This window comes from Trujillonella humicola (assembly GCF_046233715.1).
In the GTDB taxonomy this organism is placed as follows: Bacteria; Actinomycetota; Actinomycetes; order Mycobacteriales; family Geodermatophilaceae; genus Trujillonella; species Trujillonella humicola.
In genome coordinates, this window is the sequence record NZ_JBJNRJ010000034.1 from 1 (window position 1) to 49,786 (window position 49,786).

The 49,786-nt window shown below is 75.7% G+C and carries 48 protein-coding genes and 1 pseudogene; 21 read left to right on the plus strand and 28 right to left on the minus strand.

The annotated features are described in order from the left end of the window. Positions 1–10: 10 nt before the first annotated feature. Positions 11–82 (plus strand): annotated as a pseudogene (locus ACK586_RS16250) (DUF1028 domain-containing protein); the annotation flags it as partial. A gap of 42 nt (positions 83–124) precedes the next feature. Here ACK586_RS16250 and cydB read toward each other — a convergent pair. Continuing rightward, complete coding sequence (gene cydB / locus ACK586_RS16255) at positions 125–1,180, minus strand: cytochrome d ubiquinol oxidase subunit II (RefSeq protein WP_409331535.1); 1,056 nt, start codon at positions 1,178–1,180, stop codon at positions 125–127. A gap of 27 nt (positions 1,181–1,207) precedes the next feature. Further along, positions 1,208–2,800, minus strand: a complete 1,593-nt coding sequence (locus ACK586_RS16260; RefSeq protein ID WP_409331536.1) for a cytochrome ubiquinol oxidase subunit I — start codon at positions 2,798–2,800, stop codon at positions 1,208–1,210. Positions 2,801–2,913: 113 nt separating this feature from the next. Here ACK586_RS16260 and ACK586_RS16265 point away from each other — a divergent pair, with 113 nt between their 5' ends. Next, positions 2,914–3,288 (plus strand): BlaI/MecI/CopY family transcriptional regulator, encoded by a 375-nt coding sequence (locus ACK586_RS16265; protein ID WP_409331537.1) that lies wholly within the window; start codon positions 2,914–2,916, stop codon positions 3,286–3,288. A 1-nt stretch (position 3,289) separates the two neighbouring features. After that, positions 3,290–4,225: a M56 family metallopeptidase gene (locus ACK586_RS16270; protein WP_409331538.1), complete on the plus strand. Its 936-nt coding sequence runs from the start codon at positions 3,290–3,292 to the stop codon at positions 4,223–4,225. A 112-nt stretch (positions 4,226–4,337) separates the two neighbouring features. Here ACK586_RS16270 and ACK586_RS16275 read toward each other — a convergent pair whose 3' ends face one another. The 7 genes from ACK586_RS16275 to ACK586_RS16305 all read right to left on the minus strand — a co-directional run bounded on the left by ACK586_RS16275 (position 4,338) and on the right by ACK586_RS16305 (position 9,960). Next, entirely contained in the window at positions 4,338–5,231 is an 894-nt protein-coding gene (locus tag ACK586_RS16275; RefSeq protein WP_409331539.1) for an oxidoreductase, read from the minus strand. Then, positions 5,228–7,522 (minus strand): heavy metal translocating P-type ATPase, encoded by a 2,295-nt coding sequence (locus ACK586_RS16280; protein WP_425330388.1) that lies wholly within the window; start codon positions 7,520–7,522, stop codon positions 5,228–5,230. The genes ACK586_RS16275 and ACK586_RS16280 overlap by 4 nt, the downstream gene beginning before the upstream one ends. Beyond that, entirely contained in the window at positions 7,519–8,415 is an 897-nt protein-coding gene (locus ACK586_RS16285) for a hypothetical protein (protein WP_409331540.1), read from the minus strand. Before ACK586_RS16285 ends, ACK586_RS16280 begins: the two co-directional genes overlap by 4 nt. Before the next feature lie 7 nt (positions 8,416–8,422). Further along, entirely contained in the window at positions 8,423–8,632 is a 210-nt protein-coding gene (locus ACK586_RS16290; RefSeq protein ID WP_409331541.1) for a heavy-metal-associated domain-containing protein, read from the minus strand. A gap of 18 nt (positions 8,633–8,650) precedes the next feature. After that, a complete protein-coding gene (locus tag ACK586_RS16295; protein WP_409331542.1) occupies positions 8,651–8,959 on the minus strand; it encodes a metal-sensitive transcriptional regulator in 309 nt (102 codons plus the stop codon). A 39-nt stretch (positions 8,960–8,998) separates the two neighbouring features. Beyond that, positions 8,999–9,376 carry a MerR family transcriptional regulator gene (locus ACK586_RS16300; protein WP_409331543.1) on the minus strand — a complete coding sequence of 126 codons (378 nt, stop codon included), beginning with the start codon at positions 9,374–9,376 and terminating at the stop codon, positions 8,999–9,001. Positions 9,377–9,450: 74 nt separating this feature from the next. After that, a complete protein-coding gene (locus tag ACK586_RS16305) occupies positions 9,451–9,960 on the minus strand; it encodes an Hsp20/alpha crystallin family protein (protein WP_409331544.1) in 510 nt (169 codons plus the stop codon). Positions 9,961–10,441: 481 nt separating this feature from the next. Here ACK586_RS16305 and ACK586_RS16310 point away from each other — a divergent pair, with 481 nt between their 5' ends. The 4 genes from ACK586_RS16310 (at position 10,442) to ACK586_RS16325 (ending at position 13,150) form a co-directional block, all read left to right on the plus strand. Further along, a complete protein-coding gene (locus ACK586_RS16310) occupies positions 10,442–10,819 on the plus strand; it encodes an STAS domain-containing protein (RefSeq protein ID WP_409331545.1) in 378 nt (125 codons plus the stop codon). A gap of 72 nt (positions 10,820–10,891) precedes the next feature. Then, a complete protein-coding gene (locus tag ACK586_RS16315) occupies positions 10,892–12,205 on the plus strand; it encodes a YibE/F family protein (RefSeq protein ID WP_409331546.1) in 1,314 nt (437 codons plus the stop codon). Then, the gene (locus tag ACK586_RS16320) at positions 12,202–12,831 is read left to right on the plus strand and encodes a class I SAM-dependent methyltransferase (RefSeq protein WP_409331547.1); all 630 of its coding nucleotides are present in this window, start codon (positions 12,202–12,204) and stop codon (positions 12,829–12,831) included. The genes ACK586_RS16315 and ACK586_RS16320 overlap by 4 nt, the downstream gene beginning before the upstream one ends. Beyond that, on the plus strand, positions 12,821–13,150 hold the full coding sequence (locus tag ACK586_RS16325) for a TraR/DksA family transcriptional regulator (RefSeq protein WP_409331548.1): 330 nt from the start codon (positions 12,821–12,823) through the stop codon (positions 13,148–13,150). The genes ACK586_RS16320 and ACK586_RS16325 overlap by 11 nt, the downstream gene beginning before the upstream one ends. A 72-nt stretch (positions 13,151–13,222) precedes the next feature. Here ACK586_RS16325 and ACK586_RS16330 read toward each other — a convergent pair whose 3' ends face one another. Genes ACK586_RS16330 through ACK586_RS16350 form a run of 5 tightly spaced genes read right to left on the minus strand, consistent with a single transcriptional unit; the run spans position 13,223 to position 18,227 of the window. Beyond that, positions 13,223–14,182: a glycosyltransferase family 2 protein gene (locus ACK586_RS16330; RefSeq protein WP_409331549.1), complete on the minus strand. Its 960-nt coding sequence runs from the start codon at positions 14,180–14,182 to the stop codon at positions 13,223–13,225. Further along, the gene (locus tag ACK586_RS16335; protein WP_409331550.1) at positions 14,176–15,054 is read right to left on the minus strand and encodes a glycosyltransferase family 2 protein; all 879 of its coding nucleotides are present in this window, start codon (positions 15,052–15,054) and stop codon (positions 14,176–14,178) included. The genes ACK586_RS16330 and ACK586_RS16335 overlap by 7 nt, the downstream gene beginning before the upstream one ends. A 30-nt stretch (positions 15,055–15,084) precedes the next feature. Continuing rightward, the gene (locus ACK586_RS16340) at positions 15,085–16,116 is read right to left on the minus strand and encodes a prenyltransferase/squalene oxidase repeat-containing protein (protein ID WP_409331551.1); all 1,032 of its coding nucleotides are present in this window, start codon (positions 16,114–16,116) and stop codon (positions 15,085–15,087) included. A 46-nt stretch (positions 16,117–16,162) separates the two neighbouring features. After that, the gene (locus ACK586_RS16345) at positions 16,163–16,948 is read right to left on the minus strand and encodes a class I SAM-dependent methyltransferase (protein ID WP_409331552.1); all 786 of its coding nucleotides are present in this window, start codon (positions 16,946–16,948) and stop codon (positions 16,163–16,165) included. Between the two features lie 10 nt (positions 16,949–16,958). Beyond that, a complete protein-coding gene (locus ACK586_RS16350) occupies positions 16,959–18,227 on the minus strand; it encodes a glycosyltransferase family 4 protein (protein WP_409331553.1) in 1,269 nt (422 codons plus the stop codon). A gap of 85 nt (positions 18,228–18,312) precedes the next feature. On the opposite strand from ACK586_RS16350, the gene ACK586_RS16355 reads away from it, so the two are divergent. Both ACK586_RS16355 and ACK586_RS16360 read left to right on the plus strand, forming a co-directional pair. Then, positions 18,313–18,606, plus strand: a complete 294-nt coding sequence (locus tag ACK586_RS16355; RefSeq protein ID WP_409331554.1) for a Dabb family protein — start codon at positions 18,313–18,315, stop codon at positions 18,604–18,606. 124 nt (positions 18,607–18,730) lie between these two features. Next, entirely contained in the window at positions 18,731–19,759 is a 1,029-nt protein-coding gene (locus ACK586_RS16360) for a DUF4192 domain-containing protein (protein ID WP_409331555.1), read from the plus strand. 3 nt (positions 19,760–19,762) lie between these two features. Here ACK586_RS16360 and ACK586_RS16365 read toward each other — a convergent pair whose 3' ends face one another. Next, positions 19,763–21,841, minus strand: a complete 2,079-nt coding sequence (locus tag ACK586_RS16365; protein WP_409331556.1) for a S9 family peptidase — start codon at positions 21,839–21,841, stop codon at positions 19,763–19,765. A gap of 112 nt (positions 21,842–21,953) precedes the next feature. Further along, the gene (locus ACK586_RS16370) at positions 21,954–22,688 is read right to left on the minus strand and encodes an iron-dependent transcriptional repressor DtxR (protein WP_409331557.1); all 735 of its coding nucleotides are present in this window, start codon (positions 22,686–22,688) and stop codon (positions 21,954–21,956) included. 172 nt (positions 22,689–22,860) lie between these two features. Here ACK586_RS16370 and ACK586_RS16375 point away from each other — a divergent pair, with 172 nt between their 5' ends. Further along, a complete protein-coding gene (locus tag ACK586_RS16375) occupies positions 22,861–24,042 on the plus strand; it encodes an acetoin utilization protein AcuC (RefSeq protein WP_409331558.1) in 1,182 nt (393 codons plus the stop codon). 60 nt (positions 24,043–24,102) lie between these two features. Next, a complete protein-coding gene (locus ACK586_RS16380; protein ID WP_409331559.1) occupies positions 24,103–26,802 on the plus strand; it encodes a bifunctional acetate--CoA ligase family protein/GNAT family N-acetyltransferase in 2,700 nt (899 codons plus the stop codon). A 54-nt stretch (positions 26,803–26,856) separates the two neighbouring features. Here ACK586_RS16380 and sigB read toward each other — a convergent pair whose 3' ends face one another. Together sigB and ACK586_RS16390 are read right to left on the minus strand one after the other, a co-directional pair. Beyond that, on the minus strand, positions 26,857–27,840 hold the full coding sequence (gene sigB / locus ACK586_RS16385) for an RNA polymerase sigma factor SigB (protein ID WP_409331560.1): 984 nt from the start codon (positions 27,838–27,840) through the stop codon (positions 26,857–26,859). Positions 27,841–28,097: 257 nt separating this feature from the next. After that, entirely contained in the window at positions 28,098–28,628 is a 531-nt protein-coding gene (locus tag ACK586_RS16390; protein WP_409331561.1) for a D-aminoacyl-tRNA deacylase, read from the minus strand. Positions 28,629–28,716: 88 nt separating this feature from the next. Between ACK586_RS16390 and ACK586_RS16395 the strand changes: the two genes are divergently transcribed. Continuing rightward, positions 28,717–29,649: a DUF368 domain-containing protein gene (locus ACK586_RS16395; RefSeq protein WP_409331562.1), complete on the plus strand. Its 933-nt coding sequence runs from the start codon at positions 28,717–28,719 to the stop codon at positions 29,647–29,649. Positions 29,650–29,668: 19 nt separating this feature from the next. Here the strand turns inward: ACK586_RS16395 and ACK586_RS16400 are convergent, their stop codons facing one another. Further along, complete coding sequence (locus tag ACK586_RS16400; RefSeq protein ID WP_409331563.1) at positions 29,669–30,346, minus strand: DUF1028 domain-containing protein; 678 nt, start codon at positions 30,344–30,346, stop codon at positions 29,669–29,671. A gap of 77 nt (positions 30,347–30,423) precedes the next feature. Here ACK586_RS16400 and ACK586_RS16405 point away from each other — a divergent pair, with 77 nt between their 5' ends. The 5 genes from ACK586_RS16405 to ACK586_RS16425 all read left to right on the plus strand — a co-directional run bounded on the left by ACK586_RS16405 (position 30,424) and on the right by ACK586_RS16425 (position 36,051). Next, on the plus strand, positions 30,424–31,011 hold the full coding sequence (locus ACK586_RS16405; RefSeq protein ID WP_409331564.1) for a sugar O-acetyltransferase: 588 nt from the start codon (positions 30,424–30,426) through the stop codon (positions 31,009–31,011). 216 nt (positions 31,012–31,227) lie between these two features. Then, positions 31,228–32,208: an SDR family NAD(P)-dependent oxidoreductase gene (locus ACK586_RS16410; protein WP_409331565.1), complete on the plus strand. Its 981-nt coding sequence runs from the start codon at positions 31,228–31,230 to the stop codon at positions 32,206–32,208. Beyond that, positions 32,205–33,119, plus strand: coding sequence for an alpha/beta fold hydrolase (locus tag ACK586_RS16415; protein ID WP_409331566.1), 915 nt, complete (start codon positions 32,205–32,207; stop codon positions 33,117–33,119). The genes ACK586_RS16410 and ACK586_RS16415 overlap by 4 nt, the downstream gene beginning before the upstream one ends. After that, positions 33,116–34,492: a hypothetical protein gene (locus ACK586_RS16420; RefSeq protein ID WP_409331567.1), complete on the plus strand. Its 1,377-nt coding sequence runs from the start codon at positions 33,116–33,118 to the stop codon at positions 34,490–34,492. The genes ACK586_RS16415 and ACK586_RS16420 overlap by 4 nt, the downstream gene beginning before the upstream one ends. Continuing rightward, positions 34,483–36,051: a hypothetical protein gene (locus tag ACK586_RS16425; protein WP_409331568.1), complete on the plus strand. Its 1,569-nt coding sequence runs from the start codon at positions 34,483–34,485 to the stop codon at positions 36,049–36,051. The genes ACK586_RS16420 and ACK586_RS16425 overlap by 10 nt, the downstream gene beginning before the upstream one ends. Positions 36,052–36,094: 43 nt before the next feature. On the opposite strand, the gene ACK586_RS16430 is transcribed toward ACK586_RS16425, so the two are convergent. The 4 genes from ACK586_RS16430 to ACK586_RS16445 form a co-directional block, all read right to left on the minus strand. Then, positions 36,095–36,409, minus strand: a complete 315-nt coding sequence (locus ACK586_RS16430; protein WP_409331569.1) for a hemolysin III family protein — start codon at positions 36,407–36,409, stop codon at positions 36,095–36,097. Next, positions 36,400–36,591, minus strand: coding sequence for a hemolysin III family protein (locus tag ACK586_RS16435; protein ID WP_409331570.1), 192 nt, complete (start codon positions 36,589–36,591; stop codon positions 36,400–36,402). Before ACK586_RS16435 ends, ACK586_RS16430 begins: the two co-directional genes overlap by 10 nt. Before the next feature lie 6 nt (positions 36,592–36,597). Further along, on the minus strand, positions 36,598–36,792 hold the full coding sequence (locus tag ACK586_RS16440) for a hypothetical protein (RefSeq protein ID WP_409331571.1): 195 nt from the start codon (positions 36,790–36,792) through the stop codon (positions 36,598–36,600). 169 nt (positions 36,793–36,961) lie between these two features. Next, entirely contained in the window at positions 36,962–39,079 is a 2,118-nt protein-coding gene (locus ACK586_RS16445; protein WP_409331572.1) for a SpoIIE family protein phosphatase, read from the minus strand. A gap of 424 nt (positions 39,080–39,503) precedes the next feature. On the opposite strand from ACK586_RS16445, the gene ACK586_RS16450 reads away from it, so the two are divergent. After that, complete coding sequence (locus ACK586_RS16450) at positions 39,504–42,530, plus strand: SpoIIE family protein phosphatase (protein WP_409331573.1); 3,027 nt, start codon at positions 39,504–39,506, stop codon at positions 42,528–42,530. A 51-nt stretch (positions 42,531–42,581) separates the two neighbouring features. On the opposite strand, the gene ACK586_RS16455 is transcribed toward ACK586_RS16450, so the two are convergent. Next, complete coding sequence (locus ACK586_RS16455) at positions 42,582–43,085, minus strand: quercetin 2,3-dioxygenase (protein ID WP_409331574.1); 504 nt, start codon at positions 43,083–43,085, stop codon at positions 42,582–42,584. Beyond that, on the minus strand, positions 43,082–43,480 hold the full coding sequence (locus ACK586_RS16460; protein WP_409331582.1) for a VOC family protein: 399 nt from the start codon (positions 43,478–43,480) through the stop codon (positions 43,082–43,084). The genes ACK586_RS16455 and ACK586_RS16460 overlap by 4 nt, the downstream gene beginning before the upstream one ends. 59 nt (positions 43,481–43,539) lie before the next feature. On the opposite strand from ACK586_RS16460, the gene ACK586_RS16465 reads away from it, so the two are divergent. Further along, positions 43,540–44,199 (plus strand): TetR/AcrR family transcriptional regulator, encoded by a 660-nt coding sequence (locus tag ACK586_RS16465; RefSeq protein ID WP_409331575.1) that lies wholly within the window; start codon positions 43,540–43,542, stop codon positions 44,197–44,199. Here the strand turns inward: ACK586_RS16465 and ACK586_RS16470 are convergent. The 3 genes from ACK586_RS16470 to ACK586_RS16480 are packed head-to-tail and all read right to left on the minus strand — an operon-like array spanning position 44,091 to position 48,370. After that, positions 44,091–45,524, minus strand: a complete 1,434-nt coding sequence (locus ACK586_RS16470) for an FAD-dependent oxidoreductase (RefSeq protein ID WP_409331576.1) — start codon at positions 45,522–45,524, stop codon at positions 44,091–44,093. The two genes, ACK586_RS16465 and ACK586_RS16470, sit on opposite strands and share 109 nt — an antisense overlap. Beyond that, positions 45,521–46,633 (minus strand): class I SAM-dependent methyltransferase, encoded by a 1,113-nt coding sequence (locus ACK586_RS16475; RefSeq protein ID WP_409331577.1) that lies wholly within the window; start codon positions 46,631–46,633, stop codon positions 45,521–45,523. Before ACK586_RS16475 ends, ACK586_RS16470 begins: the two co-directional genes overlap by 4 nt. A gap of 36 nt (positions 46,634–46,669) precedes the next feature. Beyond that, positions 46,670–48,370 carry a helix-turn-helix transcriptional regulator gene (locus ACK586_RS16480; RefSeq protein ID WP_409331578.1) on the minus strand — a complete coding sequence of 567 codons (1,701 nt, stop codon included), beginning with the start codon at positions 48,368–48,370 and terminating at the stop codon, positions 46,670–46,672. Between the two features lie 143 nt (positions 48,371–48,513). On the opposite strand from ACK586_RS16480, the gene ACK586_RS16485 reads away from it, so the two are divergent. Both ACK586_RS16485 and ACK586_RS16490 read left to right on the plus strand, forming a co-directional pair. Beyond that, entirely contained in the window at positions 48,514–48,825 is a 312-nt protein-coding gene (locus ACK586_RS16485) for a response regulator transcription factor (protein ID WP_409331579.1), read from the plus strand. Between the two features lie 75 nt (positions 48,826–48,900). Continuing rightward, a complete protein-coding gene (locus tag ACK586_RS16490; RefSeq protein ID WP_409331580.1) occupies positions 48,901–49,737 on the plus strand; it encodes an alpha/beta fold hydrolase in 837 nt (278 codons plus the stop codon). Positions 49,738–49,786 lie beyond the last annotated feature (49 nt).

The following is a 49,786-nucleotide window of genomic DNA, read 5'->3' on the forward strand; positions in this document are numbered from 1 at the left end:
GGCCGCCCCGGTGACCTTCTCGATCGTCGCCCGCGACCCGGCGACCGGCGAGCTCGGCATCGCCGTCTCCTCCTGCATCCTCGCCGTGGGGCGGGGCGGGGCCCCCGCGGGCGGAACGGGTGCCTCACGCGCGGACCTCGTCGGGAGCCTCGTCGGGAGCCTCGCCCGCGGTCTCGCCGGAGGCCTCGGTGTGCTGCGGCTCGGCGGTCAGCCGCTTGCGGAACACCCAGTACGTCCAGGCCTGGTAGGCCAGCACGACCGGCAGCCCGACGGCCGCGGCCCAGGTCATGACCGTGAGCGTGTAGTCGCTGACCGAGGCGTCGGCGATGGTGACGTCGAAGGCGGCGTCGATCGTGGACGGGACGACGACGGGGTAGGCGGCGCCGAAGACCGTCGCGGCCGCGGCCACGAGCATCGCCCCCCACGCGGCGAACGCCTGACCCTCCCGGCCGGCCCGCAGCCGGGTCCAGGCCAGCACCACCGACAGCGCCGCGCCCAGCCACAGCAGCGCGGTGACCGCGGTGCCCGACCGCAGGTGGACCAGGCCGGCCCACAGCAGCAGCGGCAGCGCGGCGACGGGCGTCCAGCGCAGGGCGAACGCGCGTGCCGCGGCCCGGACCGGCCCGTCGGTCTTCAGGGCGAGGAACACCGCGCCGTGCACCAGCGAGAAGGCCACCACCGCGGCCGCGCCGAGCAGCGACGACCAGCCCAGCCCGGCGAAGGCCCCGCCGACCCGGTTCCCCGCGGCGTCGATCGGCAGCCCGAGAGTCGTGGCGCCCAGCGCGGCGCCGATACCGGCGGCGGCGACGAGCGAGCCGCCGGTGATCACCCGGGTCCACGTGTCGTCCCAGGCGTCGGTGTGGTGCGCGTGCCGCCACTCGAACGCGACCGCCCGGACGATCAGCCCGAACAGCACGAGGACGAAGGGCAGGTACAGCGCCGGCAGCCAGGTGGCGTACCAGCCGGGGAAGGCGGCGAACACCGCCCCGGCGGCGGTGATCAGCCACACCTCGTTGCCGTCCCACACCGGGCCGATGGTGCGCAGCATGAGGTGCCGGTCGGCCCGGCGGCGGCCGAGCACCGGGAGGAGGGCGGCCACCCCGAAGTCGAAGCCCTCCAGCAGGAGGAAGCCGATCCAGAGCACCGCGACGGCGGCGAACCAGAGGGTCTGCAGGTCCATGATTTGTGTCTTCCTGGGTCCGGTCGCTCAGTACGCGAAGGAGAGGACGTCGTCGTCGCGGTGCTGCCGCGGCGGGCCGCTGCCGGGTGCGCCGTCGTCGTCCCCGTCGTCGTCCCCGGCGCGCTGCGACGGCAGGGTCACCGGCGTGGGGTGCGTGTCGCCGGTCGTGACGCCGCGCCGGACGAAGCGGGTGATCAGCCACAGCTCCACCACGGCCAGCGCGCCGTAGACGAGGGTCAGGCCGACCAGCGAGGTGAGCACCTCGCCCGCGCCCACTCCGGGGGAGACGGCCTGGGCGGTGAAGAAGTACACCTGCTCGCCGACCGGGACGTCGGGGTTCGGGTGGACGACGAACGGCTGGCGACCCATCTCGGTGAAGATCCAGCCGGCCGCGTTGGCCACGAACGGCGCGGCGACGGCGAGCAGCGCACCGTGGACGCCGAGCCGCGAGGTCGGCACCCGCCCCTTCCTGGTCGACCACAGGGCGTAGGCGGCGACACCCGCCGAGACCGCGCCCATGCCGATCATCAACCGGAAGCTCCAGTAGGTGACCGCGAGCAGCGGCGCGTAGTCGATCTCGGTGCCGGCCCGGGAGCCGAACGACGGGTCGTCGGGGTAGGTCTCGCCGTAGACGGCGGCGTACTCCTGCTGCAGCTCGTTGACCCCGGGGACGGCGGTGGAGAAGTCGCTGTGGGCGAGGAAGGAGAGCAGGCCCGGGACGGTCCAGGAGTGGACGTCGTCGCACTCGTTGGAGCCCAGCTTGCCGAAGGCGAGGATCGAGAAGGGCGCGGGCGCCTCGGTCTCGCACAGCGCCTCGGCCGAGCTCATCTTCAGCGGCTGCTGCTCGTACATGAGCTTGGCCTGGAAGTCGCCCGTCACCGCGACCAGCACGAACGCGACGAGGGAGACCCAGCCGCCCAGGCGCACCGACCGGTGCCACACGGCGTGGTCGACGTCGGCGACCGGCTGCCCGGCCAGCTTCCGCCGGCGCAGGTGCCACAGGCCGATGCCGACCAGCAGGGCGCCGGCGACCATCGCCGACGCGGCGAGGGTGTGGCTGTAGGCGGCCAGGGCGGTGTTGTTGGTCAGGACGGCGGCGAAGTCGACCTGCACCGGCCGCCCGTCCGCGCCGACCTCGACGCCGACCGGGTGCTGCATCCAGGAGTTCGCCGCGATGATGAAGTACGCGCTGATCCACGAGCCGATGACCGCGGCCCACAGCGTGGCCAGGTGCAGCCGCTTGGGGATCCGGCCCCAGCCGAAGATCCACAGCCCGAGGAAGGTCGACTCGAGGAAGAAGGCCAGCAGCGCCTCGAGGGCCAGCAGCGAGCCGAAGACGTCGCCGACGAAGCGGGAGTACTCGCTCCACGCGAGGCCGAACTGGAACTCCTGGACCAGCCCGGTCGCCACGCCGAGGGCGAAGTTGATCAGGAAGATCTTGCCCCAGAAGCGGGTCATCCGGAGCCACTCGGGCTTGTTCGTGCGCACCCACAGCGTGTGCATGATCGCGACCAGGAGCCCCAGGCCCAGGGTCAGCGGGACCATCAGGAAGTGGTAGACGGTCGTGATGCCGAACTGCCACCGGGCCAGGTCCAGCGTGTCCATGCCGAGCACGTCCACCGTGCAGCTCCCTCGGTCGTCCCACTCGCCGCTTCTTTTCTACGCTGCGTAGAAGACAAAGTTCTACGACTCGTAGACAATCGGCGTGTGAGCTCGCGGACAGGGAGGGACCTTTGGCCTCACTAGGGGATCTCGAAAGGACCGTGATGGACCGACTGTGGTCCTCCGGTGACGGTCTGTCGGCCACGGAGCTGCGCGATGCGCTCGCCGACCGCGGCCTGGCGCTGACCACCGTGCACACGGTGCTCGGCCGGCTGGAGCAGAAGGGGTTCGTCGAGCACGACGAGGCGCGGCCGCGCCGGTTCCGGCCCACCGCGACCCGCGAGCAGCACACCGCCGAGCTGATGCACGAGGTGCTCGGGCAGGCCACCGACCGGCAGGCCGTGCTCGCCCGGTTCGTGGGCAGCGTCGACGCCGAGGAGGCCGCGCTGCTGCGCCGGCTGCTGGACGGCACCGGGGACGCCGCCGGGGCCCCCACCACCGCCTGAGGTGCTGCCCGCGACCGCGGCCGTCCTGGCGGTGCTGGCCGCGCTGCTGGCGTGGCCGGTCCCGGCGTTGCTCGGCCGCGCCCGCTGGCCGCGCCGCGACCCGCTGGCCGCCCTCGTCTGCTGGCAGGCCGTGGGGCTGGCCGGCGGGCTGTCCATCCTCGGCGCGCTGCTCGTGCACGGGCTCGCGCCGCGGGGGCACTCGCTGCCGGAGGCGGTCGGGCACGTGCTCACCGGCGCCGCGGCCGCGGACCCGGTCCGCGGCGACCACTGGGTCGCGCTGACCCTGGCCGGCGTCCTGGCCGCCCAGCTGCTCGGCGTGCTCGGCCTCTCGTGGGTGCGGACGGTGCGCACCCGCCGCCGGCACCGCGAGCTGCTGGAGCTGGTGGTCCGGCCGGCCGCCACCGTGCCCGAGGCCCGGCTGCTGGACCACCCGGCGCCGGTGGCCTTCTGCATCCCCGGCGCGCGGCCGCTGCTGGTGCTCTCCTCCGGCATGGTCGCCGAGCTCGACGACGCGCAGCTGGCCGCCGTCGTCGCGCACGAGCGGGCGCACCTGCGCGAGCACCACCACCTCTACCTGCTGCCGTTCGTGGCGTGGGAGGCGGCGCTGCCGGTGCTGCCCGCCGCGGCCCGGGCGCACGCCGCGGTGCGCACGCTGGTCGAGATGCGGGCCGACGACGTCGCGCTGGGTGCCCTGCCCGGGCCGGACCGGCGGCGCACGCTGGCCCGGGCGATCGTGGCGGCCGGCGCGCACGGCGGCGGCCCCGGCGTGCCGGCCGGGGCGCTGGCCGCCGCGGGGAACGCGGTCACCGCGCGGGTGCGCCGGCTGCTCGAGCCGCCCGCGCCGCTCCCGGCCGCCGCCCGTGCCGCCGTCCTCGCCGCGGCCGGGCTGCTGATCGCCGTCCCGACCGCGCTGCTGCTCCTCCCCGCCGTCCTCTGAGCGGGGCCGGCACGCGCGGACGCCCCGACCGCCACTCTGCGGGCGGTCTCGGCACGTTGCCGGCGGGATCCCGCCCGCAAGGTGCCGAAACCGGCCGCAGAGTGGCCGTCTGCTACGCGGCGAGCGCGGCCGGGAAGTCCACGCCGGTGAGCTCGGCGGAGCGGGTCCACAGCCGGGCGGCCAGTGCCGGGTCGCTGGCGGCGGCGGTCCGGCCGACCAGCGTCGGCCCGCCCCGGGTCTCGGCGAACCGGCTCGGGCCGGCGTAGCTGCCGCCGGGCACGTCGGCGGTGGCCGCGAAGACGATCGGCAGCGCGCCCTCGGCCGCGCTGGTGGCCACCACCCGGTTGGCGACGGCCATCAGGGCGTCCCAGACCCGGTTGCCGGTGTGGCTCTGCAGGTTCGTCGCCGCGTACCCGGGGTGCGCGGCCGTCGCCCGCAGCCGCGATCCGGCCGCGGTCAGCCGCCGCTGCAGCTCCAGGGTGAACAGCAGGTTGGCGGTCTTCGTGGCCGCGTAGGCGCCGGTGGGGGAGTAGGGACGGCGGCGCCAGCCCAGGTCGTCGACGTCGAGGCCGCGCATCCGGTGGGCCGACGACGAGACGGTCACGACCCGGTCGGTCAGGTGCGGCAGCAGCAGGTTGGTCAGCGCGAACGGCCCGAGGTGGTTGACGCCGAGGTGGGTCTCGAACCCGTCGACGGTCTCCCCGGCCGGCACCCACATGACCCCGGCGTTGTTGACCAGCACGTCGAGCGGGCCGCTCCAGCCGGCCGCGAACTCCCGCACCGAGACCAGGTCGGCCAGGTCGAGCCGGCGCACCTCGGTCGAGCCGGGCAGCGCGGCCGCGGCCCGCTCGCCCCGTCCGACGTCGCGCACGGCCAGCACGACGTGCGCCCCCGCGGCCGCCAGTGCCCGGGCGGTCTCCAGCCCCAGCCCGCTGTTCGCGCCGGTCACCATCGCGGTGCGGCCGGCCTGGGAGGGGACGTCGGCCAGGGACCAGGAAGCCGTCATGCCGACCGAGCGTAGGCGCGTTCCGCGGGGCGCCCGTCCGGCAGCGGGCCGGCGGCACCCCGGTTCTCCGCCAGCGGCGCGAAGCCGCGCAGACGCAGGCTGTTGGTCACGACGAACACCGAGCTGAACGCCATGGCGGCGCCGGCGATCATCGGGTTGAGCAGCCCGGCCACGGCCAGCGGGATGGCGGCGACGTTGTAGGCGAAGGCCCAGAACAGGTTGCCCTTGATCACGGTCAGGGTGCGCCGGGCCAGCCGGATCGCGTCGGCCGCGACCCGCAGGTCGCCGCGGACCAGGGTGAGGTCGCCGGCCTCCATCGCCACGTCGGTGCCGGTGCCCAGCGCCAGCCCGAGGTCGGCCTGGGCGAGCGCGGCGGCGTCGTTCACGCCGTCCCCGACCATCGCGACCACCCGGCCCTCGGCCTGCAGCCGCCGGACGACGTCCACCTTCTCGGCCGGCAGCACCTCGGCGACGACCTCCTCGATGCCCACCTCCGCGGCCACCGCGCGCGCGGCGCGCTCGTTGTCGCCGGTGAGCAGCAGGGGGCGCAGGCCCAGGTCCCGCAGCTGGCGCACGGCGGCGGCGGAGGTCGGCTTCACCGCATCGGCGACCACCAGCACGCCGCGGGCCGCGCCGTCCCACGCGACCAGCACTGCGGTGCGGCCGTCGGCCTCGGCCGAGCTCCGGGCCGCGTCGAGCTCCGCCGGCACCGTGGTCGAGCGGTCGGCGATCAGCCGCTGCCGGCCGACGACGACCGCCCGCCCCTCGACCACGCCGGTCACGCCGAGCCCCTCGGTGCTGGCGAAGCCGTCCACCGGGGGCAGCGACCCGGCCTCGGCGGCAGCGCGTGCCACGGCCTGGGCGATGGGGTGTTCCGAGGCCGCCTCCAGGGCACCGGCCAGCCGGAGGACCTCGGCGGCGTCCTCGCCCGCGGCCGGGACGACACCCTGCAGCGTCATCCGCCCGGTCGTGACCGTGCCGGTCTTGTCCAGGACCACGGTGTCGGCCCGGCGGGTGGACTCCAGCACCTCCGGCCCCTTGACGAGGATGCCCAGCTGCGCGCCGCGCCCGGTGCCGACCATGAGGGCGGTCGGCGTGGCGAGCCCCAGCGCGCAGGGGCAGGCGATGATCAGGACGGCGACGGCGGCGGTGAACGCGGCGGACTGCTCGGCGCCGGCACCGAGCCAGAACCCCAGCGTGCCGGCGGCGATCACGAGCACCACCGGGACGAACACCGCCGAGACGCGGTCGGCCAGCCGCTGGACCTCCGCCTTGCCGTCCTGCGCGGCCTCGACCAGCCGGGCCATCTGGGCCAGCTGCGTGTCGGCGCCGACGCGGGTGGTGCGCACCACGAGCCGGCCCCCGGCGTTGACCGTTCCGCCGGTGACGGCGTCGCCCGGGCCCACCTCGACCGGCACGGGCTCGCCGGTGAGCATCGAGGCGTCGACGGCCGAGGAGCCCTCGGTGACCACGCCGTCCGCGGCCACCTTCTCCCCGGGCCGGACGACGAACAGGTCGCCGACGGCCAGCTCCCCGGCCGGGACGCGCACCTCGGTGCCGCCGCGCAGCAATGAGACGTCCTTGGCGCCGAGCTCGAGCAGTGCCCGCAGGGCCGCGCCCGAGCGCCGCTTGGCCCGGCCCTCCGCGTAGCGGCCGGCCAGCAGGAACGTGGTGACCCCGGCGGCGGCCTCGAGGTAGATCTGCCCGCCGCCGTCCCCGCGCTGCACGGTGAACTCGAACGGGTGCGTCATGCCCGGCGTCCCGGCGGTGCCCCAGAACAGCGCGTACACCGACCAGGCGAGGGCGGCGAGCGTGCCGAGCGAGACCAGGGTGTCCATGGTGGCCGCGCCGTGCCGCAGGTTGGTCCACGCAGCGCGGTGGAACGGCAGCCCGCCCCAGACCACGACGGGCGCGGCCAGCGTGAGCGACAGCCACTGCCAGTACTGGAACTGCAGCGCCGGGACCATCGCCATGGCGACGACCGGGACGCTGAGGGCGACCGACACCAGCAACCGGGTCCGCAACGGTCGCAGCCCGTCCGTCTCCGGGGCGTCGTCCGCCGGCTCCGGACGCGGCCGGGGCAGCGTCGCGGTGTAGCCGGTCCGCTCCACCGTGGCGATGAGGTCGTCGGCGGTGACGTCGCCGTCGACGGTCACCCGCGCCTTCTCGGTGGCGTAGTTGACCGTCGCCGTGACGCCGTCCATGCGGTTGAGCTTCTTCTCCACCCGCGCGGCGCACGAGGCGCAGGTCATCCCGCCGATCAGCAGCTCCACCTGCGCCTGCCCGGTCACGGGACCTCCACGGTGAACTCGGCGGTGCGCACGGCGTCGCCGTGCCGGAAGTCCAGGAACAGCCGGTACGTGCCCGGAGAGGGCGCGGTCGCGCCGAAGACGACGTGCGGTCCGGGTGCCGGCGCCGCGCCGGGCACCTCCGGCACCGGGTGCACGTGCACGTAGCCGAGGTCGCCCTGGCGCAGCACGACGAGGTGCCCGAAGGCGCCCAGGTGGGGCTGCAGGTCGGTGACGGGGACGCCGTCGCGGCTGACGCTCAGCTGCACCCGGGCCTCCTCGCCCGCCGTCAGCCCTCCGGTGAGCACCACGGTGTAGCCGTCCACCTCCGCGGTGACCGACGGCGGGGGCAGCGGCTGCGGGGTGAAGCCGCCCGGCACCGCGAGGTCGGCGCCGAGGGTGAGCCCCTCGCCGAGCCCGGCGGGTGCGAGGTCGGCGACGACGCGCCAGCTGCCGGGGGTCAGGTCCAGCGGCGCGGTCCACGTGCCGTCGGGCGCGAGGGTCGGGTGCACGTGCTGGTAGCCGGTCAGGTCGCGGCGGACGGCGACCAGGTGCAGGTCCTCGTCGTGCTCCACCTCGACGGCCGTGACCGGCGCGCCGTCGGGGCCCAGGATCCGGAAGGACAGCGGGATGCCGGGTCCGGCGGGCAGGGTGTCGGCCGTCAGGTCGAGCGTGTAGCCGGACTCGCTGACCGCGAGGCCCCCGACGGCGACGTCGGTCGTCGGGTCGCCGCCCGTCGTCGCGCCGTGCGCGCCGTCGGTGTGCGGTTCGGCGGTGTGCGCGCCGGTCGCCGGCTCGGCGTCCACCGGGCCGACCGCCGCTCCGACGCCGACGCTGGCGGCGAAGACGGCGGCCAGCCCGACGGCGAAGGCGGCGATCCGGGTGGGCGTCTGCACGGCGGGATCAGCCCGCCGCGAGCTCGTACCCGGCCTCCTCGACGGCGGCGGCCACGGCGGCCCCGTCGAGGGGGGCGTCGCTGGTCACGGTGACGGCGCCGGTGGGCAGGTCGACCTCGACCCCGTGGACGCCGGGCAGGGCGCCGACCTCCTCGGTGACCGCGGAGACGCAGTGGCCGCAGGTCATGCCGGTGACGGTGTAGGTGCTGGTGCTCATGGTGGTTCCTCCCGGGGGTCAGCTGCGGACGAGTCGGGCGATCGCGGCCGAGGCCTCGCGGACCTTCTCCTGCGCCTCGGGACCGCCGGCCTGCGCGGCCGCGACGACGCAGTGCGACATGTGCTCCTCGAGCAGGCCGAGCGCGACCGACTGCAGGGCACTGGTCATGGCCGAGACCTGCGTGAGGATGTCGATGCAGTACTTCTCGTCCTCCACCATCCGCTGGAGGCCACGGGCCTGCCCCTCGATGCGGCGCAGGCGCTTGAGGTAGTCGTCCTTGCGGGAGATGTAGCCGTGCGGGGCGTGCGCGGCGGCGCCGTCGTCCATGCCGCTAACCATACCCCCGTTGGGTATGGACGGCCAGGCTCATCCGGCAGGTGGGTCGTCCCGCTCGGCGCGCAGCCGGTCGACCGTCCCCTGGAGCCGGGCGCTGTCGGCGCGGGCGTCGGCGAGCTCGTCCTGCAGACCGAGGATGACCTCGGCGGAGGCGAGGGTGTGCCCGTCGTCGAGGAGGGCGCGCAGCCGGGCGGCCAGGGCGAGCTGGGTGCGGGAGTAGCGGCGGTGACCGCCGGGGGAGCGGTGCGGCCGCAGCACGCCGGATCCGTCGAGGCTGCGCAGGAACGCCGCCTGGACGCCGAGGAGGTCGGCCGCCTGGCTCATCGTGAGTGCCGGGAAGTCGGGGTCGTCGAGCCGGCGCAGCGGGTCGGTGCCCGCGCCGGCCGCTCCGCTCTCGCCTGCTGCCACGATGACCTCCCCAGGGACGACGGAGGGCCGGACCTCGCGGTCCGGCCCCCGGTCGGTGGACGTCGCGCCTGCCGTCAGCTCTCGACGGCCTTCTGCTCCGGCCGCCCGGACCCGGCCTGCTCGCCCTCGATGGTGCGCGACCCGACCTCGGTGGGCGTGTCGGCCCGCGTGACGGCGATCTTGCGGGCCCGGGCCTTCTCCGCCACGGGGATGCTGAGCGTGAGGACCCCGTCGTGGTAGTGCGCCTCGAGCCGGTCGGTGTCCAGGCTGCGGCCCAGGACCAGCTGCCGGGTGTAGCTGCCGAACGGCCGCTCGGCGACGCTCCACTCCGCCCCCTCGATCTGGGGTACCGAGCGCTCCGCGCTGATGGTCAGCGTGTTGCCCTCGACCGACAGGTCGATCGAGCCCGGGTCCACGCCGGGCAGGTCGAAGTGGGCGACGAAGTTGTCACCGACGCGGTAGGCGTCCATGGGCATGCCCGACAGGGGGCGGGCGGTCGTCGACCCCGCGCGGCCGGTCAGCTGGTCCAGCGCCCGGAAGGCGGCGGACGTGGCGGCGAACGGGTCGTAGGCGGTCAGCATCATGGCTGGTCAACCTCCTGGTCGTACGTGAGGGTGTTCGCTGCCCGAGGGATTACCTCTAGTGGCGACTGGAGAATACCTCACTCGCGCACGTCGGTAAACATCCCGTCGGGCATGGTGTTCCCGGATCGGTCCCCCCAGTCCGGGGATTCCTCCGACCGCACCTGGAGCCGCACGCTGACCGTGTCGCGCCGGACACGGGAGGACCACGCATGACGCCACCGGACCCCCGGCTGCGCCGGCTGCTCTCCCGTTCGCGGCGGCAGGGCAGCGTCCCGCCGGTCGGCTATCCCGGTCCCGCGGCGCCCGACGCGCCCGGCCACCCACCCCTTCCCGCACCGGCGCCGGCACCGATCCCCGGCAGTTGAGCAGCGGGCGGCCCGGTCCCTCTCCTGACCAGCCGTGCCGGGAGGCAGGAGGCGGCTCGCGGACCGCCCGGACCCGTGCGGGGGACATCGGCGCCGGCGGGTGCGACGATCGGCCGGTGAGCGGAGCGGAGCAGGAGGGGACCGCGGTCGGGCATGCCGGGCCGGCGGGCACGGACGTCCTCGACGTCCGCGAGGAGCGGGACGGCGAGGTCTGCCGGCTCACCCTCCGCGGCGAGCTGAGCGAGGCCGCCCGGAGGCCGCTGGTCCGCGCGCTCACCGACGTGCTGCTCGAGGTCCCGACGCTGCGCCGGGTGGAGCTGCTGCTCGGCGACGTCACGTTCATGAACAGCGCCGGCATGGCCGTGCTCGTGCAGCTGCAGAAGATGGCCGCCCCGCGGGGCGTCGGGATCGTCCTGGTGCGGCCGCGCGCGGTCGTCGCCCGGCCGCTGCAGCTGTCGGGGCTCTGGCACCGCTTCACGGTCACCGAGAACTGAGCGTCCCGGCTGCGTCCGGGTCCTGCCGCGAGCGTGCGCGGACGGGGCGGACGGGGTCCCTACTCTGGCGGGGTGCCGTCCCACTCGCCCGACCGCGTCGGCCACGTCGGCCACTCCCACGGCCCCGACCCGGACGCACCGCCCCCGTCGGCCGAGGTCCTCGCCCGCCGCCGGCGGGCGGTGCACCTCATGCTCTTCCTGCTCGTGCCCGTCGGCCTCGCCACCGTCGTGGGCCTCGTGGCGCTGTGGCCGCCGGACGGGCCCAGCCGGGCCCAGCAGGCCGCCGACGTCTTCTTCCCGGCCGGCACCACCTATCCCGACGCGCGGGTCGTGTCGATCGATCCGTACGACTGCTCGCTCCCCAACGCCGACGGCACGGTGCAGGAGCTGACCTGCGCGTCCGTCGTCGTCGAGGTGCTGGAGGGCGAGGGGGCCGGGCAGTTCCAGCAGCTCGACCTGCCGGCCGAGGTCTACGCCGCCGGCATCGAGGTCGACGACGTCCTCGTCCTCACCCGGGATCCCGGCGCGGAGGGCGGACCCTCGTACAACTTCTTCGACTACGAGCGGACGACGCCGCTGGTCCTGTTCGCCCTCGCCTTCGCCATCGTGGTCGGCGCGGTGGCCCGGCTGCGCGGGCTGGCCGCCCTGGTCGGCCTGGCCTTCGCGTTCTTCGTGCTGCTCCAGTTCGTGCTGCCCGGGCTGCTGTCGGGGCAGTCGCCGACGGCGGTCACGCTGACCGGTGCGTCGGCGATCATGTTCGTCGTCCTCTACCTCGCGCACGGCTTCTCGGCCCGCACGACCACGGCCCTGGTCGGCACCCTCTTCGGGCTGGCCCTGGTCACCGTGCTGGGCGCCGTCGCCGTCGCCGTCGCCCGGCTCACCGGGCTGACCACCGAGGAGACCGTCCAGCTGCAGTCGTTCGACCCGAGCCTGGACTTCTCCGGGCTGGTCCTGGCCGGCGTCGTGGTGGCCGGCCTCGGCGTGCTCAACGACGTGACGATCACCCAGGCCTCGGCGATCTGGCAGCTGCGCGAGGTGGACCCGTCGATGGGCTGGCGCTCGCTCTACCGGCGCGGCATGGCCGTGGGCCGCGACCACATCGCCTCCACCGTCTACACCGTCGTCTTCGCCTATGCCGGGGCGGCGATGCCGCTGCTGCTGCTGTTCGAGATCTACGCCCAGCCGGCCGGGGTGACGCTGACCAGCTCGGCGCTGGCCGAGGAGGTCATCCGTACGCTGGTCGGCGGGATCGCGCTCGTGCTCGCGGTGCCGGTGACGACAGCCGTCGGGGCGTTCTTCGCCACGGCCTCGGGAACGGAGACGGTCCCCATGCAGGACGAGAGCCCGCGGGGACCGGCCGCGCTCCGGACCCGGTTCGCCCGGTGAGCGCCACCGTGTCCGACCTGCTGGCCGCGGCGGAGGCGGCGGAGGGGTTCATGCCCGCCGACGAGGGGCGTGCCCTCTACGGGGCGGCCCGTGCCGTCGCCGTCCCCGGGCCGCTGCTGGAGGTCGGCAGCTGGATGGGCAAGTCGGCGCTCTACCTCGCCGCGGCCGCCCGGGAGACCGGCCGGCAGGTCGTCACCGTCGACCACCACCGGGGCTCCGAGGAGCACCAGCCCGGCTGGGAGTACCACGACCCGGCGCTGGTCGACCCGCACGTCGGGCTCGTCGACACGCTGCCGCGGTTCCGCCGGCAGATCGCCGAGGCCGGCGCCGAGGACGTCGTGGTCGCCGTGGTGACCCGCTCGGAGACCCTGGCGCCGCTGTGGGCCACGCCCCTGGCGCTGCTGTTCCTCGACGGCAGCCACACCGAGGAGTCCGCCCGCCGGGACCAGGACGCCTGGGTCGCCAAGCTCGCCGTCGGCGGCACCCTGGCCATCCACGACGTGTTCCCCGACCCCGCCGACGGCGGCCAGGCGCCCTTCGGGGTCTACCAGCGGGTCGTCGCCTCCGGGGACTTCGAGGAGCTGCCCGGCACGGGGTCGCTGCGGCTGCTGCGGCGTGTCCGCTGACCGGCTGCCCGCCGAGCGGGACGCCGCGCTGGCCTCGATCGCGGCGCTGACCGGCGAGTTCGACGCCGTCGTCGCCGCCTCCCGGGCGTCCAACGCCGACGACGAGCACGACCCCGAGGGCGCCACGATCGCCTTCGAGCGGCAGCAGGTGGCCGCGCTGCTCGCGGCGGCCCGCCGCCGGCTGGCCGACGCCGAGGCCGCGCTGGCCCGTCACGCCGAGGGCCGCTACGGCGTGTGCGAGGGCTGCGGCGGTCCGATCGCGGCCGAGCGGCTGGCCGCCCGGCCCACGGCGCGCACCTGCATCACCTGCGCCCGCTGAGGTCCCGCCGAGATCTGCACACTCGGCACCATCAGCCGCTGATGCCGACGACTGTGCAGATCTCGGCGACGGTCAGCTGACGTACCGCCGGGCGGTCGAGCGGCGTTGCGCTGCGTCGAGGGCGGCGAACCGGGCCTCGGCGTGCGGCGGCAGGACCCGCCGCTCGCGGGCCACCCACACCGCGCCGCGCGCGGCCGCGAGCAGGGCCTGCGCGGTCACCCGGTCGCGCGGCAATGTCCGCAGCAGGTGCGCGGTGCGGCGCAGCGCCGGCCGCAGCGGCCGGCGCAACCACGTCGTCCACAGCGTGTTCCGGATCCCGTCCCGGCGTCGCCCGTGCGGGTCGCGCGCCCGGCTGGCCTGGTGGTGCACGGTGAGCTGCGGCAGGTAGCACAGCTCCCACCCGGCGGCGGCCAGGTCGCCGGCCATCAGCTCCTCTTCGCCGCCCAGCCACAGCCGCTCGGAGAACCCGCCGACCGCGGCGAAGGCCTCGCGGCGGACCACCGACGCGCCGGCCAGGAACGACCCCAGCGCGGGGCCGGGCAGCCAGGAGGCGCCGACCACGGGGGAGTCGCGCAGCTCGGCGACGATCGGGTCCTCCGTGCCGCCCGGCTCGACGAGGATCCGTGCGGTCACCACCGCCAGCCGCGGATGGGCGTCGAGGACGTCGGCGGCGGCGCGCAGCGAGCCCGGCTCCCACCACGTGTCGTCGTCGCAGAACGCCACGTAGGGCGTGTCCAGCCGCGAGACGCCGACGTTGCGGCCGGTCGCGCCGAGGTTGCGCGGGCTGGCGACCAGCTCGACCTGCGGGAACCGCGCCCCGACGGCGTCGGCGGTGCCGTCGGTCGACCCGTTGTCGACCACGACGACGTGCGGCTGCTCGGGCAGCGCCAGCAGCCGGTCGACGGCGAGCAGCAGCTCCTCGCGCCGCTGGTGGGTGATGACGACGACGGCGATCCGGGCGTCGGCCCGGACCGGCCGGACGGGCCCGCCAGGAGCCGGCGCGCGGTGGACGGCAGCGGGGTCGGTCAGCATCCTGCGCCCTCCAGCAGCCGCCGCCTCGCCACGACCGCGCCGGGCGCGCGGCGCCGCCGGCGCAGCGCCTGCGGCACCTCGCGGAGCGCCCGGGCCAGCCCTCGGCGCCCGGACGGACCCTCGCGCAGGGCGGCCAGGGCCACCCGGGCGACATCGGCCGGTGGCAGCCGCAGGACCGCGGTCAGCATCCGCGACCGCCAGATGGCGGTGCGCCGGGCCGCCGCGTCGTGCCGGCGCACCGACGGGTGGTGGTGCACCGTCACCGTGCCGACGTAGGCCAGTCCCCAGCCGGCCGCGGCCAGGTCGAGGCTGAGCCGCTCCTCCTCCCCGGGGAACCGCACCACCGGGTCGAATCCCCCCGCGGCGAGGAAGGCCTCGGTGCGCACCATGGCGCCGCAGGCCACGAACCCCAGCAGCGCGGGCCCGGGCAGGTCCGGCTCGGTGCCCAGCGGGCTGGCGGCCATCTCGGCGCAGACGGGGTCGAGCCGTTCCTCGGGGCCGACCAGGATCCGGGCGTTCAGCACCGCCAGCCGAGGGTGGTCGCGCATGATCGCCGCGGCGCGGGCCAGGTCGCCCGGCGCCCACCAGGAGTCGTCGTCGGCGAAGGCGACGAAGGGCGTGCCGGCCAGCTCGGTCCCGATCGTGCGGGCCCGCGCGCCCACGTTCCGGGTCAGCGGCAGCACCGTGACGCCGGGGTGGGCGGCCCGGACGGCCTCGACCGAGCCGTCGGTCGAGGCGTTGTCGACGAGCACGACCGGCGCCTCGTGCCGCGGGAGCGAGGCCAGCAGGTCCTCGTGGCGGTCCCGGCTCATCACCACGACGGTGACGTCGTCGGTACCCGCGGGCGACCGCTGGGTGGAGGTGCTCGGCACGCCGGGGTCCCTGCCCCGCCCGCCGCCGGGTCAACCGGTGCGCGGCGTGAACTCCTCGTCCGCCTCGACGGCGGGCAGCGCGGCGGGGTCGGCGAACAGGCCGGCCGCGCCGGTGGCCCCGCAGAGGGCGTCGGCGGCGAGCACGACGGCGGCCGCCGTCCAGGTGGTGCGCTCGATGGGCCACCGCTTGCCGTCGGCGAAGACCAGCCCGGTCCAGTAGGCGCCGTCGGGGTCGCGCAGGTGCTGCATCGCGGCGACCTGCTCGAGGGCGTCGTCCGGGCGGCCGGCGGCGGTGAGGGCCAGGGCGAGCTCGCAGGTCTCGGCTCCGGTCACCCAGGGCCGGTCGGAGACGCAGCGGATGCCCAGCCCGGGGACGACGAAGGTCTCCCGGCTCTCGGCGAGCCGGTCGGTGGCCGCCTCCCCGGTCAGCGCGCCGCCGAGGACCGGGTAGTACCAGTCCATCGAGTATCGGGAGCGGTCGGCGAAGGCCTCGGGACGCGTGCGCAGGGCCGTGCCGAGGTCGACGGCGGCGAGCTCCCAATCCGGCTGGGGCTCGCCGGTCAGCGCGGCGAGCGCCACGCCGCAGCGCAGCGCCTGGAACAGGCTGGCGTTGCCGGTCAGCAGGGCGAGCCCGTCGGGGGTGCCGTCGGGCCGCATCGCCCAGCCGATGGCGCCGCCGGGCAGCTGCATGCGGACGACCAGGTCCAGCCCCCGGCGCACCGCGGGCCAGAGCTCGGCGACCAGCGCGTCGTCCCCCGTGGTCAGCCACCGGTGCCACAGGCCGACCGCGAGGTAGCCGGCGTGGTTGCTCTCCACCTCGGGTGAGGTCTGCGCGTACACCGTCCGGGCGCGGCGCCGGTACTCGGCGGCCCAGGAGCCGTCGGGCCGCTGCCGCGCCGCCAGCCAGCGGTACGCGGCCGCCGCCCGGTCGTGCCGCCCGCCGACGTCGAGGGCCATGGCGGCCTCGATCGAGTCCCACGGGTCGAGCTGCCCGCCGCGGAACCAGGGCAGCGCGCCGTCGGCGTCCTGCTGGTCGGCGATCCAGTCGACCGTTCGGCGCACCTGCCCGCCCGACAGGACGCCGGGCAGCTCCGGCAGGTGCGCCGGCTCAGCGCGCAGCGGCTCGCTCCCGCTCGGGCTCGCCGGCGGTGGCCGACCAGCGCCGGGCGGCCGGTGCCCGGGCCGCGGCCGGCTTCTCCGCGTACACGACGAGGCTCTTGCCGATGACCGGGTCGAGCACCTTCTCCGCGGTCCGCGTCAGCCAGGGCCGCTTCGTCAGGTCCCACACCAGCAGCCGGTGGTAGGCCCGCACGGCGGCGTTGTCGCGCTCGACACCGGTCGCGCACTTGAGCCACCAGAACGGCGCGTGCAGCGCGTGGGCGTGGTGCTCGCGGCCGGGCTCCAGCCCGACGGCGGCCAGCCGGGCGCGCAGGTCGGCGCCGCGGTAGATGCGGATGTGGCCGCCCTCGTTGGCGTGGTAGGAGTCCGACAGCGCCCAGCAGATCCGCTCCGGCAGCCACCGCGGCACGCTGACCGCGACCCGCCCGCCGGGCTTGAGCACCCGGGCGATCTCGGCCATGGCGGCGGCGTCGTCGGGGATGTGCTCGAGCACCTCCGCGGCGATGACCCGGTCGACGCTCGCGTCGGGCACCGGCAGGTGCAGCAGGTCGCCGCGGACCGCGGTGGCCGAGGCGGCGGCCGGCGCCTCCCCGGCCTCCCCGATCGCGGTCAGCCACCGCCGCGTCGTGCGGACCTCGTCGGTGCCCCAGTCCAGGGCGACGACCCGGGCGCCCCGGCGGTAGGCCTCGAAGGCGTGCCGGCCCTCGCCGCAGCCCAGGTCGAGCAGGGTCATGCCGGGGCGCAGGTCGAGCAGGTCGTAGTCGACGGTCAGCACGGAGCGGTCCTCACGGGTGGGCCTTCTTCCGGTCGAGCACCTCGGCGTACCAGGCGGCGGTGCGCTCGGCGGCGGAGCGCCAGGTGTAGGAGGCGAGCACCCGCCGGCGGCCGGCGCGGCCCAGCTGCTCCTGCAGGGAGGGGGAGTCCAGCACCAGCTTCAGCGCCGCGGTGAGCTCGTCGACGTCGCCGGCCCGGACCCGCACGCCCGCCTGGCTGCCGACAACCTCCGGCAGCGCCCCGGCGTCGGTGGTGACCAGCGGGGTGCCGCAGGCCATCGCCTCGATCGCCGGCAGCGAGAAGCCCTCGTACAGCGACGGGATCGCCACGACCGCGGCCTGCTGCAGCAGCCCGACGAGGTCGGCCTCGGGCAGCGAGCCGGTGAAGGTGACCGCGTCGTGCAGCGCCAGCCGGTCCAGGGCCGTCTGCGCCGGCCCGCCGGGGCGGGCGCTGCCGACGACGGTGAGCCGGACGGCGCGCTCGGTGCGCAGCTTCGCGACCGCCTCCAGCAGGTGCACCAGCCCCTTGAGCGGGACGTCGGCGCTGGTGACCACCACGATCGAGTCGGGGTCGCGCGGCCGGTCCGCCGGGGGCGGGGTGAACACGTCGGGATCGATGCCGACCGGGACGACCGAGATCCGCTCCGGCGGCACGCCGAGGTGGGTGCCGATGTCGCTGCGCGAGCTCTCCGAGACGGTCGTGATGGCGTCCAGCCGGGGGGCGACGCGGGCCTGCATGCGGGCGAAGGCGTACCAGCGGCGCAGGGTCACCTTGCGCCACGGCGACGGGGCCGCGGCCAGGTCCAGCTCGCGGTCGATGGCCACCGGGTGGTGCACCGTGGCGACCGTGGGGACGCCGGCCCGGACCAGCCGGAGCAGGCCGTACCCCAGGCACTGGTTGTCGTGGACGACGTCGAACGCGGGCAGGGGATCCTCGCCGCGCCGCCCCAGCAGCAGCCGCGCCGCCCGGAGGCTGAAGGTGAGCGGCTCGGGGAAACCGGCGGCGGCCATGGTCGCCCACTCGGCGACGTCGACCCAGTCGCGGATCTCCGACGGCCGGACGATCCGGAAGGGGTCGGGCTCGCGGTAGAGGTCGAGGCTGGGCACGCGGACCAGGGGGACGCCGTCGTCGAGCTCGGGGTAGGGCTGGCCGCTGAGGACGTGGACGTCGTGGCCGAGCGCCGCGAGCTCGCGGGACAGCGCGCGGACGTAGACGCCCTGGCCGCCGCTGTGCGGCTTGCTGCGGTAGGACAGCAAGGCGATGCGCAGCGGCCGTCCCATGACCGGGACTCTAACGACCCGATGCCGCCGGCCAGGACGCGCCGGTCGGGTGCGGACCCGAGGGGGCCGGTGACAGGGTGTGCGCATGCTGCGCCACGTGGTCGTGTTCACCTGGTCCGACGACGCCGACGAGGAGCGCCGTGCGGCCACCCTCGCCGAGCTGCGCCGACTGCCCGAGACCGTCGGCGGGATGACCTCCTTCGCCATCGGCCCCGACGCCGGCCTGCGGGAGGGCAACGCGCACGCCGCGCTGGTGGCCGACTTCCCGGACGCGGCCGCCTGGCGCCGCTACGCCGAGGACCCCGTGCACCTGCAGGTCATCGCCGACCACGTGACGCCGATCCTGGCGTCGCGCACCGCGGTCCAGTACGAGGTCTGAGGCCCGCCCGGCGGCGCCAGCCCGCCGGACGCCGGCCGGGGCGCCGGTGTCCCCAGCCGACGGGCCTGTCCACAGATCGCGCTGCCGGCGGCCGCCGACGGCGGCGGCACCGCACGGTCGGGGCATGGACGAATCCCTGCGCCTCCCCGTGCGCGTCTCCGACCCCGGTGAGGTCGTCGCCGCGCTGCCCACCCTGCTCGGCTTCGTCCCGGACGAGTCCGTCGTCCTCGTGGCGCTGGACGGCGGCGGGCGGGTCGCGCTCACCGTCCGCACCGACCTGCCCGCCGGCCCCCGAGCGGTGCCGGCCGCCCGGGACCTGGCCGGCCGGGTGGTGCGGGCCGAGCCCGCATCGGTGCTGCTGGTGGTCGTGTCGGAGGCGCCGGACGACGCCGCGGCGCTGCCGGGGGCACCGGGGGTGGTGGTGCCCGGGTTGCCGCACCGCGCCGTCGTCCACCACGTGGTGCTGGCGCTGAGCGGGGTCGACGTCCCGGTGTGCGACGTGCTGCTCGTGCGGTCGGGCCGGTGGTGGTCCTACGACTGCCCGCAGCCCTGCTGCGCCCCCGGTGCCGGCACGCCGCTGCCCGGTGGGGTGTCGCCGGTGGCGGTCGCGGCCATCGCCGCCGGTGTGGTGATCGCACCGGACCGGGCCGCCCTGGGCGCCCGGATCGCGCCGGCGCCCGGCCCGGACGCCGAGGTGCTCGCGGCGGCCGCCGGACAGGTGGCCGGGCCCGCCGCGGGGGCCGGCCCCGGGTGGGCGGCCGTCACCGAGGCGCTGGAGCTGTGCCGCCCGGGAACGACCGCCGCCGTCCCGGACCCCCAGCTGGCGGCCGTCCTGTGGGCGCTGACCGACCTGGAGCTGCGGGACCGCGCCCTGGGGTTCGCGCTGGGCGCGGACGCGCCGGCCGCCGAGGTGCTCTGGACCGAGTGCACCCGCCGGGCGCCCTCGCCGCTCGATGCCGCTCCCGCCGCCCTGCTGGCGGTCTCCGCCTGGCTGCGGGGGGACGGCGCGATGGCGAACCTGGCGCTGGAGCGCGCGCTGACCAGCTCGCCGGGCTACCGCCTCGCCGTCCTGCTGGCCGGCGCCCTGGACGGGTGTTTGCCGCCGGCGGCGCTCCGTGCCGTCATCGCCGACCTCGTGGCGGAGACGGGGTGACCGTCACAGCAGCGCGGGGCGCTCCCACGGCCGGTCGAGGACGTGCTCGGCCAGGAAGGACAGCACCGTCTCGTACCAGATCGTCGAGTTCCCCGGCGTGAGCACCCAGTGGTTCTCGTCCGGGAAGTAGAGGAACTTGGACGGGACGCCGCGCTTCTGCAGGCCGTACCAGAGCTGCAGCGCCTCGCCGACCGGCACCCGGTAGTCGCGGTCGCCGTGGATGACCAGCATCGGGGTGCGGATGGCGTCCACGAAGCGGTGCGGGGAGTGCAGCTCGTAGCGGCGGGGCTCGGTGAACGGGTCGCCCCACTCCTTCTCCCAGTAGTAGGCCGCATCGGTCGTGCCGACGAAGGAGTCGAGGTTCCACAGGCTCGCGTGGGTGACGATGGCGCGGAAGCGGTCGGTCTGGGTGGCGATCCAGTTGGCCATGTAGCCACCGAACGAGCCGCCCATCGCCGCCGTCCGCCCGGCGTCCAGGTCCGGCCGCTCGAGCGCGGCGTCCACCGCGGCCATGAGGTCGGTGTATGGCGCCTCGCCCCAGGACCCCCATCCCCGCCGGACGAAGTCCTGCCCGAAGCCCTGCGACAGCGCCGGGTTGGGGAGCAGGACGGCGTAGCCCCGGGCGGCCATCACCCACGGGCACCAGCGCCACGACCAGGAGTTCCAGCTCATCAGCGGGCCGCCGTGGATCCACAGCAGCAGCGGCGCGGGGGAGTCGGCGGACGCGCCCTCGGGCAGGACCAGCCACGACTGCACCCGTGCCCCGTCGGCGGCCGTCGCGGTGACCTCGTGCAGGGTGCCGGGCAGCGGCCCCAGCGCGCCGGGGGAGGGCAGCCCGGCCGGCTGCTGCCCCGGCTCCTCAGGGTCGAGCCGCACCGGTGTCGGCGGCTCGTCGTAGGCCGACCGCAGCGCGTAGAGGGCGCTGCCGTCCCGGGCGACCCGCAGGTCGCTGTAGGCGCCGTCGGCGGTCAGCCGGACGGGCTCGCCGCCGGCGACGGGCACGCGGAAGACGGCGTGCCGGCCGTCGTCGTCGGCCAGGAAGTAGACGACCGACCCGTCGGCGCCGAACTGGGGGGCGCTGGGCCACCGGTCGAAGCCCGGGGTGAGGTCGCGGGCCTTCCCGCCGGCCGCGTCGACGAGCAGGAGGGTGTAGTCCGGCGGGTCGGTGTAGCTCGACAGGGTCTCGCGGACGCACACGACGGCCGACCCGTCGGGGGAGAAGCGGGCGGCGTAGACGTCGGCCAGCGGGTCGTCGACCAGCGGGCGGGACTCGCCGGTGGCGGTGTCGAGCACCGCGACGCGGTTGCGCCGGCCGGCCGGGCCGTCGGGCACCGACTCGACGAGCAGCAGCAGCCGGCCGTCGGGGGAGAGGACGGGGTCCTCGCCGCCACCGGCCGGCGGACGTGCCCCGGGCGTCAGGTCCCGCAGCGGTACCGGCTCGCCGGGAGCGCCGGAGGGGTCCTCCCCGGGGAGCTGCCCCGCCCAGTACAGGTGCGAGGTCTCCGGTCCCAGGTCGCTGTCCCAGTAGCGCACCGGGTAGCGCTCGTGCAGCACCGCGGTGACCCCGGCGTCCTTGCGCGCCTTGCGGCGGGCGGCCTCCTCGTCGGTGTCGGCGGCCCCGGGCATCGCGCGGGCGGCGACCACGACGTCCCCGCTGCCGGCGGCGACGGTCACGCCGCCGATGCCGCCCGGGTGGCCGGCCACGAGCCGGGCCTCGCCGCCGTCGGCGGGCAGGGACCACAACGCCGGCTTCGGGTCGCCGGCGTCCGCGCCGGCGGCGGGGTCGGGCCGGGCCGAGGTGAACAGCAGCGAGCCGTCGGGCGCGAACACCGGCGACGCCTCGCCGGGGGCGCTGCGGGTGAGCCTCCGCGGCGCGCGCCGCCCCTCCGGGTCGACCTCCCACAGCGCCGAGACCCACTTCTTCCGCTCCGGGTCCAGCGTCTGCACCGAGACGGCGAGCCGGCGGGCGTCCGGGGACAGCGCCAGCCCCGTCACCCGCGGCAGGGCCACGAAGTCGGCCAGCTGCTCGAACGGGTTCTCGGCGGAGGGGCCTGCGGGGGCAGCGGCGTCGGGGGAGCTCACCCCGGTCACCGTAGTGAGCGCCGCCGCGCCCGGCCCCCTCGCAGGGCCCGTTCGGCCCCCTCGCACGGTCCCGCCGCGAGCTCGCGAGTGGCGGGGGCGAGGGGGTCCTTCCTCAGAGGCGCGGCGCCGCCTGGGCGGGGGTGAGCTCCTCGTCGAGCGCGTTGACGAAGACGTGCTGCGCGACGCCCACGGGAAGCAGCTCCCCGTCCACGCTCACCGTGTCCCGCTCCACCCGGGCCAGGACCGTGGCGCCGGGCCGCAGCCCCTGCTCGGCCAGGGAGCGGATGAGGTCGGTGTCCTCCTGCAGCTGCTCGCTGATCCGGCGGATCTCCACCCGGCGGCCACCGGGGGTCGCCGTGGTGGACAGCAGCGTGAGCGCGTCGAGGACCGCCGAGGTCTCGCCGCCGAGGGGCGCGGCGGGGGAGTCCCCGCCCAGCTCGTCGAGGCCGGGGATGGGGTTGCCGAAGGGCGAGACCGTGGGGTTGCCGAGCAGGGCGAGCAGCTTCTTCTCCACCGCCTCGCTCATGACGTGCTCCCAGCGGCAGGCCTCCTCGTGGACGTCGGCGTACTCCAGGCCGATGACGTCGACGAGCAGGCACTCGGCCAGGCGGTGCTTGCGCATGACCGCGGTGGCCAGGCGGCGACCCTGCTCGGACAGCTGCAGGTGCCGGTCGCCCTCGACGGTGAGCAGGCCGTCGCGCTCCATGCGGGCCACCGTCTGGCTGACCGTGGGACCGCTCTGGTGCAGGCGCTCGGCGATGCGGGCGCGGAGGGGGACGACCCCCTCCTCCTCGAGCTCGAAGATGGTGCGGAGGTACATCTCCGTGGTGTCGATCAGATCGTTCACAACTCTCCTCCGTGTCACCGCCCATCCTACGGGCGGCAGCCGCGCACCCGGGCTCACCGGAGCAGGTGAACGGCGGCACGCCGCGCCGGATTCCCGGCGGTAGCGTCCGGGGTCCCGGGACCGGGCCCGACGGCGGGCGCGCGGCCGGCACGACCGGGAAGGAGGACGGCGCATGAGCGACTCGCTCGCCGTCGTCTGGGACGACGCGCTGCTGGGGTACACGATGGGCGGCGACCACCCGATGCACCCGGTGCGGCTGGACCTCACCGTGCGGCTCGCCGACAGCCTGGGCGTGCTCGCCGGCGACCGGGTCACCGTGGTGCGGCCGACGCCGGCCGGTGAGGACCTGCTCACGCTGGTGCACGACCCGGCGTACCTGGACGCGGTACGGCGCGCCCCGGCCGACCACGGGGTCGGCCACGGCCTGGGCACCGACGACAACCCCATCTTCGAGGGCATGTACGAGGCCGCCGCGCTCATCACCGGCGGCAGCGTGCAGGCCGCGCGCATGGTGCACGAGGGCTCGGCGCAGCACGCCGTCAACATCGCCGGCGGTCTGCACCACGCCATGCGCGACCGGGCGTCGGGCTTCTGCGTGTTCAACGACGCCGCGGTGGCCATCGCCTGGCTGCTGGCCCAGGGCTACGAGCGGATCGCCTACGTCGACATCGACGTCCACCACGGCGACGGCGTCCAGGCCGCGTTCTACGACGACCCGCGGGTGCTGACGATCAGCGTGCACCAGACGCCGCTGACCCTGTTCCCGGGCACCGGGTTCCCGGAGGAGACCGGTGACCCGGACAAGGCGCTGGGGAGCGCGGTGAACCTCGCGCTGCCCAACGGCACCGACGACTCGGGCTGGCTGCGGGCGTTCCACGCGGTGGTGCCCGGGGCGCTCGCGGCCTTCCGGCCGCAGATCCTGGTGACCCAGTGCGGCTGCGACGCCCACCACGAGGACCCGATGGCCGACCTCGGCCTCACCGTCGACGGCCAGCGCGCCAGCTACCGGGCGCTGCACGACCTCGCCCACCAGCTGTGCGACGGGCGATGGGTGGCCCTCGGCGGCGGCGGGTACGGGCTCGTCCGATGCGTACCGCGGGCCTGGACACACCTGCTGGCCGAGGTGGGCGGCGACCGGCTGGACCCGGCCACGGAGATCCCGGAGTCCTGGCGGGAGGACGTCGTCCGCCGCGGGCTGCGGGCCCGGCCGCCCACGCACATGACCGAGGGCGGCTACACCGGCTTCGCCCGCTGGGACCCGTTCACCGAGTCCCGCGTGGACCGGGCGATCCTGCGGACCCGCCGCGCCTCCTACCCCTACCTCGGCCTGGACCCGGACGACCCCCGTGATTAAGGACCTCCCAGCCCCCCACCACTCGCGAGCTCGCGGCGGGCCCCTGCTGGGAGGCCGGCGGTGAACCCGACCCCAGCCGAAGAGACCCCGGAGCCACAGCCGCCGGCGCACTGGGAGGCCGACATCGTGGCCGCCGACGGCGGCACGGTGCACCTGCGCCCCATCCGGCCCAGCGACGCCGCCGGTCTCGAGGGCCTCATGGAGCGCAGCTCCGACCAGACCCGGTACTACCGGTTCTTCGGTCCGATGAAGCGGCTGAGCGAGCGCGACCTGCGCCGCTTCACCCACGTCGACCACGACTCCCGGGTCGCGTTCGTGCTGCTGCTGGGCGACCTGCTGATCGGCGTCGGCCGCTACGACCGCTACCCCGACACCGACGACGCCGAGGTGGCCTTCCTCATCGAGGACGCCCACCAGGGTCGCGGGCTGGGCTCGGTGCTGCTGGAGCACCTGGCCGCCGCGGCGCTGGAGCGCGGCATCACGCGGTTCGTCGCCGAGGTGCTGGCCCAGAACAACCGGATGGTGCGGGTCTTCCTCGACGCGGGGTACACGCCCACGCGCACCTACGAGGAGGGCATCGTCCACCTCGCCTTCCCGATCGCGCCGACCGAGGCGGCGCTGGCCGTGGCCTCGGAGCGCGAGCAGCGCAGCGAGTCCCGGTCGATCGCGCGGCTCCTCACGCCGTCGTCGGTGGCGGTGGTGGGCGCCAGCAACGACGAGAGCAAGATCGGCAACGCCGTCCTCCGGCACCTCCTCGCCTACGGCTTCGACGGGCCGGTCTACCCCGTCAACCCCGGCGCGCGGCACGTGCGCGGCGTCCCCGCCTACGCCGGGCTGGAGGACATCCCCGGCGACGTCGACCTCGCCGTCGTCGCGGTCCCCGCCGAGGAGGTCGCCGGCGTGGTCGAGGCCGCGCGGCGCAAGCGGGTGCACGGGCTGGTCGTCATCTCCGGCGGCTTCGGGGAGTCGGGGGAGGAGGGCCGGGCCCGGGAGCGGGCACTGGTCTCGGCCGCCCGGGCCTCGGGCATGCGGGTGGTCGGCCCCAACTGCCTCGGGCTGGTCAGCACCGACCCGTCGGTGCGGCTGAACGCCAGCCTCGCCCCGCAGGTCCCCGCCCGCGGCCGCGTCGGCTTCTTCGCGCAGTCCGGCGCGCTGGGGGTGGCCCTGCTGGAGCGGGCGCGGGCCCGCAACATCGGGCTGTCCAGCTTCGTCTCGGCCGGCAACCGCGCCGACGTCAGCGGCAACGACCTGCTGCAGTACTGGGCCACCGACCCCGGCACCGAGGTCGTGCTGCTGCACCTGGAGAGCTTCGGCAACCCGCGCAAGTTCGCCCGGCTGGCCCGCTCGGTGGGCCGCACCAAGCCGGTGGTCGCGGTGAAGAGCGGCCGGCACGTGCGCATGACGGCGGGGCTGGCCGGCACGTCGGTGGCGGTGCCCGAGGAGTCGGTGGCGGCCCTGTTCTCCTCGGCGGGGGTCATCCGGGTGGAGACCCTGGCGCAGCTGTTCGACGTCGGCACGCTGCTGGCGCACCAGCCGCTGCCGGCCGGCGACCGGGTCGCCATCGTCGGCAACTCGACCGCCCTCGGTGTGCTGGTCGCCGACGCCGTCCTGGAGGAGGGGCTGGAGCTGGCGCACGACGTGCCGGTCGACGTCGGCACCACCGCCGGCCCCGGCGCCTTCGCCGACGCGCTGCGCCGGGAGATCGAGGACGACGACGTCGACGCGGTCGTGGCGGTGTTCCTGCCGCCGCTGGCCCAGCACGCCGAGCAATTCGGCCGCGCGCTGCTCGAGGTTGCGCGGACCTCGCAGAAGCCGGTGGTGGCCACCTTCCTCTCCACGGAGGGGATCCCTCCGGAGCTGACCGTGCCGGGCGAGGACGGGTCGCCCGCGCGGGGGTCGGTGCCGTCGTACTCCACCCCCGAGCGGGCGGTCATCGCGCTGGCCAAGGTCGCCGAGTACGCGCGCTGGCGCCGCCGGCCCGTGGGTGAGCTCCCCGAGCTGGCCGACGTCCGCGAGCCGGAGGCCCAGGCGCTGGTGCAGCGCGTCCTGGCCGAGGCGCCGGAGGGCCGGGTGCTCACCGACGACGAGCTGATCCGGCTGCTCGGCGCCTACGGGCTGCCGCTGCTGCGCACGCTCACCGCGACCAGCGACGCCGAGGCCGCGGCGGCGGCCGACGCCATCGGCTACCCGGTGATCCTGAAGTCCACGGCCCCGTGGCTGCGGCACCGCACCGACCTCGGCGGGGTGCGGATGGACCTCACCGACGCCGCGGCCGTCCGGGCGGCGTTCCGCGCCATCCCGGCGGGCGACCCGGTGATCGTCCAGGAGATGGCGGCGCCGGGCGTGGCGACGGTGGTCGAGATCGTCGACGACCCGTCCTTCGGCGCGCTGGTCAGCTTCGGCGTGGGCGGCGTGGCCACCGAGCTGCTGGGCGACCGGGCGTACCGGACGCTCCCGCTGACCGACCTCGATGCCGCCGAGCTGGTGCGGGCGCCCCGCGCGTGGCCGCTGCTCGACGGCTGGCGCGGCTCCGAGCCGGTCGACGTCGCCGCCCTCGAGGACCTGCTGCTGCGCGTGGGGCGGCTGGCCGACGACCTGCCCGAGGTGCTGTCGCTGACCCTGGACCCGGTGATCGTCGGCCCCGCCGACCCGTGGCACGGCGGCCGCTCGCTGGTCATCGCCGGCGCGACGGCGCGCGTCGGCCGGCCCACCGCGCGCGTCGACCCCGGCCCCCGCCGCATGCGCTCGCCCGGGGTCTGAGCGCGACGAGAGCCCGCCACCCAGGAGGGGGACGGGCTCTCGTCGTGCGACGGGTTACGCGAGGTAGTCGCGCAGGGCGTCGGCGCGCTGCGGGTCGCGCAGCTTGGCCATCGTCTCCCGCTCGATCTGCCGGACGCGCTCGCGGGACAGGCCGAACTGCTTGCCGATCTGCTCCAGCGTCCGGGGCTGGCCGCCGTCGAGGCCGAAGCGGAGGACGACGACGTCGCGCTCGCGCTCCTCCAGCGTCTGCAGCACGTTGCGGACGTCGCCCTTCATCATCTGGAAGGCGACGGCGTCCTCGGCCACCGCGGCGTCGGCGTCCTCGATGAAGTCACCGAGCCGGGACTCCTCGTCGGCGCCGACGGTCTGGTCCAGGCTGACCAGGTCGCGGCTGTACTCCAGCAGCTCGGTGATCCGCTCGGGCGTCATGTCCAGCTCGAGGCCCAGCTCCTCGGCGGTGGGCTCTCGCTCCAGCTCCTGGTGGATCCGGCGACGGGTGCGCACGACCTTGTTGACCTGCTCGGCCAGGTGGACGGGCAGGCGGATCGTGCGGCCGGAGTCGGCCATGGCGCGGGTGATCGCCTGGCGGATCCACCACGTCGCGTACGTGGAGAACTTGAAGCCCTTGGTGTAGTCGAACTTCTCGACCGCACGGATCAGGCCGACGTTGCCCTCCTGGATGAGGTCCAGGAACGTCATGCCGTGGCCGGTGTAGCGCTTGGCCACCGAGACCACGAGCCGGAGGTTGGCCTCCAGCAGGTGGCGCTTGGCGGCCTTGCCGTCGGCGGCCAGGGCGGTGTAGTCGCGCCGGAGGGAGGGCGTGAGCTGCCGCTCGGTGAGCAGCCGCTCGGCGTACAGGCCCGCCTCGATGCGCTTCGCGAGCTCGACCTCCTGCTCGGCGGTGAGCAGCGCGGTCTTGCCGATCGTGTTCAGGTACACGCGCACGAGGTCGGTGGACACCAGGCCGCTGGTGTCGGGCTCGCGGCGCGGCGAGCGGACCTCGAGGGCGTCGTTGGGGGAAGACTGCAGGAGCGTCACGATGTGTCTTCGTCCTTGCCTCTGGTTCGGATGCCCCGCCGCACGTCGATGGCGGCCGGGCGACCGGGCGTCGAATGTGAGGGCTCCGGTGCCGGCCGGCCGCCCTCGCGGTTCTCGTCTGTGTGGTACGCCCTGTCCAACGGCGGCGACGGGCCTCGGTGTTCCACAACCGGACCGTTCACAGCCAACCCACAGGACGTGTGTTGCGTCACCGGTACCTACCCCGCCGGAGGCGGGACGAACTACCCCGCCGGCGGTCAGATCTCCAGCAGCAGCGTCATGGGTCCCTCGTTGACCGAGGAGACGAGCATGCGGGCCCCGAACACGCCGGTGGCGACCGTCGCGCCGCGCCGGCGGAGCTCCTCGACGACCTCGGCGACCAGCGGCTCGGCCACCTCGCCGGGCGCCGCGTCGGTCCAGGAGGGGCGGCGGCCCTTCCTCGTGTCGCCGTAGAGCGTGAACTGGCTGACGACGAGCACGGGCAGGCCCAGGTCCGCCGCGGACACCTCGCCGGTGCCGGAGGGGCGGCGGCCCTTCCTCGTGTCGCCGTAGAGCGTGAACTGGCTGACGACGAGCACGGGCAGGCCCAGGTCCGCCGCGGACACCTCGCCGGTGCCGGAGGGGAAGATCCGCAGCTCGTGGATCCGGCCGGCCAGCCGGCGTGCCCCCGCGGGGTCGTCGTCGCGGGCCACGCCGACCAGTGCCAGCAGCCCGCGACCGATCTCGCCGACGACGACGTCCTCCACCGTTACAGCGGCTGCAACGACCCTGCTCACCACGGCGCGCACGGCGTCATGGTCGCCGGTCCGTGCCACGGCGTGCCCGGCGCCTCCCGGTGACGGGGGATCCCCGGGCCGGGTCGGTAGGTTGGTCCCGGTGCACGCAGCGACGTCCGGCAGCTCCGTCCCCCCACCGCCCGAACCGCGGCTGACCGCGGCGCCGGGCCACGTCCTGCGCGGCGTGGCGATGGGCGCGGCCGAGGTCGTCCCCGGGGTGAGCGGCGGGACCGTCGCCCTCGTCCTCGGCGTCTACGAACGGCTGATCGACGGGGCCGGGCACGTCGTCAGCGCCTTGCGGCTCGCCGTCACCGGCCGTCCGGCGGCGGCCGGCGCGGAGCTGCGCCGGGCCCACTGGCGGACCATCGTCCCCGTCCTGGCCGGGATGCTCGTCGCCGTCGTGGTGGCCGCGCGCCTGCTGGAACCGGTGATCGAGGACCACCCCGTCGGAGCCCGGGCGGTCTTCTTCGGGATGGTGCTGTTCTCCCTGGTCGCGCCCGCCCGGATGGTGGGCCGCTGGGCGGGCCGCGACGTCGCCGTGCTGGTGCTCGGCGCCGTCGCGGCGTTCGTGCTGACCGGGCTGCCGCCGGCCGGGGACGCCGACCCCCGGCTCGTGCTGGTCACGCTGGCCGCGGCCGTGGCGATCTGCGCCCTGGTGCTGCCGGGCGTGTCCGGGTCGTTCCTGCTGCTGACCCTGGGGCTCTACCAGCCCACCCTGACCGCGGTGAACGAGCGCGACCTCGCCTACCTCGGCGCCTTCGCGCTGGGCGCCGCGCTGGGACTGGGGCTGTTCGTCAAGGCCCTGCAGGCGGCGCTGAGCCGGCACCACGCCCTGACGCTGGCGCTGATGACGGGGCTCATGGCGGGCTCGCTGCGGGCGCTGTGGCCCTGGCAGGACGCCGACCGCGGCGTGCTCGCGCCCGACGGCGGCGCCCTGCCGATGCTGGCCCTCGCCCTGGGGGCCGGGCTGGTCGTGGCGGCGGTCCTCCTGCTGCAGGAACGGTTCGACCGCCGGGCGGCCGCCGCCCGCTGAGCACGGCCGGCCTCCGGCCTCACCGGAGCTGGTCGCGGACCATCTGACCCATCGGGTCATCGCGCGTCGGGAGCTGCGCGATGACGGGCAGCAGCCGTTCGGCCAGCTCGCCGTGCAGCCGGCGCAGCTCGGCCACCGGGTGGTCGGCGTGGTCGGCCCGGAGGTCCCACAGCGGATAGGCTTCCTGCCCGTGGACCAGCAGGTTCCCCGACAGGGCGCCCTCCCGGTCCGCTCCCGTCGCCTCCCCGGCCTCGAGGGCCCGCAGGATCCGCTCGGCCAGGTCGAGGTCCGGATCGGCCTCGAACGCCCGGGCCGTCGCCTCCAGCGTCTCCGGCCCGACCAGCCGGTTGCCCTGCACCGCCCAGCCGTCCCCGGTCAGGTCGCCGGACCAGTCCAGCGTCCGGGAGCCGGTGTGGACGGCGACCCGGCCGTCGCGGTCGACGACGCCCACCTGGCGGAAGTCCCGGCCCGGGTCCACGGCCAGGACCATGTCCAGCGCCTCCTGCGCCGGGCGCCCGCGGGCCATCAGCGGCAGCCCGTCGACGGCGTGGTAGGGGTTCATGCTGGCCTGGCTGCTCACCGCGCCGGCGTCGGTGAGGGCGTGGCAGGCGATCTTGCCGACGCCGACCGACGCGGTGATCGCGCCGACGCCGAGCTGGCCGGTCCGCGGGCAGCGGGCGACGAGGGAGAAGGTCATGTCCGCCCGGTTCCCCCACCGGCCGCCGGCATGCGTGGCCCCGGAACGGGGCGCAGGGCCCGCCGTACGGTCGGCCCGTGACCCACGCCGAGGACCCCCGGAGCATGCGCGAGCGGATGCTCGCCGGCGACCCCTACATCGCCGACGACGCCGAGCTGGCCGAGGACAGCGCCCGCGCGCTGGACCTCAGCGCGGCCTACAACGCGACCTCGGTGCGCCAGGGGTCGCTGCGCCGCCGGCTGCTGGAGGAGCTGCTCGGCGCCGTGGGGGAGGGGACCGAGCTGCGCCCGCCGCTGCACGTCGACTACGGCAGCCACATCCGGATCGGCGCCCGCTGCTTCGCCAACTTCGGCCTCGTCGCCCTCGACGTCGCGGCGATCACCATCGGCGACGACGTCCAGATCGGGCCGAACGTGCAGCTGCTGACCCCCACCCACCCGCTGGAGCCGGGGCCGCGGCGGGACAAGTGGGAGGCCGCCGAGCCGATCGTCATCGGCGACAACGTCTGGCTCGGCGGCGGGGTGATCGTGCTGCCGGGCGTGACCATCGGCGAGAACACGGTGGTCGGTGCCGGGGCGGTGGTGACCCGTGACCTGCCGGCGAACGCGGTGGCGGTGGGCAACCCGGCGCGCGTCGTCCGCGTCCTGGAGCCCGGCGACCGCTGATCGGCCGCCGGCCGCCGGCCGACGGGCCCGGAGCCCTCCGCCGGTCCCTGGATCGTCACCTGATCGTCACGGCGGGGCCCGAGCCTGCCGGGAGCGCGCAGGGTGCGAGGCGATCCCCTGCGGAGGTCCGCCCGGTGGAGGCCGGCCCGCGGTGGCAACGACTCCTCACGACCGACCAACGACCGGGCACCGGCCCGGCCGACCGGGAGGAGCGCGGTGAGGAAGATCGACCAGTCCGTCGTGGTGGTGACCGGTGCCTCCAGCGGCATCGGCCGGGCCTGCGCCCTCGCCTTCGCCGAGGCCGGCGCGTCGGTCGTGCTCACCGCCCGGCGTGGTGACGAGCTGGAGGAGGTCGCGCGGCAGTGCCGCCTGCGGGGTGCCGATGCGCTCCCCGTGGCCGCCGACGTGACCGACGACCGGGCCGTCAGCACCGTGGCCCGCCGGGCGGTGGCCGCCCACGGGCGGATCGACGTCTGGGTGAACAACGCTGCGGTCATCGCGTACGGGCGGCTGGAGGAGGTCCCCCCCGAGCTGTGGCGGCGGGTGGTGGAGACCGACCTCATCGGGACCTACCACGGTGCGCGCGCCGCGCTGCCCTGGTTCCGCGAGCAGGGCGGGGGCGTGCTGATCACCGTGTCGTCGATCCTCGGCAAGGCGCCCGCGCCGTTCCAGAGCGCCTACGTCGCGGCCAAGCACGGCCAGCTCGCGCTGGCCGAGTGCATCCGGCAGGAGACCACCGACGTCCCCGGCATCCGGGTGAGCACCGTGCTGCCCGGGCCGGTCGACACCCCGCTGTTCGCCAGCGGCGCCAACGTCACGGGGCGGCGCGTGGTCCCTCCGGGCGCGCCGGTCGACCCGCGCCGGGTGGCCGCCGCCGTCGTCCGCTGCGCCCGTCGTCCGAAGGCGGAGGCGGTGGTCGGGGCGTCGACGCGGCTGGGCCTGCTCGGCACCCGTCTCGCCCCGCGCCTGGCCGAGCGCGTCACCGCGCGCGCGATGCGCCGGATGCACTTCTCCGACGAGCGGGCCGAGCGCACGGAGGGCAACGTCCTGCGACCGTGCGACGGCGCCGGCATCGACGGGGGATGGCGCGAGCCCGACCGCGGCCGGACCGCCGGCGTCGCGCTCGGCGTGGGCGGGGCCGCGCTCGTCGGTGCCGTCGTCGCCGCGCGGCACGCGGGACGGACGCCGGTGACATGACGACGCTGCTGAGCGCCCGTCCCGCCGGTGCCGCCACCGCTGCGGTCGACGACGTCGTCGAGGTGACCGTCGACGCACCACCCGCCTGGGTGCGGCGGGCGGGCGGGCGGCCGGCCCGCTGGCGGATGCACGCCCGCGCCGGCGGCATGCGGGCGGGCGCCGTCCGGCGCCCGCCCGTGGTGCTGGTGCACGGGCTCGTGGTCGCCTCCGGGCTCGTCGCGCCCCTGGCCGAGCGGCTCGCGACCGACGGTCCGGTGTTCGCCCCCGACCTGCCCGGTTGCGGGCGCAGCGACAAGCCCGAACCGGTGCCCGACATCGGCGAGCTCGGCGACGCGCTGGCCGCCTGGTGCCGGGCGGTGGTCGGCGAGCCGGCGGTGCTCGTGGGCGTCTCGATCGGCAGCCAGGTCGTCGTCTCCGCGGCCACGCGCGCCCCCGGCACCGCCGCGGCCGTGGTCCTGGTGGGGCCGACCGTCGACGACCGGCGGCGCAGCTGGTGGGCGCAGCTGCCGCGCTGGCAGGCCGAGCAGGCGACGCAGAGCTGGCGCACCCGCGTGCTCCAGGCGCGTGACTACGCCCGGGCGGGCGTGCCCCGTGCCCTGCGGACCTTCCGCGCGGCGATGGACCACCGTCCGGAGGACGACGTCGTCCACCTGACCGTCCCCGCCCTGGTCTGCTGGGGCAGCCGCGACCCGCTGGTGCGCAGGGAGTGGGCGCAGCACCTGGCCGACCTGGCTCCGAACGGCCGCCTGGCCGTGCTGCCCGGAGTCGTGCACGCGGCGACCGCGGAGAACCCCGTCGAGACGGCGCGCGTCCTCAACGGGTTCCTCGACGACGTGCCCGGCCTGTTGGAGCACCGGGTGCAGGCCGGCGACGGCAGCGACGACCGACGACGAGAGGCGGTCCCCACGTGAGCACCCCGAACTTCCTGGCCACCTTCGACTCGGCCACCACCCTGCTGTCCGCGACCGCCGCCGGCGTGCGCGGCGAGCCCTTTCCCGCCCTGGGGAACCCGCCGGTGCTGAAGCCGGCGGTCAAGGCCACGCGGTGGCTCCCGCGTGCCGCCCGGGAGCAGGTGTTCGTCGCCAGCGGGGCCATGGAGACGATCAAGGCCCGGCGACTGCCCCGTCTCGACCTCGAGCAGGTCTCCGACTGGGTCGCCGAGGAGTACCCGGAGCGGCAGTACCCCGCCGTCGCGGTGGGCTCGGCGAGCGGAGCGCTCAGCTACCTGTGCACGGCGCTGGGCATCCCGTGGCTGCCGCAGACCTTCCTCATCGCGGTCCGGCAGGACGTGCACCCCGACGACCCCGTCGGGGCGCTGGACGCGGGGCGGGAGCCGGGACGACGCTTCGTGGAGGCCCACCCCGACGTGCAGCTGCACCACATGCACGACGCCGCGCAGGACCGGCTGATGGTCCGGAAGCTCACCTACTTCCGCTACAAGCGGCGGACGCTGGGTCCCGGGTACGAGCGCTTCCTGCGCGAGCGCCTGGCGCCCGGCGGCACCATCGTGATCAGCGAGTGCCGGGCCTCGTGGTCGACCACGACGGTGGGTCCGCGGCACGTGTTCCAGCACGGGGCCCTCGGCGGGGCCACCGAGGAGGAGTTCCACTCCGGCGGGGAGCGCGTCGCCGAGTACCTGGAGCGTTACGACTCCCCGGTGCGCCGGTGGGACGAGCCACCGCGCGACGGCCGCAGCCCGGAGGCCGAGTGGGGTCTTGCGCCCGCGCTGGCGGAGGACGTCGAGCGGTTCGCCGCCGAGCACGGCTACCGGGTGCGTCGTCTGGTCTTCGACGGACCGGACGTCCCGAGCCCGATGGTCGCCGACCTGTACCGGTGGTGGTACGCGCGGCGCAACATCCCCGCGCGGCGGCTGTTCGTCAGCTCGTTCGCCATGAACGAGCCGTGGTGGACGCTGCGCACCGGCTCGGTGCCCTACTGGATGTTCTTCAACGAGGAGAACTCCCTGAAGGGCCTCTTGCGCTACCTCGACGCCCGGGAGCCGTTCGACGACATCGTCCTGGCGCTGTTCCAGAACGGCGTGGAGACCATCGGCCAGCCCTCCGGTGAGGCGTGGCAGGAGGTGCTGGACCGGGCCCGCAGCAGGGGCATCTTCTCGGGGACGTCGCTGGCCGAGTTCCCCTACGACTTCGGCCAGTTCGCCCGCTACGACGAGGCGCTGGCCGATCTGCCCGCCCGCTATCCGGTCCCTGCTCCGCTGTCGCTGGCCGACTTCGAGGAGTTCCTCGGGGAGGCCGGGCCCTACGACGGGCTCGAGTGGCGGTAGCGGTCGGTTCGCCGCCGGCCCGGAGGACCGCTCCACCGGGCTGGCGGCGGTGCGCGCTCCTGCCGGCGCTGGCGCTGGGGGTCGTCGTCCTGGCGGCGGCCGGGGTGGTCCCCACCTGGCCCGGGCTGGTGCACCTGGTCGGGCTCCCGCCGCTGGACCTGTTCGCCGATCTGCGGGTCCTCCTCGTCGCCACGGGCAGCTGGCCGGCGTTCGTCGTGCTCCTGGTGCTGGTGTTCGCGGCGCGGGTGGCGGTCCTGGCCTTCCTCATGGGCGGGCTGGACCGCGCCCGGCTGCGGTTCGCGGCGCTCTTCTACGCCGTCGTCCTGCCGCTCCTGGGCCTGGTGGCGTTCCTCGACGCGGCGGCCTACACCGTCCTGTACTCCCGGGTGTTCTGGGTGGCGCTCACCGTCGTCGCCATCGTCGTGCTCACCGACGGGCCGGTGCCCTGGCAGGGCACGGCCCGCCTGCGCCGCGCCATCGCCGGCGGCTGGCGGGAGGCCCTGCGCCTGGAGGTCACGCTGCCCTACGCCGCCGTGGTGCTGGCCCTGGGCGCGCTCGCCGACCGGCTGCCCGCGCTCACCCTGCCGCTCGTGCCCGTGTCCGCCCTGGCCACCGTCCTGGCAATCCGTGCGCTGTCCCGGCCCGTCCCGGCCTGGGTCCGACCGCGGTCGGCGCTCGCCCGGCTGGGGGCCTTCGCGGTCGTCCTCGCCGTCGCGGGCACCGCCTTCGTCTCCACCCGCGGTGTGGCCATGCCGGCCGACGCGGACCCCCGCCCGGGCTCGCTGCTCATCATGTCCGGCATCAACAGCTCGTCCGGGTCCGGCGCGATCTTCGAGGTGGAGGTGGAGCGGCTGGGCTTCGACTGCGATCAGACCTACTACTTCTCCTACGCCGGTACCGGCGACGGGCAGCCGCAGAACTCGGCCACCTGCCCGATCCGCACCGGGGCCCCCTATCAGCCGGAGGACACCCAGCGGCCCGTCGAGGAGCAGGTCGAGCTGCTCGCCGAGCAGGTGTCGGACCTGCCGCGGCCGGTGGTCGTGGCGGCGCACTCCCATGCCGTCTGGGTGGCGTGGGAGGCGGCCGGACGCGGAGCGCCGATCGACGTCCTGGTGTTCGTCGGGGCGTTCGCGGACAGCCCGCTGGGCTATCCGCCGCAGGGGGAGGACGGCACGGGCCGGGTGCTGGGGGACCTGATCCGCGCCTTCGTCCCGGTCACCGACTGGGTCGACTTCCACTTCCGCCCGGACGCGCCGGCCTCCCGGGAGCTCCTGGCCACCCCGGGGGCCGCGTCGCGGATCATGGACCGGCCGCTGCCTCCGGGCGTGCGGTCGCTGAGCATCACGTCGGCCACCGACCTGCCGTTGATGCCGGGCGGGTGGCGGCTGGCGGTGGACCGCAACGCCTGCCCGGCCCGCGCCTCGCACCCGCTGCTTCCGCAGCAACCGGTCTTCTACCAGGAGGTCAACCGCTTCCTGGACGAGCGGCCGGCGCTGCGGTGCCCGCCGTGGCGGGACTGGGGAGCCGCGCTCAGCATCCCCTTCGGCCCGCCGACGTGAGCCGGTCGGCGTACCGCGCAGGGGCGGCAGCCGGCGACGCTGCTCAGCCGCCGAGCAGCGCGATGGCCGCGACATGGCAGGTGGCGGCGGCGCAGACGAGGGCGCGGAAGACCTCGTGGTAGCCGAACACCGACGGGTACGGGTCCGGCCGGCGGCGGTGGAACACGACGGCGCCGGCGATGTAGAGCAGGCCGCCGAGGACGACGAGGACCGCCGGGGCGGTGCCGGCGTTCCTCCAGAGTGCCGGCAGCGCGAGCCCGGCGGCGGCTCCCAGCCCGATGAACACGCCTCCCACGAGCCACTCGGGGGCCCTCGTGCGCACCATGTGCACCCCGGTCGCGACCGCGGTCAGGACCACAGGACGATCAGGCCCACCAGGCCGTACGCACCCGGAACGGCGAGCAGGAAGACCGAGGAGGCCGTCCCGGAGATCAGCAGGAAGAGCATGACGTGGTCGGCTCGTTGCAGGACGCGACGAGCGGGCGGCCCCCAGGTCCCCCGGTGGTAGAGGGCGCTCACCCCGAACAGACCGATCAGCACAGCGGCCTAGACGGCGACACCGACCAGGTGGGTGACGCCGTCCGTCGCCACCAGCAGCAGGGGTCCCGCCACGAGCGATGCCCCGAACCACACGAGGTGCAGCCAGCCGCGCAGGAGGGGTTCGGTGTAGTGGATGTCCCGGCGGGAGTCGTAGAGCAACTCCGACAGCGGGACCGAGCGCACCGACGCGCCGTCCGTCATGGTCGCGAGTGCGGGCTCTGTCACCCGCGGCCGCCGGGCCGGGGGGCCGGCTGCACCGTCCTCGACCACGTGCCTGCCTCCCCGAGGCCGGAAGCAGGAGTGGCGGCCTCCGGCGGGTCCCCGCACGCGGACGGGCGCGGGTCGGAGGACTCCACGCCGGAGTTCGTGATCACGTCGCTCGGTGTGCGGTGGCCCGCGCGGCAGGGGTGACCGGCAGCGCTTCCCCGGCGGGGTCTGCGGAGCGGCGGTGTCCGGACGGGGACGGCTGCAGCCGCAGGCAGATGAGGACGACGTCGTCGTGCAGCCGCTGCCCTCCGATCAGTTGCTCCATCACGGCGTCGCACCAGGCCCGCGGGTGGGCGCCGTCGAGCCGGGAGGCGACCGACGCCAAGCGGCCCAGGCCGGCGTCGAGGTCGGCGTCGCGGCGTTCGACGAGGCCGTCGGAGTACCAGAGCAGCATGGAGCCGGGCGGGATGTCGACCGTGGCCTCCGAACGGGGCTCGGCTGCGGCGGCGAGCGGACGGGACCGCCCGCCCGTGAGGAACCCGGCGCGGTGGTCGGTCACCAGGAGCGGCGAGGGATGGCCCGCGCAGGCGTAGCGCAGCCGGCCGGTGACCGCGTCGTACTCGCCGTAGCCGACGGTCGTGAGTCCAGCGCCCGGGATGGTCGCCGACACCCGGTCGAGCGCGTCGAGGACCGCGGCCGGGCCGTCGTGCGGTGAAGCGGCCAGGACGCGCAGGGCCGCGTGCAGCCGCCCCATCGCGGCCGCGGCACGCAGGTCGTGCCCGACGACGTCGCCGACGGCGAACCCGAGCCTGCCGTCGGGGAGGGGGAAGGCGTCGTACCAGTCGCCGCCGACGTCGTGGTGGGAGTCGGCGGGGCGGTAGCAGCCGGCGAACTCCGCCCCGGGCAGCTCATCCGGCACGACGGGCAGGAAGCACTGCTGCAGCTGGTGCGCAGCCTCTCGTTCCTCCTCGTACAGCCTGGCCCGGTGCAGCGCCGGGGCCATGAGCTCGGCCAGCGTGCGGGACATCGCTTCGACGTCGCTGTCGATCGCCCCGTCGTCGGCGAACCGGAACTCCAGCGCCCCGAACGTCGTGCCGGCGGCCCGGGCCGGTACTGCCAGCGTGGCCGGCGACCAGGCCCGGACGGAGGCGTGGCGCCGGGCCGCTGTGGCCAGCGGCGACGGGTCGTCCAGCGGCACGTCGGTCACACCACTCCCGGCCGTCGTCCGGACCCGCAGCCGGGTGCCGTCACCCTCGATCACCCCCACGGACCCGGAGTCGGCGAGCAGGCCGATGCCGGACCGGACGAGCACCTCCGCGATCGCGTCCGTGGTCGCCGCGGTCGCCAGCCCGGCGGTCACCTGCTGGAGCGCCTCCACCCGGCGCCGGGCCGCGGCCTCGCGCCGGTACACCGACCGGGCGCGCTCCCGCTCGGCGACCTCCACGGCCAGCAGCCAGGCACCCAGGACCGCCACGGCGATGAACAGTTGCAGGGCGGCCGCCTCCATCCGCGGCGAGTCGTGGAGCGGAGACCACGGTCCCCGACCGACGACGGTCATGACGTTCGCGGTCACCGCGACCACCAGGCCGGCCTCGGTGACGAGGGCGACCCCGTGCCGGACGGCCAGCCAGAACAACCAGGGGATGGTCAGGTAGGCCATGGGGACGGCGATCGGCCAGAACACGGCCGCCGTCACCCCGGCGGTCGCCAGCAGGAGCACCGTCCGTCGGAACGGGCTCGGAGCATCGGGGCGGCCCCGGTCCAGCCGCCAGGTCAGCACCGCCCCGGCCACGGTCAGCACGCCGAGCCCGTCGCCCGCCCAGAACGGGAGGAGGCCGTCCAGCACGGCCGGCCCCTGCACCCAGTGGATGGTCATCGAGCCGATCAGCCCGCCCACGAACGGGCCGGCCAGCACCCCGCAGAGGAGGAAGATCCCGAGATCGCGGCGGCGTCCGAGATCGAGATCCGGGGCGAAGCGGCGGAGGAGGGTGGCCCCGACCAGGGGCTCGGCGGTGTTGGCCAGGGCGAAGCCCCAGGCCGCGACCGGGCCGATGCCCTGCGTCCGATCGATGACCACCTCGACGAGTGCGGCGGTGACCAGGATCCACGGCCACAGCCGCCGCTCGGTGAGCACCAGCGCCGAGAGGGTCACCCCGGCGGGCAGGAAGAGGACGGCGCCGGTGCTCGACGACTCGAAGAGCACGAAGGAGGTCAGGGAACCGGCGGCGTATCCCGCGGCGACCAGGAGCAGGAGCCGCCAGGGCACGGACAAGCGCGTCACTTCGCCCTCCGCACTGCCGAGGCTCTCGCCCGTCCGTTCGACGGAATCGGTACGGGGCCGACCCTGCCGGCCGCCGGCGGCCGCGATGCCGTGGACCGCACCGCGCCGGAAGACCGGCTTCCGCCGTCTCCGGCGGGAGAACGGGGGCGGGCCACGTTCCCGGCGGGCGGCCCAGCGGCCCACGTTTGGACCGCCGGGCCACGGGCATGTCCGCGGTGCCACCCACGAAGACCCCAGCACCGCTGCGCAGCCGACCGACATGTCGGGAACACAGGGTGCCCGCCCAGGACGATCGCTGCTGACCGCGGGCCGAGTCTAGGCGCGCCGGTCGCGTGCCTACCAGGGAAGCGGAGCCCGTCGCGGCGGCTCTCGGGCGGGATCCCGCCCGGACTGCTCCGCGGGGGCGTCAGGCAAGGGGCCAGCGGTGGCATCACAGCACGATCCCGGAGCGCGCAGGACCGGTGCGGTCGCGCCACAGGAGCCGGCCGGCTCCGACGTCCGCGCCGAGCTCGCCGATGTCCGGGAGGAAGCGGAGCGGGCCAGCCGGGACGCCGACGCCGCGCGGGCGGCCCGCCGGGCCGCCGAGGCGAGCGCGGCCCGGATGCAGGCGATGGTCGCCGGGCTGAACGCGATCGTGTGGGAGCGTGATCCGTCGAGCTGGCGCTTCCGCTTCGTCAACGCCCGCGCCGAGGAGGTGCTGGGTTATCCGGTCCGGCAGTGGCTGGACGAGCCGGGCCTGTGGCAGCGGATCCTCCACCCGGACGACGCCGCTGCGGCGCTCGCCGCGGTGCGCACCGCCATCGCCGACGGCGAGGACCTGTCCCTCACCTACCGGGTCCGGGCGGCCGACGGGCGGTGGGTGTGGCTGCAGCACCTGGCGCACGTCGACCGCGACGAGGCCGGGACCGCGACCGCCATGCACTCGGTCCTCGTCGACGTCACCGACTCGAAGCGGCGCGAGCTGGCCGCGGCGTTGCTGGCCGCCGCCGGCCGGGTGCTCACCGGGCCCGGCAGCGTGGAGGAACGGCTCGGGACGGTCACCGGCCTGCTCGTCCCCGACGTGGCCGACTGGGCCGCGGTCTGGTTGCGCGGCGACGACGAGCGGTACCGGCCGGTCGCCGTCGCCCCCGCCGGCCTGTCCGGCCGGCTGGGCGCGCTGGGCTCGGTGCGGGTGCCCGACGAGTTCGCGGCGGAGTTCCGGGCCGGGCGCGCGTTCGCCGTCTCCGAGCCCGACGAGCAGCTCTTCCGCGCCGCGACGACCGACGAGGCCCAGTTCGCCGCGCTCACCGCGATCGGCGGCGCCAGCTGGCTGGCCGCGCCGCTGACCGTGGGTGGCGCCGTGGTGGGACTGCTCACGCTCACCGCCCAGACCCCGGACCGGTACGGCGACGCCGACACCGCATTCGCCGCCGACCTCGGTCAACGCCTGGCGACGATGGTCGCCGCCGAGCGGCTGGCCGCTCAGCGGCGGCAGCTGCACGAGATCACCGTGGCGCTGTCGGCTGCCGGGACGGCGGCCGAGGCCGCCGCCGCCCTCACCACGGGTCTCCGCGACGTGCTCGGCGCCTCCCTCGTCGCCGTCTGCGCACTGGGCGACGACGGGCAGCTGCACACCGTCGACGTCGTCGGTGCCCCGCCCGGGCGCTGGGACGACTTCACCACCATGCGGCTGACGCCCTCGGTGCCGCTGCCCGACGCCGCACTCACCCGCCGGCCGGTCTGGCTGCCCGACCGGGAGACCGTGGCCGAGCGCTATCCGGCCGTGGTGGCGAGCATGTCCGCGCAGACCCAGGCGATCGCCGCGCTCCCGCTGCTCGTCGGCGACCGGCTGGTCGGCGCACTCGCGGTGACCTTCCGGACGGCGCGGCCCTTCGACGGCGACGAGCGCGCGTTCCTGCTCACCGTCGCCGACCAGGTCGCGGTGGCCTTCGAGCGCGCCGCCCTGGCCGACGTGCGCCGGGAGATGGCCGAGACGCTGCAGCGCAGCCTGCTGCCCGGCCATCTCCCGGCCGTGGACCGGCTGGCGGTCGCCGCCCGCTACCTCCCCGCGGTGTCGGGCACATCCGCCGGCGGCGACTGGTACGACGTCCTGCCGCTCCCCGACGGTGCCGTCGCGGTCGCCGTCGGCGACGTCGTCGGCGACGGCGCCCCCGCTGCCGCGACGATGGGACAGCTGCGGAGCGCGCTGGCCGGCATCCTGCTGGCCGGGTTGCCCCCCGCCCGGGCCCTGGAGGTCCTGGACCGCTTCTCCGGCCACGTCGACGGAGCCCGCGTGAGCACCGTGGCCTGCCTGCGGCTGGAGCCGGACGCCGGCCGGCTCACCTACAGCTGCGCCGGGCACCCACCCCCGCTGCTGGCCAATGGCGGCGACGGCACCGGTCACCACGGCTACCTCGACGGCGGGCTGGGTCCGGCACTGGGCCTGCCGACCTCCGGACCTCGCCCCGAGGCGGCCCGCGCCCTGCCGCCGGGGGCGACGCTGGTGCTCTACACCGACGGGCTGGTCGAGCGGCGCGGCGTCACCCTCGACGACGGGCTCGAGCGGCTGGCCACCGCGGTCACGAGGCGGCTCTCGGCGCCGCTGCCGGTGCTCCTCGACGGCGTCCTCGACGACCTCGTCGACGGGGACGGGGGCACCGACGACGTCGCGGTCGTCGCCGTCCGGCTCCTGCCCGCGCCGCTGCGGCTGGATCTACCCGCGGAGCCGGAACGGTTGCCGGAGGTGCGGCGGGCGGTGCAGCGCTGGGCTTCTGCCGCGGGCCTCTCCGCCGATGCGGTCGAGGACCTGCAGCTGGCGCTCGGCGAGGCGACGGGCAATGCCGTCGAGCATGCCTACCGCGACGGGGACGGCCCCGGCCGGGTCCTCGTCGAGCTGGGCCTGGACGGCGCCGGTGACGTGGTCGGCTCGGTCACCGACGCCGGCTCCTGGCGGACCCCGCCGCGCAATCCCGGCTTCCGCGGCCGCGGGCTGCAGATCATCTCCACCCTCGCCCGCGACGTCGACCTCTCACCCGGGCTCTCCGGCACCGCCCTGCGGTTCGTGCTCACCCCCGCGGCTGCGCCGGCAGCGGCGCGTCGCCGCCGCATGGGCGTGGCGGTGCTCCCCGGGATGCAGCGCGTCGGCGAGCAGCGGGCGACGCTGGAGGTGACCGACGCGCAGGGTCGCCGCTGCCTGGCTCTGGTCGGGGACCTCGACCTCGCCGGAACCCGAGCGATCGGTGAGTCCGTCCTGGCCGAGCTGGCCGACCCCCGGCCGACCACCGTCGACCTCACCCGGCTCGACCACGTCACCAGCGTCGGCGCCGGGCTGCTGCTCGAGATCGCCGAACGCGCCAGCAGCCACGGCGACACGGACATCCTGCTCCCCGCGACCGGGCCGGCTCGCCGCATGCTGGACCTCACCGGACTCGCGACGGCCCTCCGATCCGACACGGGCGGCCCGCCGACGTGAGCCGGTGGACGACGGTGGCCCTCCGGCGCGGAGGAGCAGCGGACGGGCGGCTCAGTCCCCGACCCCGCACTCGTCCAGCGACAGCGGAGGTCCGACGACGTCGTTCCCGTGGCGCCGGCCGGCCTCGACCAGCTCGGCGACGTCGGGCACGGACGGCGGGGGCAGTCCCGGGCCCTCCGGCACGCGACCGACCTCCTCGACGAACGCCTCGAACCCCGCGGGGGTGGTCAGCTGCAGTCCGCGCACGGGTCCCCGGGACACGACGAAGACGTGCGCGACTCCGTGCGGCAGGAAGGCGAAGTCGCCCGGCCGGGCGGTCCACCGCTGGTCGCCGCACTCGATGACCATCTCCCCGTCGAGCACGTAGAACATCTCGTCCTCGGCGTGGTGCACGTGCCGGGGCGGGCCGAACCCCACCGGCGCGGACCACTCGATGACGGTGAGGGCGCCGCCGGTGGCCGCCCCACCCGTCTTCACCGTCATCCGGGTGTCCAGGAACCAGCGGGTCGGTCCCGCTCCCGGTCGAAGGACGTAGCCCGCAGGGTCGGTGCTCATGTCGCTGCCTCTCCGCCGTGCCGTTCCGTGGTGTACAGCCGGACCTCGATGCCGTCGGGGTCGTGGAGGCCGACCAGCGCCCATCCCTCGTGGCCGGTGACGATGCCCCCGTGCGGCTCGCCGAGGGTGTCGAGCCGCTCCGCCCACTCCTCGAGGTCGCTGCGGGTGGGGACGCCCACGGCGACGGGGTCGAAGCCGGCCAGCGCTGCCGCCCGCTCCGGATCGAGCCGGGCGGCCAGGCTGACCGTGCCGGTCCGGTCGCGCAGCGCGACACCCATCAGGACGCCGTCCTCGACGAACTCGATCTCCACCGCGAGACCCAGGACCGACAGGTACCAGTCCCGGCTGCGGACGACGTCGCTCACCGGCAGCTTGACGTGGTGGAAGCCGTTCATCGCCGGCACGGCGCCTCCCTGCCATTCGCTAGAGGGAACTCTAGAGTAGGCTCTAGCACATGGGAGAGGGTGTCAAGGGACGAGGACCCCGCTCCTCGCGGGCCGACCAGGCGGCGCAGACCCGTCGCCGGGTCCGCGAGGCCGCGGGCCGGCTGTTCCTCCAGGAGGGCTATGCCGCCACCACCCTCCAGCAGATCGCCGACGAGGCCGGCGTCGCGGTCCAGACGGTCTACTTCCACTTCGGGAACAAGCGCACGCTGCTCAAGGAGGTCGCCGACGTCGCCTCCGTGGGCGACGACGAGCCGGTCGCGCTCCTGGACCGACCGTGGGTCCAGGAGCTGCGCGGTGCGCCGGACGGGCCGGAGACCGTGGCCGTCTGGCTGCGGGTGAGCCGGGAGATCTTCGGCCGGGTCGCCCCGGTCCTGCGGATCGTCCGGGACGCCGCGGGCAGCGACCCCGACATGGCGGCGCAGTGGGAGGTCAACCAGCAGCAGCGCCACACCGCCCACCGGATGCTCGCCGAGACCCTCGACGCGAAGGGCGCACTGCGCGCCGGACTCGCGGTGGAGGAGGCCGCCGACGTCCTGTTCGCGCTGATCAGCCTGGAGGTCTACGTCCTGCTGACGGTCGACCGGGGGTGGGAACCCGAGCGGTGGGAGCGCTGGGCGACGTCCGCGGTGTGCGACGCCGTGCTGGCCCGACCCGACCGGCGCCTCTGACCGCCGACCAGCACGCGCACGGCGATCCCGGGGGTGACCAGCGACTCCGGACGGCGGACCATCGCCATCACCTCGTTGACGCGCAGCCACACCGCGTCGTCCCGGTGCGCCGCCCGCATGGCCCGCGCCACGTAGCGGTTGAGCAGGTCGGTGCCCACCGGCTTGGGGCCCCGGGTGTCGGGATAGGCGAAGTCGCCGCCGACGGCCGTGGACCACGGGACGGAGACGACGCGGCCGACGCGGCGGAAGTACCGGCGGGCGAAGGCCGCGTCGACCGCACCGGCCCGGTCGAGGCAGGCACCGAGCGCCTCGGCCTGGAGCGCGGCGGCGGTCATGCCCTGCCCGTAGATCGGGTCGAAGCTGCACACGGCGTCCCCGAGCAGCACCCAGCCCAGCGGGAAGCGGCGCAGCTTCTCGACGTGCCGCCGCTGGTTGGCCGGGAACCGGTGGGTGGCCGGCTCCCCGAGGGGCTCGCTCGCGGCCATGATCTGGGCGATCACCGGCGAGGGGAGGGACCGGGCGTAGTCCAGCCGCGCGGCTCCCTCGACCGGCGGCGCCTCGCCCTCCAGCCCGCCGAAGGAGACGACCCAGCGGTCGCCCTCGATGGGCAGCGCCATGGCCATGCGCCGGGTGGCCGGGGCGTCGATCACGCCGGCGCCCTTCCAGTCCCGGGCGGGCAGCTCGCCCCGGCGGTAGGTGCGCGACACGTACCGCGTGTCGACGTGCACCTCCGAGACGGCGGGCGGTGCGAAGCCGAGCTCGTCCAGCCAGCCGAGACTGCGCGCCTGGCGGCCGGTGGCGTCGACGACGAGGTCCGCGGCGAGCGCCGCCCCCGTGTCCAGCCGGACGCCGGTGACGAGGGTGCGGGACGCGTCGGTCACCAGGCCCACGACGGTGGTCCCGCCGCGCAGCGTCACCCGGGGCAGGGCGGTGACGCGACGGCGGACGACGTGTTCGAGGAGCGGGCGGCTCATCGACGGGCTGCGCAGCGCCGTGCGGGGGCGGCTCATGACGCCACCCTCCTGGTACCAGTGCGCGTCCCCGCACAGGTCGACGTCCACCGCGCCGGCCGAGAGCAGCTCGTCGACGATGCCGGGGAACCACCGGTCGAGGATCCGGGCCCCCGAGACGAGCAACAGGTGCGGATGCCTGCCCTGCGGCACCCGGCCGCGCGGGTCCGGCCCGGCGGGCAGCCCGTCGCGGTCCAGGACGACGACCCGGTCGAAGCGCTCCGCGGCGACGCGGGCCGCGCACAGCCCCGCCATGCTGGCCCCGACGACCACCGCCGTCCCGGCGACCCGGCGCGGACCGCTTGCGGTCCTCATCGTCGATCCCCGTCCGGGGCGAACCGGCCGGCCGGCCGGTGGGCGACGTACAGCGAGTCGAGCGGGTCGTCGGGGACGTCCCGGACGGAGACGTCCACGAAGCCTGCCTCGGCGAGCATGCGCCGGGCCTGCTCCTCTCCCCAGACCGTGCCGAGGCCGGCGCCCCCCACCGCCAAGGACACGGTGAGGCAGTGCAGCGTGCTGACCCCGTAAAGCCACGGGGCCAGGGGATTGCCGACGTTGTCCTCGAGCGCGCTGGCGGCCTTGATGTCGAGCATGACGAACACACCGCCGGGCTCGAGCGCGTCGTGGATGCGGCGCAGCACACCCGCGGGATCGGCCTGGTCGTGGATCGCGTCGAAGGCGAAGACGGCCGTGAACGGCGGGTCCGTGGGCAGGTCGGTGGCGTCGCGCACCTCGAAGCGCGCGTTGGGCAGGCCCCAGTCGGCGGCCTCCGCCCGGGCCCGCCCGATGGCGTCGGCGGCGAGGTCGTACCCGGTGACGGCGGCGCGTGGATGGGCCCGGGCCAGCAGGTTGACGGCGTGCCCGGTGCCGCAGCCGACGTCGGCGACGCGGGCGCCGGCGGCCAGCCGCTCGCCGAGCCCGTCCACGAGCGGGACGATGCCCTCGAGCAGCTGGCCGTCGAGCAATCCGCGTGACACCTCGTCCATGACGTCGGTGAACTCCGGCCGGAACGCGCTGTACGGGACCCCGCCACCGCTCCGGAAGGCCTCGGCGACGTCGCCGACGTGCCGACCGAGCAGTGCGCTGATCCGGCTGAGCGGGGCCAGGTTCAGCGACCCGGGACCGGACAGGCACACGGCGTGCTCCGGCGGGAGCCGGTACGTCGCCGTCGCGGGGGAGTACTCCACGATGCCGGCGGTCACGAGCCCGCCCAGGCACTCCCGGACGTAGCGCTCGGCCAGTCCGGCCCGTTCGGCCAGCTCCTGACCGGTGCCCTCGCCGGCGGCCAGGGTCTCCAGCAGCCCGGTGCGGTGGCCGAGGTCGATCAGCAGCGTCACGACGCCGTCGGTGTAGGTGGCGAGCAGCCGCCCGGCGAACGCTTCGGTGCGGGCCGGGTCGATCTGCCGGTGCAGGGTGGCGGACATCCTCGTCTCCTCGGTCGTCGGGACGACGAGGGAACGCTAGGAGCGCGGCCGGCCGCCCCGCATCGAGCGGACGACCCAATCCCGGCGGGCCGGGGATGGGTCGTTCGACCCAGCCAGCCCGTGCTCGTGCGCCCAGGCCGCTGCGGCGGTGCGCGTGCCGACGTCCAGTTTCGCGAAGATGTTGGAGAGGTGCCGGGCGACGGTCTTGGCGCTGATCACCAGCTCCTCGGCGATCTGGGCGTTGGTCCGGCCGGAGGCCAGGCAGGCGAGGACCTGCGCCTCGCGGTCGGTGAGCCCGCCCGGGAGCGCCGGCTCCCCGCGCAGCGCCGCGACGGCGGCGGCGTCGGGCGCGGCTCCGAGCCGGTCGAAGACCTCGGCGGCCGCGGTCAGCTCGAGGTCGGCGGCGTCCGCGTCGCCGAGCTCCCGGTAGGCAGCGGCCAGCAGCACGCGGACGCGTGCGCAGTCGTAGGGGGCGTGCAGGCCGCGCCAGGAACGGCAGGCTGCCGAGAGAGCCGGGAGCGCCCCGCCGGCGTCCGCGGAGGAGAGCAGGATCGCTCCCTCCCACTGCCGGGCCGAGGCCGTGAAGCAGGGGCTGTCGTAGCGCGCGGCGGTGTCCGCCAGCTCGGCGAGGGCGACCTCGGCGGTGGTCCGGTCGTCCCCGGCCAGGGCGATCTCGACCTGGCCGATCAGCAGCCGGGCGCGCACCAGGGGGTTCGTCCGCTCCGCGAGCAGCGCGGCGCGCACCGAGGTCGCCGCGGCGTCGGGACGACCCTGCTGCAGGCGGAGCAGGGCCCATCCGGGCTGGGGGTCGCGGCCGAGGTGGTGCGCCCGGCGGTAGGACCGCTCCGCCGCCGCCGGGCGTCCGCGCAGGCGCGCGAGCTCCCCTAGCTGGTAGTGGCCCTCGGCGGAGGACAGGCAGTCGATGCCGTCGAGCTCCGTGCAGACCCGTGCCGCCTCACGCTCGCTCCTCGCCCACTCCCCGGCGGCCTGTAGCACCTGCGACCGGTGGACCCGGCACATCCCGGTGAACAGGACCGCCGCGGGCAGCGTCGCGAGCCACTCCTCCGTCGCCTGCACCCACGCCCGGGCGCGCCGGAGGTCGCCGACCTCGTGGCTGGCCGACATGAGGTTGCAGTAGAGGTCGCCGGCCCAGTCGGGCAGCACCTCGCCGGCGACGACCGCGGTCATCGCCTCGTCGAAGCGGGCCATCCCGTCGCGGACGTGGCCCTGGCGTACCAGCACCCGGCCTTCGCCCACCAGGCCGGCGGCCACGAGGGTGGCGTCGCCGAGACGCCGTCCCAGGTCGGCGACCCGCCGGGCGGCGGTCAGCACGACGTCCCGGTCGCCGTCGTCCAGGGCGCCCTGGACCTCCACGAGGTAGGAGAGATAGCCCTGCTCGGCGCACTCCGGCTCCCCGTCCAGCAGCGCGGCGGCCCGGCCGACCCAGCCGGAGCCGGCCACCTCCGCGCCGCGCATGAGGTGGTTGATCGCGACGCCGATGGCCGCCATCGCCGCGGGCCGGGGTCGCTGCTCCCGCGCGAACGCCTGGAACGCCCGCTCGCCGGCGTCGATCGACTCGTCGACCCGGCCCAGCCACCAGGCGCAGTCGGCCAGGACGGCGAGGTCGTCCGCCGTCAGCGGCCGGTCGGTGGCCGTCAGGGCGGCGTACGCGTCGGGCCACCGCCGCTCCGTGAAGGCCGTCCGCGCCTGGACGAGGGGATCGTCGGAGTCGCTCATCCCGGGCCTCCGGGAGTGGGGGACGACCAGCCTAGTCGCGGTCGGCCCGGCTGCTCGCCGCCGCGGACGTGTGGACGGCGTTGACGGAGGACCGCGCACACCGCCCCGCTCGGACCCCGGCGGCCGCCCGCGACGGGATGCGGTTGGAGATCGGCGCGGGCCGGCTGGATCCGACCGCGGTGGACGCCGTCCTGGCCGCAGCCGGCCAGGAGCGCAGCCGACGTGACGTCGTGCATCCGGCCGGGTTGTCCGACCGGGAGGTCGAGGTGCTGCAGTTGATCGCCCGCGGCGCAGCCAACCGTGCGGTCGCCGCGGCACTGGCGATCTCGCCCAAGACCGTGGGGCGGCACGTCGAGCACATCTACGCGAAGACCGGCGTCACCACTCGGGCGGCGGCGGCGCTGTTCGCGATGGAGCACCATCTCCTGCGCGAGCGGACCGAGACCATGGGGTGATCGCCCGATGTGGGCGCCTCCGCATCCTGCCTAGCGTCCTGCCATCACCCGAGCGGGGACGAGGCGGTGGATGCGATGACGACGACGGCGATCGACGGCGTGGACCTGGAGTACTCCGTCACCGGGGCGGGGCCGCCGTTGCTGCTGATCCACGGCAACGGGGGAGGTGCGGTGGCCTGGCACGACACGGTGGAGGACCTCGCGCGCGACTGGCGGGTCATCGCCTACGACCGGCGCGGGTTCGGCGGCTCCGTCCACCCGCCGATCCGCGACTGGCACCGCCACGCGCGCGACGCCGCGGCTCTCCTGGAGCGGCTCGACGCGGCGCCGGCGACGGTGCTGGGCTGGAGCGGCGGCGGGATCGTCGCGCTCGACCTCGCGGTGACCTCCCCGGCCCACGTGGCGGCGCTCGTCCTCGCCGAGCCGCCGTTGCACGCCAAGCGGCACATGACCGTGCGCATGGCCTGGACGATGCTCGGCGCCCAGGTGCTGCGTCGCACCACCGGCGAGGAGGCAGCCGCCGTGCGCTTCTACCGCTGGGCCAGCCGCCGCACCACCGGCGGGTGCGCCTTCGACGACTTCGCCCCGGCGCTGCGGGCCGCGATGCGGTCGACGGCCGCGGCCACGCTCGCGGAGCTCGACGCGGGTACCGGCGAGCACCTCACAGGTGCGTCGATCGGCACGATCCGCTGCCCGGTGACGTGCCTGCTCGGCGCGGCCAGCGACCCGGCCCTCACCGCGGCGACGCGGCGGCTCGTGCGCATGCTGCCGCAGGCGACCGTGGTCCCGATCGCGGGGGCCGGCCACGCGCTGCACGTCGACCGGCCGCGTGAGTACGCCGACGCCGTCCGGTCGGCGATGCCGGCGCCTGACAGTGAGGATGTAGGCGCGCCCCGCAGCGGTCGTTCCTGACCCAGCGCCTGACTGACTTCGAGTCTTCAACGGGATCTGTCGGTTCGGT

Coding starts and splice junctions, on each gene's coding strand:
- ACK586_RS16440 (WP_409331571.1), bottom strand. CDS start 36,792: ATGACGGACGGCGCGTCGGTGCGCTCGGTCCCGCTGTCGGAGTTGCTC.
- ACK586_RS16490 (WP_409331580.1), top strand. CDS start 48,901: ATGACGACGACGGCGATCGACGGCGTGGACCTGGAGTACTCCGTCACC.
- ACK586_RS16355 (WP_409331554.1), top strand. CDS start 18,313: ATGCTGCGCCACGTGGTCGTGTTCACCTGGTCCGACGACGCCGACGAG.
- ACK586_RS16295 (WP_409331542.1), bottom strand. CDS start 8,959: ATGGACGACGGCGCCGCCGCGCACGCCCCGCACGGCTACATCTCCCGC.
- ACK586_RS16480 (WP_409331578.1), bottom strand. CDS start 48,370: ATGAGCGACTCCGACGATCCCCTCGTCCAGGCGCGGACGGCCTTCACG.
- ACK586_RS16350 (WP_409331553.1), bottom strand. CDS start 18,227: ATGGGACGGCCGCTGCGCATCGCCTTGCTGTCCTACCGCAGCAAGCCG.
- cydB (WP_409331535.1), bottom strand. CDS start 1,180: ATGGACCTGCAGACCCTCTGGTTCGCCGCCGTCGCGGTGCTCTGGATC.
- ACK586_RS16305 (WP_409331544.1), bottom strand. CDS start 9,960: ATGATGCTGACCGCCTACGACCCGTTCGCCGCCACGTCCGCCGCCTTC.
- ACK586_RS16460 (WP_409331582.1), bottom strand. CDS start 43,480: ATGAACGGCTTCCACCACGTCAAGCTGCCGGTGAGCGACGTCGTCCGC.
- ACK586_RS16400 (WP_409331563.1), bottom strand. CDS start 30,346: ATGACCTTCTCCCTCGTCGCCCGCTGCCCGCGGACCGGCCAGCTCGGC.
- ACK586_RS16290 (WP_409331541.1), bottom strand. CDS start 8,632: ATGAGCACCAGCACCTACACCGTCACCGGCATGACCTGCGGCCACTGC.
- ACK586_RS16465 (WP_409331575.1), top strand. CDS start 43,540: ATGGGAGAGGGTGTCAAGGGACGAGGACCCCGCTCCTCGCGGGCCGAC.
- ACK586_RS16455 (WP_409331574.1), bottom strand. CDS start 43,085: ATGAGCACCGACCCTGCGGGCTACGTCCTTCGACCGGGAGCGGGACCG.
- ACK586_RS16475 (WP_409331577.1), bottom strand. CDS start 46,633: ATGTCCGCCACCCTGCACCGGCAGATCGACCCGGCCCGCACCGAAGCG.
- ACK586_RS16330 (WP_409331549.1), bottom strand. CDS start 14,182: ATGCTGACCGACCCCGCTGCCGTCCACCGCGCGCCGGCTCCTGGCGGG.
- ACK586_RS16375 (WP_409331558.1), top strand. CDS start 22,861: ATGAGCGACTCGCTCGCCGTCGTCTGGGACGACGCGCTGCTGGGGTAC.
- ACK586_RS16360 (WP_409331555.1), top strand. CDS start 18,731: ATGGACGAATCCCTGCGCCTCCCCGTGCGCGTCTCCGACCCCGGTGAG.
- ACK586_RS16275 (WP_409331539.1), bottom strand. CDS start 5,231: ATGACGGCTTCCTGGTCCCTGGCCGACGTCCCCTCCCAGGCCGGCCGC.
- ACK586_RS16415 (WP_409331566.1), top strand. CDS start 32,205: ATGACGACGCTGCTGAGCGCCCGTCCCGCCGGTGCCGCCACCGCTGCG.
- ACK586_RS16470 (WP_409331576.1), bottom strand. CDS start 45,524: ATGAGGACCGCAAGCGGTCCGCGCCGGGTCGCCGGGACGGCGGTGGTC.